This is a genomic window from Streptomyces sp. NPDC006140, from assembly GCF_040628815.1.
In the GTDB taxonomy this organism is placed as follows: Bacteria; Actinomycetota; Actinomycetes; order Streptomycetales; family Streptomycetaceae; genus Streptomyces.
Genome location: NZ_JBEXTS010000001.1, coordinates 971,437 through 1,026,497, shown reverse-complemented (window position 1 = coordinate 1,026,497; position 55,061 = coordinate 971,437). Strand labels below are relative to the sequence as shown.

Annotated in this window: 54 protein-coding genes and 1 pseudogene (2 of these 55 only partly in view); 26 read left to right on the top strand and 29 right to left on the bottom strand. The window is 72.4% G+C overall.

The features are described from left to right. A protein-coding gene (locus tag ABZ386_RS04755) for a CBS domain-containing protein (RefSeq protein WP_351331631.1) crosses the window boundary here: on the bottom strand, positions 1–187 show its 5' end (the start). It extends 239 nt beyond the left edge of the window; 187 of the gene's 426 nt are visible here — the first part of the coding sequence; the start codon lies at positions 185–187; the stop codon falls past the left edge of the window. A 223-nt stretch (positions 188–410) separates the two neighbouring features. Beyond that, positions 411–1,052 carry a uridine kinase gene (locus tag ABZ386_RS04750; RefSeq protein WP_351331633.1) on the bottom strand — a complete coding sequence of 214 codons (642 nt, stop codon included), beginning with the start codon at positions 1,050–1,052 and terminating at the stop codon, positions 411–413. A gap of 93 nt (positions 1,053–1,145) precedes the next feature. Here ABZ386_RS04750 and ABZ386_RS04745 point away from each other — a divergent pair, with 93 nt between their 5' ends. The 3 genes from ABZ386_RS04745 (at position 1,146) to ABZ386_RS04735 (ending at position 4,099) form a co-directional block, all read left to right on the top strand. Then, positions 1,146–1,844, top strand: coding sequence for a DUF2293 domain-containing protein (locus tag ABZ386_RS04745; protein WP_351331635.1), 699 nt, complete (start codon positions 1,146–1,148; stop codon positions 1,842–1,844). A 164-nt stretch (positions 1,845–2,008) separates the two neighbouring features. Further along, positions 2,009–2,488, top strand: coding sequence for an anthrone oxygenase family protein (locus tag ABZ386_RS04740; protein ID WP_351331637.1), 480 nt, complete (start codon positions 2,009–2,011; stop codon positions 2,486–2,488). A 120-nt stretch (positions 2,489–2,608) separates the two neighbouring features. Further along, positions 2,609–4,099, top strand: a complete 1,491-nt coding sequence (locus ABZ386_RS04735) for a glutamate synthase subunit beta (protein WP_355726998.1) — start codon at positions 2,609–2,611, stop codon at positions 4,097–4,099. 49 nt (positions 4,100–4,148) lie between these two features. Here the strand turns inward: ABZ386_RS04735 and ABZ386_RS04730 are convergent, their stop codons facing one another. Continuing rightward, positions 4,149–4,634 carry a carboxymuconolactone decarboxylase family protein gene (locus ABZ386_RS04730; RefSeq protein WP_355727000.1) on the bottom strand — a complete coding sequence of 162 codons (486 nt, stop codon included), beginning with the start codon at positions 4,632–4,634 and terminating at the stop codon, positions 4,149–4,151. Positions 4,635–4,681: 47 nt separating this feature from the next. Here ABZ386_RS04730 and ABZ386_RS04725 point away from each other — a divergent pair, with 47 nt between their 5' ends. Beyond that, a complete protein-coding gene (locus tag ABZ386_RS04725; protein WP_358963602.1) occupies positions 4,682–6,094 on the top strand; it encodes a PLP-dependent aminotransferase family protein in 1,413 nt (470 codons plus the stop codon). A 22-nt stretch (positions 6,095–6,116) separates the two neighbouring features. Here the strand turns inward: ABZ386_RS04725 and ABZ386_RS04720 are convergent, their stop codons facing one another. From ABZ386_RS04720 to ABZ386_RS04710, 3 genes are all read right to left on the bottom strand, one after another. Beyond that, positions 6,117–6,929, bottom strand: coding sequence for an SAM-dependent methyltransferase (locus ABZ386_RS04720; protein ID WP_358963599.1), 813 nt, complete (start codon positions 6,927–6,929; stop codon positions 6,117–6,119). An 88-nt stretch (positions 6,930–7,017) separates the two neighbouring features. Further along, on the bottom strand, positions 7,018–7,272 hold the full coding sequence (locus ABZ386_RS04715) for a DUF397 domain-containing protein (RefSeq protein ID WP_030246665.1): 255 nt from the start codon (positions 7,270–7,272) through the stop codon (positions 7,018–7,020). Beyond that, positions 7,273–8,133, bottom strand: a complete 861-nt coding sequence (locus ABZ386_RS04710; protein ID WP_358963597.1) for a helix-turn-helix transcriptional regulator — start codon at positions 8,131–8,133, stop codon at positions 7,273–7,275. Between the two features lie 243 nt (positions 8,134–8,376). Between ABZ386_RS04710 and ABZ386_RS04705 the strand changes: the two are divergent. The 3 genes and pseudogenes from ABZ386_RS04705 to ABZ386_RS04695 form a co-directional block, all read left to right on the top strand. Beyond that, a pseudogene (locus ABZ386_RS04705) lies at positions 8,377–8,946 on the top strand (ATP-binding protein); the annotation flags it as partial. A 242-nt stretch (positions 8,947–9,188) separates the two neighbouring features. Next, entirely contained in the window at positions 9,189–9,623 is a 435-nt protein-coding gene (locus ABZ386_RS04700) for a hypothetical protein (protein ID WP_355716608.1), read from the top strand. A 210-nt stretch (positions 9,624–9,833) separates the two neighbouring features. Next, positions 9,834–11,840, top strand: a complete 2,007-nt coding sequence (locus ABZ386_RS04695; protein WP_358963594.1) for an ABC transporter ATP-binding protein — start codon at positions 9,834–9,836, stop codon at positions 11,838–11,840. Between the two features lie 30 nt (positions 11,841–11,870). Here the strand turns inward: ABZ386_RS04695 and ABZ386_RS04690 are convergent, their stop codons facing one another. The 3 genes from ABZ386_RS04690 to ABZ386_RS04680 form a co-directional block, all read right to left on the bottom strand. Then, a complete protein-coding gene (locus tag ABZ386_RS04690; RefSeq protein WP_003989511.1) occupies positions 11,871–12,053 on the bottom strand; it encodes a hypothetical protein in 183 nt (60 codons plus the stop codon). 155 nt (positions 12,054–12,208) lie between these two features. After that, entirely contained in the window at positions 12,209–12,898 is a 690-nt protein-coding gene (locus ABZ386_RS04685; protein ID WP_356501373.1) for a DUF899 domain-containing protein, read from the bottom strand. Positions 12,899–13,021: 123 nt separating this feature from the next. Next, positions 13,022–14,386: an amidohydrolase gene (locus tag ABZ386_RS04680; RefSeq protein ID WP_358963591.1), complete on the bottom strand. Its 1,365-nt coding sequence runs from the start codon at positions 14,384–14,386 to the stop codon at positions 13,022–13,024. Between the two features lie 134 nt (positions 14,387–14,520). Between ABZ386_RS04680 and ABZ386_RS04675 the strand changes: the two genes are divergently transcribed. Together ABZ386_RS04675 and ABZ386_RS04670 are read left to right on the top strand one after the other, a co-directional pair. Continuing rightward, on the top strand, positions 14,521–15,516 hold the full coding sequence (locus ABZ386_RS04675) for an endonuclease/exonuclease/phosphatase family protein (RefSeq protein ID WP_356501369.1): 996 nt from the start codon (positions 14,521–14,523) through the stop codon (positions 15,514–15,516). After that, positions 15,513–16,049, top strand: coding sequence for a class I SAM-dependent methyltransferase (locus tag ABZ386_RS04670; RefSeq protein ID WP_358963587.1), 537 nt, complete (start codon positions 15,513–15,515; stop codon positions 16,047–16,049). The genes ABZ386_RS04675 and ABZ386_RS04670 overlap by 4 nt, the downstream gene beginning before the upstream one ends. Here ABZ386_RS04670 and ABZ386_RS04665 read toward each other — a convergent pair. Beyond that, entirely contained in the window at positions 16,017–17,909 is a 1,893-nt protein-coding gene (locus tag ABZ386_RS04665) for an FUSC family protein (protein ID WP_351331662.1), read from the bottom strand. The two genes, ABZ386_RS04670 and ABZ386_RS04665, sit on opposite strands and share 33 nt — an antisense overlap. A gap of 735 nt (positions 17,910–18,644) precedes the next feature. On the opposite strand from ABZ386_RS04665, the gene ABZ386_RS04660 reads away from it, so the two are divergent. The 5 genes from ABZ386_RS04660 (at position 18,645) to ABZ386_RS04640 (ending at position 23,203) form a co-directional block, all read left to right on the top strand. Then, positions 18,645–19,106 (top strand): hypothetical protein, encoded by a 462-nt coding sequence (locus tag ABZ386_RS04660; RefSeq protein WP_358963584.1) that lies wholly within the window; start codon positions 18,645–18,647, stop codon positions 19,104–19,106. A 33-nt stretch (positions 19,107–19,139) separates the two neighbouring features. After that, positions 19,140–19,412: a hypothetical protein gene (locus tag ABZ386_RS04655; protein WP_356618366.1), complete on the top strand. Its 273-nt coding sequence runs from the start codon at positions 19,140–19,142 to the stop codon at positions 19,410–19,412. A 244-nt stretch (positions 19,413–19,656) separates the two neighbouring features. Next, a complete protein-coding gene (locus ABZ386_RS04650) occupies positions 19,657–20,673 on the top strand; it encodes a hypothetical protein (RefSeq protein ID WP_356618368.1) in 1,017 nt (338 codons plus the stop codon). Between the two features lie 40 nt (positions 20,674–20,713). After that, complete coding sequence (locus tag ABZ386_RS04645) at positions 20,714–22,204, top strand: DUF6177 family protein (RefSeq protein ID WP_358963581.1); 1,491 nt, start codon at positions 20,714–20,716, stop codon at positions 22,202–22,204. A gap of 45 nt (positions 22,205–22,249) precedes the next feature. After that, positions 22,250–23,203: an expansin EXLX1 family cellulose-binding protein gene (locus tag ABZ386_RS04640; RefSeq protein ID WP_355716589.1), complete on the top strand. Its 954-nt coding sequence runs from the start codon at positions 22,250–22,252 to the stop codon at positions 23,201–23,203. A 9-nt stretch (positions 23,204–23,212) separates the two neighbouring features. Here ABZ386_RS04640 and ABZ386_RS04635 read toward each other — a convergent pair whose 3' ends face one another. Then, positions 23,213–24,013 (bottom strand): nucleotidyltransferase domain-containing protein, encoded by an 801-nt coding sequence (locus ABZ386_RS04635; protein WP_351331674.1) that lies wholly within the window; start codon positions 24,011–24,013, stop codon positions 23,213–23,215. A 161-nt stretch (positions 24,014–24,174) separates the two neighbouring features. Between ABZ386_RS04635 and ABZ386_RS04630 the strand changes: the two genes are divergently transcribed. Together ABZ386_RS04630 and ABZ386_RS04625 are read left to right on the top strand one after the other, a co-directional pair. Continuing rightward, on the top strand, positions 24,175–24,576 hold the full coding sequence (locus ABZ386_RS04630; protein ID WP_351331676.1) for a RidA family protein: 402 nt from the start codon (positions 24,175–24,177) through the stop codon (positions 24,574–24,576). Positions 24,577–24,598: 22 nt separating this feature from the next. Beyond that, positions 24,599–25,204, top strand: a complete 606-nt coding sequence (locus ABZ386_RS04625) for a gamma carbonic anhydrase family protein (RefSeq protein WP_351331678.1) — start codon at positions 24,599–24,601, stop codon at positions 25,202–25,204. Here the strand turns inward: ABZ386_RS04625 and ABZ386_RS04620 are convergent. Both ABZ386_RS04620 and ABZ386_RS04615 read right to left on the bottom strand, forming a co-directional pair. Next, on the bottom strand, positions 25,199–25,927 hold the full coding sequence (locus ABZ386_RS04620; protein WP_351331680.1) for an aspartate/glutamate racemase family protein: 729 nt from the start codon (positions 25,925–25,927) through the stop codon (positions 25,199–25,201). The two genes, ABZ386_RS04625 and ABZ386_RS04620, sit on opposite strands and share 6 nt — an antisense overlap. A 5-nt stretch (positions 25,928–25,932) precedes the next feature. Further along, positions 25,933–27,384 carry an NCS1 family nucleobase:cation symporter-1 gene (locus tag ABZ386_RS04615; RefSeq protein WP_351331682.1) on the bottom strand — a complete coding sequence of 484 codons (1,452 nt, stop codon included), beginning with the start codon at positions 27,382–27,384 and terminating at the stop codon, positions 25,933–25,935. A gap of 146 nt (positions 27,385–27,530) precedes the next feature. Here ABZ386_RS04615 and ABZ386_RS04610 point away from each other — a divergent pair, with 146 nt between their 5' ends. Continuing rightward, positions 27,531–28,193: a GntR family transcriptional regulator gene (locus ABZ386_RS04610; protein ID WP_351331684.1), complete on the top strand. Its 663-nt coding sequence runs from the start codon at positions 27,531–27,533 to the stop codon at positions 28,191–28,193. Here the strand turns inward: ABZ386_RS04610 and ABZ386_RS04605 are convergent. Genes ABZ386_RS04605 through ABZ386_RS04595 form a run of 3 tightly spaced genes read right to left on the bottom strand, consistent with a single transcriptional unit; the run spans position 28,190 to position 30,962 of the window. After that, positions 28,190–28,900 (bottom strand): uracil-DNA glycosylase, encoded by a 711-nt coding sequence (locus ABZ386_RS04605; protein WP_351331686.1) that lies wholly within the window; start codon positions 28,898–28,900, stop codon positions 28,190–28,192. The genes ABZ386_RS04610 and ABZ386_RS04605 overlap by 4 nt on opposite strands. Beyond that, positions 28,900–30,249, bottom strand: coding sequence for an MFS transporter (locus ABZ386_RS04600; protein ID WP_358963577.1), 1,350 nt, complete (start codon positions 30,247–30,249; stop codon positions 28,900–28,902). Before ABZ386_RS04600 ends, ABZ386_RS04605 begins: the two co-directional genes overlap by 1 nt. Then, a complete protein-coding gene (locus ABZ386_RS04595; protein ID WP_356501356.1) occupies positions 30,246–30,962 on the bottom strand; it encodes a helix-turn-helix domain-containing protein in 717 nt (238 codons plus the stop codon). The genes ABZ386_RS04600 and ABZ386_RS04595 overlap by 4 nt, the downstream gene beginning before the upstream one ends. A 126-nt stretch (positions 30,963–31,088) precedes the next feature. Between ABZ386_RS04595 and ABZ386_RS04590 the strand changes: the two genes are divergently transcribed. After that, positions 31,089–31,793, top strand: coding sequence for an RNA-binding S4 domain-containing protein (locus tag ABZ386_RS04590; RefSeq protein WP_358963574.1), 705 nt, complete (start codon positions 31,089–31,091; stop codon positions 31,791–31,793). Between the two features lie 10 nt (positions 31,794–31,803). Here the strand turns inward: ABZ386_RS04590 and ABZ386_RS04585 are convergent, their stop codons facing one another. Further along, positions 31,804–32,478: a helix-turn-helix domain-containing protein gene (locus tag ABZ386_RS04585; RefSeq protein WP_351331694.1), complete on the bottom strand. Its 675-nt coding sequence runs from the start codon at positions 32,476–32,478 to the stop codon at positions 31,804–31,806. Positions 32,479–32,582: 104 nt separating this feature from the next. On the opposite strand from ABZ386_RS04585, the gene ABZ386_RS04580 reads away from it, so the two are divergent. After that, complete coding sequence (locus ABZ386_RS04580) at positions 32,583–33,554, top strand: NAD(P)-dependent alcohol dehydrogenase (protein ID WP_356668909.1); 972 nt, start codon at positions 32,583–32,585, stop codon at positions 33,552–33,554. A gap of 98 nt (positions 33,555–33,652) precedes the next feature. On the opposite strand, the gene ABZ386_RS04575 is transcribed toward ABZ386_RS04580, so the two are convergent. The 3 genes from ABZ386_RS04575 to ABZ386_RS04565 all read right to left on the bottom strand — a co-directional run bounded on the left by ABZ386_RS04575 (position 33,653) and on the right by ABZ386_RS04565 (position 36,031). Further along, on the bottom strand, positions 33,653–34,108 hold the full coding sequence (locus tag ABZ386_RS04575; protein WP_358963572.1) for a DoxX family protein: 456 nt from the start codon (positions 34,106–34,108) through the stop codon (positions 33,653–33,655). 134 nt (positions 34,109–34,242) lie between these two features. After that, on the bottom strand, positions 34,243–34,932 hold the full coding sequence (locus ABZ386_RS04570) for a class I SAM-dependent methyltransferase (protein ID WP_358963569.1): 690 nt from the start codon (positions 34,930–34,932) through the stop codon (positions 34,243–34,245). A gap of 133 nt (positions 34,933–35,065) precedes the next feature. Next, positions 35,066–36,031, bottom strand: a complete 966-nt coding sequence (locus ABZ386_RS04565) for an acyltransferase domain-containing protein (RefSeq protein ID WP_358963567.1) — start codon at positions 36,029–36,031, stop codon at positions 35,066–35,068. A gap of 74 nt (positions 36,032–36,105) precedes the next feature. Here ABZ386_RS04565 and ABZ386_RS04560 point away from each other — a divergent pair, with 74 nt between their 5' ends. Further along, on the top strand, positions 36,106–36,369 hold the full coding sequence (locus ABZ386_RS04560; protein WP_351331704.1) for a DUF6343 family protein: 264 nt from the start codon (positions 36,106–36,108) through the stop codon (positions 36,367–36,369). Positions 36,370–36,436: 67 nt separating this feature from the next. On the opposite strand, the gene ABZ386_RS04555 is transcribed toward ABZ386_RS04560, so the two are convergent. The 4 genes from ABZ386_RS04555 to rpsA form a co-directional block, all read right to left on the bottom strand. Next, positions 36,437–36,817, bottom strand: coding sequence for a tetratricopeptide repeat protein (locus tag ABZ386_RS04555; protein ID WP_114251450.1), 381 nt, complete (start codon positions 36,815–36,817; stop codon positions 36,437–36,439). A gap of 50 nt (positions 36,818–36,867) precedes the next feature. After that, positions 36,868–37,488 (bottom strand): dephospho-CoA kinase, encoded by a 621-nt coding sequence (coaE, locus tag ABZ386_RS04550; RefSeq protein WP_356668903.1) that lies wholly within the window; start codon positions 37,486–37,488, stop codon positions 36,868–36,870. 136 nt (positions 37,489–37,624) lie between these two features. After that, positions 37,625–38,563 (bottom strand): PAC2 family protein, encoded by a 939-nt coding sequence (locus ABZ386_RS04545; RefSeq protein ID WP_351331709.1) that lies wholly within the window; start codon positions 38,561–38,563, stop codon positions 37,625–37,627. A 224-nt stretch (positions 38,564–38,787) separates the two neighbouring features. Further along, entirely contained in the window at positions 38,788–40,281 is a 1,494-nt protein-coding gene (rpsA, locus tag ABZ386_RS04540) for a 30S ribosomal protein S1 (protein WP_114251453.1), read from the bottom strand. Positions 40,282–40,594: 313 nt separating this feature from the next. Between rpsA and ABZ386_RS04535 the strand changes: the two genes are divergently transcribed. Together ABZ386_RS04535 and hrpB are read left to right on the top strand one after the other, a co-directional pair. Continuing rightward, positions 40,595–41,455 (top strand): class I SAM-dependent methyltransferase, encoded by an 861-nt coding sequence (locus ABZ386_RS04535; RefSeq protein WP_351331711.1) that lies wholly within the window; start codon positions 40,595–40,597, stop codon positions 41,453–41,455. Positions 41,456–41,459: 4 nt separating this feature from the next. Then, on the top strand, positions 41,460–43,973 hold the full coding sequence (hrpB, locus tag ABZ386_RS04530; RefSeq protein ID WP_358963565.1) for an ATP-dependent helicase HrpB: 2,514 nt from the start codon (positions 41,460–41,462) through the stop codon (positions 43,971–43,973). Here the strand turns inward: hrpB and ABZ386_RS04525 are convergent. From ABZ386_RS04525 to ABZ386_RS04515, 3 genes are all read right to left on the bottom strand, one after another. After that, complete coding sequence (locus tag ABZ386_RS04525) at positions 43,963–44,952, bottom strand: DUF3068 domain-containing protein (protein ID WP_356501340.1); 990 nt, start codon at positions 44,950–44,952, stop codon at positions 43,963–43,965. The genes hrpB and ABZ386_RS04525 overlap by 11 nt on opposite strands. Before the next feature lie 25 nt (positions 44,953–44,977). Continuing rightward, the gene (locus ABZ386_RS04520) at positions 44,978–45,112 is read right to left on the bottom strand and encodes an SPW_0924 family protein (protein WP_114251457.1); all 135 of its coding nucleotides are present in this window, start codon (positions 45,110–45,112) and stop codon (positions 44,978–44,980) included. A 151-nt stretch (positions 45,113–45,263) separates the two neighbouring features. After that, entirely contained in the window at positions 45,264–47,009 is a 1,746-nt protein-coding gene (locus ABZ386_RS04515) for a lytic transglycosylase domain-containing protein (protein WP_356618387.1), read from the bottom strand. Positions 47,010–47,326: 317 nt separating this feature from the next. On the opposite strand from ABZ386_RS04515, the gene ABZ386_RS04510 reads away from it, so the two are divergent. Then, positions 47,327–48,184, top strand: a complete 858-nt coding sequence (locus tag ABZ386_RS04510; RefSeq protein ID WP_358963562.1) for a DUF4184 family protein — start codon at positions 47,327–47,329, stop codon at positions 48,182–48,184. Here ABZ386_RS04510 and ABZ386_RS04505 read toward each other — a convergent pair. Both ABZ386_RS04505 and polA read right to left on the bottom strand, forming a co-directional pair. Continuing rightward, positions 48,102–48,578, bottom strand: coding sequence for a hypothetical protein (locus tag ABZ386_RS04505; protein ID WP_358963560.1), 477 nt, complete (start codon positions 48,576–48,578; stop codon positions 48,102–48,104). The genes ABZ386_RS04510 and ABZ386_RS04505 overlap by 83 nt on opposite strands. Before the next feature lie 246 nt (positions 48,579–48,824). Then, positions 48,825–51,551, bottom strand: a complete 2,727-nt coding sequence (gene polA / locus ABZ386_RS04500) for a DNA polymerase I (RefSeq protein ID WP_351331724.1) — start codon at positions 51,549–51,551, stop codon at positions 48,825–48,827. A gap of 422 nt (positions 51,552–51,973) precedes the next feature. On the opposite strand from polA, the gene ABZ386_RS04495 reads away from it, so the two are divergent. The 3 genes from ABZ386_RS04495 to ABZ386_RS04485 all read left to right on the top strand — a co-directional run. Continuing rightward, positions 51,974–54,253: an FdhF/YdeP family oxidoreductase gene (locus tag ABZ386_RS04495; RefSeq protein WP_358963558.1), complete on the top strand. Its 2,280-nt coding sequence runs from the start codon at positions 51,974–51,976 to the stop codon at positions 54,251–54,253. Between the two features lie 54 nt (positions 54,254–54,307). Further along, entirely contained in the window at positions 54,308–54,796 is a 489-nt protein-coding gene (locus tag ABZ386_RS04490) for a hotdog fold thioesterase (RefSeq protein WP_351331728.1), read from the top strand. 119 nt (positions 54,797–54,915) lie between these two features. Continuing rightward, a protein-coding gene (locus ABZ386_RS04485; protein ID WP_351331730.1) for a trypsin-like serine protease crosses the window boundary here: on the top strand, positions 54,916–55,061 show its beginning. 727 nt of this gene lie beyond the right edge of the window; the window shows 146 of its 873 coding nt (coding positions 1–146); its start codon is at positions 54,916–54,918; the stop codon falls past the right edge of the window.

Here is a 55,061-nt window from a genome sequence, read left to right as displayed (position 1 = left end):
GGCCCATGGCGACGCAGCCGACGACGATGTCGCGGTCGGTGAGGATGCCGCAGAGCCGCTCGTTCTCGTCGCTGATGGGCAGGGCGCCGACGTTCAGTTCGCGCATGAGCTGGGCGGCGCGGTCGAGGGTCTCGTGGGCGGGGATCCACTGGGCGCCGCGGTGCATGATGTCTCCGGCGGTGGTCATGGGGTACCTCCCGGTGCCGGACGGCCGGCGCGGCGCCGGACGCACCGCGAGTCCCGGCGCCCTTCATTCCCGCCATTCTCGCCGCGCCGGCGGATGCCCGCACACGGGACGCCGTCCTCGCCGAGTGACGCGCACGCGGCCCCGCGCCGACGCACCGCACGCAGCCGCGCCACGCCCCACGCGCCTCACCGTGGCTTCCCCGGCCGCCGGACCGGACTGCCGCTCAGCCACCCCACGCGGGGTGGCGAGGATCGTCGGCCCGTACCAGGACGTCGGCCGTGCCCGCCGGGTCGGTCTCCTGCTCGTAGCGCTCGAAGGCCGGCAGGGTCCAGTGCTCGGCCTCGGGCGTGCGGCGGCGCAGGGCGCCCGGGGAGAGCAGGACGTGGACGCTCAGATCAAGAGGGAACCAGTGCCGAAGGAGGAAGGGTCCGTGCAGCAACAGGAAGCCGCCTGGCGGGAGTTGGACGTAGGGGCTGCGGGTCGCCCGGTCCGCGGCCGGGTCCCACAGGTCGGGCAGGACGCGGCCGTCGCCGTCGGCGTCGAGGGGGCCGAACACCTCGCGCCACAGGGCGCCGGTGTCGTACCAGCCGCTGTAGTAGGCCTCGACGTCCCGGTGGCCGTACTCCAGGCGCACGGAGGCGGGGCGCAGGAAGCCGTCCGTTCCCACCACGAGCGAGGAGCGGCCGCGCACGCGCAGCGCTTCCGAGACCCGCTGGGCGAGGTCGCCCGGGCGGGCTGCCGGGGCGCCGTCGAAGGCGATGCGCGGCCAGGGACTGCCGTCGGCGGGCTCCAGGTCGAGCAGGCGCTCGGCGAGCAGGTCGCCGAGCCGGTCCCAGGTGATCGCTTCGAGTCGCACACGGCCCATGATGCGTCAGGCCGCTGCGGGGCGTCCCGGCGGCCGCCATCGTCTCCCGCGGCGCACGTGGTGCCCACTGTCGTCAGGGGGAATGAACCCCGTATGGCCCCTCGCGCAACGCTCCCGCCGCTCCCCGGACCGCTCGTCTTCCAGCCCCTGAAGCGGCGGCACTGCGCCGAGTGCCGGCGGGGGCCGCTGCCGCTGCTCGTCCTGGAGGACAGTGCCCCGCGTTGCCTCGACTGCGCCGACCTCGGACATCTGGTGTTCCTGCCGCGCGGCGACACGGCGCTGACGCGCAGGGCGCGGGAGGAGAGCACGCTGTCGGCGGTGGTCGTGCGGTTCAACCGGCGCAAGAGCCGTTACGAGCGGCAGGGCGTCCTGGTCGAGGAGGCGGCGCTCGCCAGGGCCGAGCAGCGGTGTCTCGCGGACGCGGAGGCGCGACGGCGGCGCCGGATGCGGGACGCGCGGCGGCGGGAGGCTCAGGACGAACTGTTCGCTCAGGCGTTCGCGAGGGAGATACGGCGGCTGTTCCCGGGGTGCCCGCCCGACCGGGCGCGGGCCATCGCCGCGCACGCCTCGGAGCGGGGCAGCGGCCGGGTGGGGCGCAGCGCGGCGGGGCGGGCGCTGACCGAGGGGGCGGTGACCTCGGCGGTGGTGGCGTCCGTACGGCATCTGGACACGCCGTACGACCGGCTGCTGATGAGCGGTGTGCCGCGGCACGAGGCGCGGCGACGGATATCGGCGGCGGTGGAAACGGTGCTGAGGGGGTGGACCGAGGCGGGGCTCGGTTCCGCGGGGTGACATGAGGGGCGCCGGGCACGGCTGTTCGGTGGACGCCAGGGCGCTGGACGCTGCCGTATGTCCCCGCGCCGCTCGGCCATGGTCGCCGGGATCGTGCGGGATTTCACTTGTGGTGAGGCAGGGTGCCGGGCAGGATCCCGGCTCGACGGGCGGGAGAAGCTGACATGATCGACGGACCGTACTTCTGGCTGACGGTGCTGGGTGTGCTCGGGACCGGCCTGGTGGCCGGGGTGTTCTGCGGCTTCTCGACCTTCGTCATGCGGGGCCTCGCCGAGCTGCCGCCCGCGCAGGGGGTCGCCGCGATGAAGGCGATCAACGTGGCCGCGGTGACACCGCCGTTCATGGCCGTGTTCCTCGGCTCTGCCGTGCTGTGCGCGGTGATAGCCGTGGTGACGTTCGTACTGTGGCCGGAGGAGGGGACGGTGGAGCTGCTGGTGGGCAGCGCGCTGTACCTGTTCGGCTCGTTCGGGCTCACCATGGTCGCGAACGTGCCGCGCAACGACGCGCTGGCCAAGCTGGAGCCGGGCACGTCGGAGGCGGCCGCGTACTGGCCGGCGTACGTGCGCGAGTGGACGATGTGGAACCACGTCCGCACGGTCGCCTCGGCCGGGGCCGCCCTGGCGTACGTGCTTGCTCTCACCTGACACCCGCGCCATACGGCGATAGGCACCGGCCCGGAGGCGGACGTATCGTGGCGAAAGGAGTGCCGCACGTGCCGCCCGACGACGCACGGCCTGTCACACGCGTACGCAAGGAAGACGGCCATGGCCGATCCCAAGGGTTTCATGACCACGCCCCGCCAGGACTGGCCGCGCAGGCCGGTCGAGGAACGGGTGCGGGACTGGAACGAGGTCTATGTCCCCGGGGCGCTGCTGCCGATCATCGGCAAGCAGGCCGATCGCTGCATGGACTGCGGCATCCCCTTCTGCCACGAAGCCTGTCCGTTGGGCAATCTGATCCCCGAGTGGAACGACCTGGTGTCGCGGGAGGACTGGCGGGCCGCCGCCGACCGGCTGCACGCCACGAACAACTTCCCGGAGTTCACGGGCCGGTTGTGCCCGGCGCCGTGCGAGGCGGGGTGCGTGCTGGCGATCAACCAGCCGGCCGTCACGATCAAGAACGTCGAGTGCGCGATCGCCGACCGGGCGTGGGAGGAGGGCTTCGCACCGCCGCGTCCGCCGGAGCGGCTGTCCGGCAAGACGGTCGCGGTGATCGGTTCGGGCCCCACCGGGCTGGCCGCGGCCCAGCAGCTGACCCGGGCCGGGCACACGGTCGCGGTGTACGAGCGGGACGACCGGCTCGGCGGGCTGATGCGGTACGGCATCCCCGCGTTCAAGATGGAGAAGCACCATCTGGAGCGGCGGCTGGAGCAGATGGGCGCCGAGGGGACCAAGTTCCGCACGTCGACGGCGGTCGGGCGGGACATCGGGGCCGACGAGCTGCGGACCCGATACGACGCCGTGGTGATCGCGACCGGGGCGACGGCATGGCGTGAACTGCCTGTTCCAGGACGTGAGTTGACGGGGATTCACCAGGCGATGGAGTACCTGCCGCTGGCCAACCGGGTCTGCGAGGGCGACCTGGAGTCGTCCCCGCTGTCGGCCGCCGGGAAGCACGTGGTCATCGTCGGCGGCGGCGACACCGGGGCGGACTGCCTGGGCACGGCCGTACGGGAGGGCGCCGCGTCCGTGACGCAGCTGGACATCTACGCGCTGCCGGGCGCCGAGCGCGACGAGGACACCGAGCCCTGGCCGACGTATCCGGTGCGGCTCTACCGGCTGTCCGCCGCGCACGAGGAGGCGCGTGACCTGCGGACCGCGCCGGTGGCCGACGCGGACGCGCGGCTGTTCGCGGCGTCCACGCTGCGCTTCGAGGGTGACGCGGAGGGGCGTGTGCGGTCGCTGCACCTGGTCGAGGTGGACGCGCGGCGCCGCCCGGTGGACGGCACCGGGCGCACGCTCGCCGCCGACCTGGTGCTGCTCGCCCTCGGCTTCACCGGGCCCGACCGGCGGGACGGGCTCGTCGACCAGCTGGGGCTGGAGCTGGACCCCCGCGGCACGATCGCGCGGGACGCCGCTTTCGCCACGAACGTGCCCGGCGTGTTCGCCGCGGGGGACGCCGCCCGCGGCCAGTCGCTCATCGTCTGGGCGATCGCCGAGGGTCGGGCGGTGGCGGCAGCAGTCGACCGTCATCTGACGGGCAGTTCGACGCTGCCGGCCCCGATCGGCCCCTACGACCGGCCCATGACGGTGTAGCCGCCGATCGGCCCGTACGACCGGCCCATGGCCGTGCAGCAGACCCGGATCACCGCTCGTCCGTCCCCGCCACCTTCGCCGTGGACAGCGCCACCCGGTTCCACGTGTTGATCGTGAAGATCAGGGCGAGCACCTGGGCCAGTTCCCGCTCGTCGAACTGCGCGGCGGCCTCGGCGTAGACGTCGTCCGGGACACCGGCGTCGGCGACCAGCGTCACCGCCTCCGTGAGGGCGAGGGCCGCCTGCTCCCGCTCGGTGAAGAAGTGGCGGGCCTCGCGCCACACGGCGACCATGTGCAGCCGGTCCTCGCTCTCGCCGGCCTTGCGGGCGTCGTTGGTGTGCATGTGGAGGCAGTACGCGCAGTGGTTGAGGTGCGAGGCGCGGATCTGGATCAGTTCGACGAGGGACGGGTCGAGGCCCTCCCGGGCGGCGGCGTCGAAGGCGATGAGGGCCCGGAAGGCCTTCGGGGCGGACTTGGCGAACTCCAGCCGGGGCGCCTTCACGGGGGTGGTGTGCGTGCTCGTGTTCGTCGTCATGCCGTTCAACCTACGGGCCGGAAAGACCCACTGTAGGGTGCATTTCCGTGGCGAATTCCTGGGTCAATTCGGCGGAGGGGATCGGGTCCGACCTGCATCTGGAGCTGACCGGTCCGGGGAGTCGGCGCGCGGCGCTGATCCGGGCCCTTCGGGAGGCCGTGCGCAGCGGACGGCTCGCCCCGGGCACGCGGCTGCCGCCGTACCGCTCGCTCGCCGCCGACCTCGGCGTGGCCCGCAACACGGTCGCCGACGCGTACGCCGAACTCGTCGCGGAGGGCTGGCTGACCGCCCGTCAGGGCTCGGGCACGCGGGTCGCGGAGCGGGCGGAACCGCTGCGGCCCGCCGCCCGCCTGCCCAAGAAGTCGCCTGCACGCGCGCGTGGCCCCCGGCACGACCTGACGCAGGGCACCCCGGACGTCTCGGCGTTCCCGCGCGCCGCCTGGCTGGCCTCCTACCGCAGGGCGCTGCAGCAGGCGCCCAACGAGGTGTTCGGGCCGGGCGACCCTGCCGGCCGGGTGGAGCTGCGGGAGGCGCTCACGGAGTACCTGGCACGCGCGCGGGGCGTGCGGACGGAGCCCGGCAGGATCGTGATCTGCTCCGGCTTCGCGCACGCGCTGCGGCTGCTGTTCGGCGGGGGTGTCCTGCGCGGGCCTCTCGCGGTGGAGGCGTACGGGCTCGGGTTCCACCGGGAGGTCCTGGCCGCCGCCGGTGTGCGGACCGTGCCGCTGCCCCTCGACGAACACGGCGCGCGGGTCGACCGGTTGGGGCGCGAGCGGGCCGTGCTGCTCACGCCGGCGCACCAGTTCCCGACGGGCGGCCCACTGCACCCCGCGCGCCGGGCCGCCGTCATCGACTGGGCACGCGCACGGGACGGGCTGGTCCTGGAGGACGACTACGACGGAGAGTTCCGCTACGACCGCAAGCCCGTCGGCGCCGTCCAGGGGCTCGACCCCGAGCGCGTGCTCCACATCGGCTCGGTCAGCAAGAGCCTGTCACCGGCGGTGCGGCTGGGCTGGATGGTGCTCCCGGAGCGGTACGTCGACGCCGTACGGGCCGTCAAGGGGGACCGGGAGGCGTGGGCGAGCGTCCTCGACCAGCTGTGCCTGGCGGACTTCATCACGTCGGGGGCGTACGACCGGCACGTACGGCGGATGCGGCAGCGGTACCGGAGCCGCCGGGACCGGCTCGTCACGGCGCTCGCCGAGCACGCGCCGCACATCGAGGTCACCGGTGTCGCGGCCGGGCTGCACGCCGTGCTGCGGCTGCCGCCCGGCACCGAGGCGTCGGCGGTCAAGGCCGCCGCCTGGCAGGGCATCGCCCTCGACGGCCTCGCCGCGTTCCGGCACCCGGAGACGGACATGGCGGCGGGCGACGGCCTCGTCGTCGGGTACGCGACGCCCTCCGAGCACGCCTACGGGCCGGCCCTGGAGGCGCTGTGCGGTGCACTGCCGCCGCCCTGACCGGCCCGTCACACACCCGGGGCTACGGCTTGCGGGCCACCGCCCCGTACCCCGGGATGATCCCGTCGTCCTGCCCGGGCACGGGCTCGCCCAGTTCGGGGTGCCAGCGGTGGGGCACCTCGACACCGGGTTCGACGAGGTCGAGGCCGTCGAAGAAGCGGGTGAACTCCGCGCGGGAGCGCAGGGCCAGGGTGACGCCGGCGGCGCGCAGCTTCTCGGTGGCCGCCTTCGACTCCTCCGGAGTGAAGTCGGCCGTCGCGTGGGTGATCACCAGGTAGCTGCCGGAGGGCAGTTCGGCCAGCAGCCGGCCGACCAGGTCGTGCGCGCCGTCCTCGTCGGGGACGAAGTGCAGCAGCGCGATCAGCGACAGCGCGACGGGCCGGGTGAAGTCCAGGACCTTCCTCGCGCCCTCCAGGATGGCGTCCGGGTCGCGGACGTCGGCCTGGAGGTACTCGGTCGCCCCCTCGTCCGTGCCGCGCAGCAGGGCCGCCGCGTGGGCCAGCACGATGGGGTCGTTGTCGCAGTAGACGACCCGGGCGTCGGGGGCGATCTCCTGGGCGACCTGGTGGAGGTTGGGCTCGGTCGGGATGCCCGTGCCGATGTCCAGGAACTGGCGTACGCCGCTGTGGGCCAGCCAGCGCGTGGCCCGGTGCATGAACGCGCGGTTGACGCGCGCCATCACCGGCACCCTGGGGTCGAGGCCGAGCATCTGACGGCCCATCTCCTCGTCGACCGGGTAGTTGTCCTTCCCGCCGAGGTACCAGTCGTACATCCGCGCGGGATGGGGTCTGGTCGTGTCGATCCTGACGGCCGAGGTGGGGCCCTGCCCGGTCATGAGGCACTCCGTAAGACACAGAGGGTGGTCAATTCAGCACCACCGATAGGAAATCGACAGGAAGTCGAGCGAGAGAAACCGCACCACATCAGGACAGCAGGAAGTCCGCCTCCCCTGCCTTCGCCCCCTCGATGAAAGCCGTCATCTCGGCGGTGGTGTAGATCAGCGCCGGACCGTCCGGGTCGGTGGACTGGCGGACCGCGATCCGGCCGTCGGCGAGCTTCATCGCCTCCAGGCAGTTGCCTCCGTTGCCGCCGCTCCACGGCTTGTGCCAGCCTTCGCTGCCCAAGTCGCGCGCGGGCATGCCGTTGTAGACGTGTTTGCGCGGCTTGATGCGATCCATTCACAGCTCCTTGCGGAGATCCCGGAGGATCTCCTTCGTGCGATGTGCCGTAGCGGCCTGCGCCGCCATGCGGTCCATGACCTCGAGGTGGGTCGCCACCTCGGCGCGCGCGTCGAGGTAGACCGCGCCGGTCAGGTACTCGCTGTAGACCATGTCCGGCAGTTCGGGCATGGCGAATCGGAACAGCACGAACGGCCCGTACGTGCCCGGGTGCGGCCCGCTCGCGAACGGGGCGATCTGCAGCGTGACGTTGGGCAGCTCCGTGGCCTCGAGCAGCCTGTCGATCTGGGGCCGCATCACCTCCGGCCCGCCGACCGGCCGCCGCAGCGCGGTCTCGTCCATCACGACCCACAACCGGGGCGCGTCCTCGCGGGTGAGCAGGTCCTGGCGCTGCATACGCAGGGCGACATGGCGCTCGATGTCCTCGGGGCTGGTCTGGCCGATGGCGCCGGAACGGAGCACTCCGCGCGCGTACTCCTCGGTCTGCAACAGGCCGGGCACGAAGTGCGGTTCGTAGCTGCGGATGACGCTGGCCGCGCCCTCAAGGCTCACGTACATCGAGAACCAGCCGGGCAGGATGTCGTGGAAGCGTTGCCACCAGCCGGGTTTGTTCGCTTCCTCGGCCAGATGGACGAAGGCGTCGGCCTCCTCGTCGCAGATTCCGTAGGCCTTCAGGAGCAGCTGCAGGTACGGGATTTTGAGCGCGACCTCGGCCATCTCCATACGGCGGACCGTGGCGGGGGCGACGCGGAGGATGCGGGCGGCCTCCTCGCGCTTCATCCCGGCGCGTTCCCGCAGGTCCAGCAGGCGCCGGCCGAGGACGACCTGCCCGACAGTCGGCGCGGACCGCGGTTCGCTCACGCTCCACCTCCACCAAGAGTTCTGACGAGCCGGCCACAAAAGAACGCTGACAGCCCTGCGGCGCCATTCGAAGACCTTTTCGAAGTGCCGATCCGAACGATTCTTTCGAACGAATCTTCGACGATCTCAACTGGCGCCGCGCGGGGTGCTGTTGCGAGCAGTGTGCCACGGCCTTCCAGACCGTCACACAGCACTCTGCAATTTTCAGAGTGACACTTGCCAAGTGTTCTCGGCGGGGCGATAGTGGCAAGCGTGATTCCGTCCCCGCCCTTAGGAACAGACGCCGCCGCAGGCCTTCCCGGCCTCGGTGCCGGAGACGGTCCCCTCGGGGCCGCCGCCGCGCGCCGGTTCCGTTTCGAGCTGGCCGCGCACCCGGGTTCCCCCGCACAGGCCAGACGGCTGACGCGGGCCCGGCTGACCGGCTGGTCGGTGTGCGAGGACACGTGCGACAGCGCGGCCCTGGTGGTGTCCGAGCTGGTCACCAACGCCATCGTGCACACGGCGAGCACGCAGATCGTGTGCGAGCTGCACGACGGTGACGACCTGGTGCGGATAGCCGTGCGCGACGAGGGCTGCGCCCCGGGCCAGCCGCATGCCGCCGCGCGGACACGGCCCGAGGAGGAGCACGGGAGGGGACTGCTTCTCGTCGACGCCCTCTGCCACGCCTGGGGGGCTCATGAACACGGCCCCGGACTGCTGGTCTGGGCCGAGCTGCCGCGCACGACGGAGGCTCCGCGCGATCCCGCCGGGCCCCGGGACGACCTGGGCTGGGGCACCCGCCCGAAGCCGGGCCCGTCCGACGACTCGGGCGACCGGAACCAGAACGGCGACCGGGATCAGAACGGGAACCGGGCCCAGAACGACAACCGGGAGCAGAGCGGGAACCGGGAGCAGAGCGGGAACCGGGCCCAGAACCGCCACCGGGACCAGAACAGCAACCAGGACCAGAACAGCAACCTGCGCCAGAACGGCAACCGCGACCAGCACCGGGCGCGCGACGCCCGGAGCGCGTCGGAAGTCCCGGCTCAGCAGCGGCACCGCGAGCGAGGCCCGGCATGAGCCCCGGCCCCGGTGGCCGCGTGCTGAACCTGGACACCCTGGCCCGCCTCCGGCGCGGGCTGCGCACGCCGGGCCCCGCCCTGCGCCTGCCGGTGCCGGAGGGCATGACCGCCCCGCTCGGCTGCGACGCGGTCGCCGTACCCGCCCGTTTCGGCCCGCTGGTCATGCCCCGGCTGCCCCGGGTCGGCTGTGTCTACGCCGACGGAACGACCTGGTGGTGGCTGGTGCCGTCGGACTCCGACCACGCCCTGGAGTGGCCGGCCCCCACGCACTACGCCACGGGCGCGGTCGTCCCGGACGCCCCGGAGATCCCCGACCTGATCCACCGCCCGGACGGCACGCTTCCGTACACCCCGCCGATACCGCTCTACCTGGCCCTGTGCCGGGTGACCGGGACGTCTCCGGCCTGGTCGCGGTCGGTCAGCGCGTAAGAACCGGGAACAACCGGCCGGCACCCAACACCCGAGCAGCAGCTCAGCACCATCAGCAGCTGAACAACACCGCACCACCACCCCACCACTCCGCGCCACCCCGCGCCGTCCCGTGTGGTCTTCGGCCAGGTCGTGCGCCCGCGCGCATCCGGCGCCCCGGGCTGCGCCCTGCCCGGGCGGGCACCGCACCGCAATAGTGACCGTTCATCCATGAACGGGCCACGAGCGGGAGGTCGGTCGACGGTGGCGAAGAAGCGGACCGCGCCGGAGGTGTCCGAGTCGGAGCGGCTGCTCTTCGGCGGGCCGCTGCGCTACGACATGGGCTGGAACCAGCACGCCGACGCGTTCCTGGAGCTGAACTTCCGTGCCATGATCACGCGGCTGCCGTCCCTGCTGGCGTCCAGCCTCCGGCTCGCCCGGCAGGCCGACAGGGGCGCCGCGCGGGTCGTCCTGGCCGCCGAGGCGGGCCGGGGCGTGGCCCAGGCTGTGGCGCTGCTCGCGGTCAACAGCGTGCTGGCCCGGCTGATGGGCGACGGCGCGATCGAGGACCGGCTGCGCGGAGCCGTCCCCGCGCTGGTCACGGTGGCCGTCGTCATGCTGCTCGCGGCCCTGCTGCGGGCCGCGAGCACGTATGCCACCGGCCGGCTGGAGCCGAAGGTGGAGCGGGTCGCGACCGAGCAGTACCTGGAGCGGGCCGCGGCCGTGGAGCTGGCCGCGATCGAGGACCACGCCTTTCACAAGCTGCTGGACACCGCGCAGTACGGCGCCGCCTCCGCCCGCCGCATGATCGCGTACGGGACGCGGGTGATCAACGCGATGATCTCGCTGGTCGCGGCCGCCGGCGTGCTGACCGTGCTGCACCCTGCCCTGCTGCCGCTGCTGGTCACGATGACGCTGCCGAGCGCCTGGAGCGCGCTGACCGTCGCCCGGCGGCGCTACGAGTCCTTCCACGCCTGGGTGCAGCACGCCCGCGCCGGACGGCTGCTCGGCAACCTGCTCATCGAGCCCGAGGCGGCCCCCGAGATCCGGGTGCACGGAGTGGGCTCCTTCCTCCTGCGGCACTTCCGCGCGATGTCGGAGACCGCGGAGGCCGAGCAGGCCCGCCTCGCCCGGCTCGCCGCCCGCACCGGTCTGATCGCGGCGGCGTGGACGGGCCTGGCGACCGTGGCGACGTACGCGACGCTCGGCGGGCTGCTGCTGGCGGGGGCGATGGCCCTGTCGGTGGCGGGTACGGCCGTGATCGCGATCCGGACCGGCTCGCAGAGCCTCGACACGCTCGTGGTGGAGGTCAACGCGCTGCACGAGGAGGCGCTCTTCGTCGGCGACCTGCACCGGCTGTACGCGGAGGCGGCGCAGCGGGCGATTCCCGAGGGCGGCCGGCCCCTGCCGGAGAACCCGCGGGAGATCCGGTTCGAGAACGTCACGTTCCGCTACCCGGGGGACTCCGCGCGTCCCGCCCTCGACGACGTGACCCTCACCCTCCCGCTGGGCCGGATCGTGGCACTGGTCGGGGAGAACGGCTCCGGCAAGACGACCCTGGTCAAGCTGCTCGCCGGGCTCTACACCCCGGAGAAGGGGCGGATCCTGTGGGACGACGTGGACGCGGCAACCGCCGACCGGCACCTGCTGGCCGAGCGCATCGCGATGGTCGCGCAGGACTTCAAGAGGTGGCCGTTCACGGCCCGCGTGAACGTCGCCCTGGGACGTACGTCGGCGCCCGTCTGCGAGGAGCGGCTGGCCGCGTCGATCGCCGAGGCCGGGGCGGAGACGGTGGTCGCCGACCTGCCGCGCGGGCTGGACACGCTGCTGGCCCGCAACTTCAGCGGCGGGCACGAGCTGTCGGGCGGCCAGTGGCAGCGCCTCGGCATCGCCCGGGCGGCCTACCGCAGGGGCCGCATCCTGATCGTGGACGAACCGACGGCGGCCCTGGACGCCCGGGCCGAACTGGAGGTCTTCGAGCGGATCCGCGCCCTGGCCGACAGCGGCCAGACGGTCGTGCTGATCACGCACCGGCTGGCGTCCGTGCGCCATGCGGACCTGGTGCACGTGCTCGACCAGGGCCGGCTCGTGGAGTCCGGGACGCCGGAGGAGCTGCTCGCCACCGGCGGGCTCTACGCCGAGCTGTACGCGCTCCAGGCGGAGCAGTTCGCGAAGGCCCCCACGACCGTCACGCCGGTCACGCCGGTCCCGAAGGTGCCGGCGCCGAAGGCGGGCTGAGCCGAGAGGTCACGCCGTGGCGTCGGGAGGTCATGCCGTGGCGTCGGCACCGTCCCCGCTGCGCACGATCACCAGGAACATGTCCGTCGCGAGGTCCATGACGACCTCCGCGGGCAGGCCCTCCAGACGCCGCGCCTGCGCGAACTCCTCCGCCGGCCAGGAGCCACGCGGCCCACCGGCGGGAAAGCGCTCGAGCACCGTTCGCCCGTTCACCCTGCACCTCCATGTAGCGCTGTACTCGTAGAGTTAAACGCCAACCATGGGGTGAACGGCTCGCGAAGTGACGGTTCTGAGACGTAGTTGACACGCGTTCACCGTCAAGTGTGAGCAAAGTCTCAGCCGCTTGGCTTATTTCCTCACTTTGCGTGTCAGTCTTCGTACTCGTCGTGATATCGGATGCGCTCACTTCCCGCAGGCGCCCCAAGAGCCGAAGCGCGCCCCTTGGGCTCCTCCCACTCTTCCTGGCGGCCCAGTGCGGTGAGGTCGAGCAGGCTGGTGGTCGAGCCGAGGCCGTCGAGGCCGCGCTCGTACGTCGAGTACGTGTGGAAGACCCGGTCGCGATCCCGCAGGAAGCAGCTGAGGCCGGGCCGCTCGACGAGTTCGCCGTCGCGTTCGAGGGTCACCTCGAAGTCGCGGTTGAAGTCGCCGCCGTAGGAGGAGTACCAGGGCACCGCCCAGCCCATCCGGGCCTTGAACGGCAGGATCTTCGGGTACGGGGCCCGGGACACGGCCGCGAACGACGTACCACGGGCCGCGAGATGGGCGAGATGCCCGATTTGGTCAAGGAATCCGGAGCAGCTGGGGCAGCCGGCGTCCCACTCCGGCGCGAACATGAAGTGGTAGACGACCAGCTGCTGCCGGCCCTCGAACAGGTCGAGCAGGGTGGCCTTGCCGTCCCCGCCCTCGAAGACGTACTCCTCCCCGACCTCCACCATGGGCAGTCCGCGCCGCTCGGCGTTGAGCGCGTCCCGCGCGCGGGTGAGGGCCTTCTCCTTGACCAGCAGGTCCGCGCGCGCCGCGCGCCACTGCTCGCGGGAGACGATCTCCGGAAGCGACATGGGGCCCCTCCTGTGACAACGGTCCGTCCCGGGTGGTGACCGGCGGGACGGGTGGAACTCATCGCTGCCCGGGAGGTTTTTTTCGGGACTCGGCGCCGTGCCGAGCGACCGGCCTCCGGGAGGTCAGGTGTCGTACTCCTGGATGCGCCGGCCGTGGCCGCGGTCGACGAGCGCGGGCAGGCGCTCCCGAAGCTCCCGCACCACCGCCGGCACGTCGATCGTCAGCAGTTCCCGGTCGCGCATCAGGATCCGTCCGTCGACGATCGTGGTGCGGACGTCGGCGGAGCGGGCGCTGTGCACGAGGGTCGCGGCGAGGTCGTGGACGGGCTGGGTGTGCGGGCCGCTGAGGTCGACCAGGACGATGTCCGCCCGGCGGCCCGGCGCGATGCTGCCGACGTCGTCCCCCAGTCCCACGGCCCGGGCGCTCTGCAGGGTGGCGTGGTGCAGGGCCTCGCGGGAGGTCAGCCACCGCGGGTCGCCCTCGGCCGACTTCTGGACCAGCGAGGTGAGGGCCATCGCCTCCCACACGTCGAGGGAGTTGTTGGAGGCGGCCCCGTCGGTGGCGAGTCCGACGTCGACGCCGATGGCGCGCAGGGCGCGCACGGGTGTGGTGTCGGGCCAGGCGAACTTGAGGTAGCCGCGGGGCGCGGTGGCCACGGCCGTACGACGGTCCGCCTGCTCCATCAGGGGCAGGTCGGGGTCGGTGATGCCGGTGCCGTGGGCGAGGAGCAGGTCCGTGTGGAGGATCGTCGTACGGTCCAGGACCTCGATCGGGGTGACGCCGTGGCGGGTGAGGCTGGTGTCGGTCTGGTCCCGGTTCTCGGCGGCGTGGAGGTGCACGGGCAGGCCGTACGTACGGGCGAGCTCAGCGGTGGCGGTGAGGTCGTCGTCGTCGACCGTGTAGGGGGCGTGGGGTGCCAGGGCGGTGGTGATGCGGCCGTCGGCCGTGCCGCGGTGGCGCAGCGCGAACTCCAGTGACCGCTCCCGGCCTTCAGGCCCCTGCGAGGAGAAGAACGCCTCCCCGAGCAGGGCCCGCATGCCGCACTCCGCGACCACCCGCGCCACCCTGTCCATCGCGAAGTAGTGGTCGGCGAAGCAGGTGACGCCGCCGCGGATCATCTCGGCGCAGGCGAGCCGCGCCCCCAACTCCACGTGCTCGGCCGTGAGGTTGGACTCGACGGGCCAGACGACGTCGTTGAACCACTCCTCGATGGGCAGGTCCTCGGCGAGGCCGCGCAGCGCGACCATCGGCGCGTGCGTGTGACAGTTGATCAGGCCGGGCAGGGCGACCTGGCCCCGGGCGTCGATCCGCTCGGCGGCGGGCAGACCGGCGGCCTCGGCGGTGGTCGTGACCGCCTCGACGGCCCCGTTCCGTACGACGATCGCGGCGTCCTCCGCGAACCCGATCCGCTCTTGATCGTCGTGCACGAGGACGGTACATGCGCTGATGATGAGCTCGGCGGGACTGTCCGCGGCAGAAGGCGTCATCACGCCAACGTACGACGACGTCGTAGGGCGGCATGAGCCGAACCGCACATCCCGTCGCGGCTCTGTCGCGGGGCCGGCCGGGCGGGCACGCCGGCCTGACCACCCCGCCTGTCGGCTTCGGAAAGGAGCCCGGCATGCTGCTCGGCACCTGGAACCTGGAGAACCTCTACCGGCCCGGCGGCCCGTACGGCCCCAAGGACGAGGCGGCGTACGGGGCGAAGCTCGCCGCGCTGGCCGCCGTGATCACGGAACTCGACCCGGCGCTGCTGGGCGTGCAGGAGGTCGGAGACCCCGAGGCCCTGAAGGACCTGGCCGGGATGCTCGACGACGACTGGCACGTCGCCCTGTCCGAGCACGCGGACAGCCGGGGCATACGGGTCGGGTTCCTGAGCCGCGCGCCCTTGACGGTGGTGGCGGACACGGCGGCGTTCCCGGCGGGGCTGCGTCCCGTGCAGGCGGACGACTCGGGGCTTGCGGTGGGGCAGGCGGGGCGTGGCGTGCTGGCTGTGGAGGTCGAGGACGGGGTGCTGCGGGACGGACCAGTGTGGGACGGGCCGCTGCTGCGGGAGGGGCCGCTGCGGGTGGCCGTCTGTCACCTCAAGTCGAAGCTGTTGTCGTACCCGGACGGCCGGTTCCAGCCGCGCGACGAGGGCGAGCGGGCCCGGTACGGCGCCTACGCCCTGTACCGGCGGGCCGCGGAGGCGACGGCCCTGCGCGCCCTCGCGGACGAGTTGCTGGAGGGCGACGGGCGGGCCCGGGACGTGGCGGTCCTGGGCGACCTGAACGACGAGACGCAGGCGGCGACGACCCAGATCCTGCTCGGCCCGCCCGGCTCGGAGCTCGGCACACCGGGGTACGACAGGGACGACCTGGGCGACGCGGCGCGGCTGTGGGACGTGGCCCCGCTCATCCCCGCCGGACAGCGCTGGTCCCGCGTCAACTCCGGGCGGCGCGAGCTGATCGACCACATACTGCTGAGCCACCGCCTGGTGCGGCGGGTGACGGCGGCGGGCACGGGCCTGCCCGGCGAGGGCCCGCCCACCCTGCCGTCGGTCGGCCCCGACCCGGCGGAGCGGCGGGGCGCGCCCGGGTCGGACCACGCGCCGGTGTGGGTGCGGATCGGCGGATGAGGGCCCTCGACGTCCCGGAGCGGCTGAGCTGGGCGGTGCGGATCCTCGACCCCGCCCCCGACGACCGCGTGCTGGAGATCGGCTGCGGGCGCGGTGTCGCGGTCGGGCTGCTCTGCGACCGCCTCACCACGGGCACCGTCACCGCCGTCGACCGCTCCGCCTCGGCGGTGGCGGCGGCACGGCGCCGCAACCGCGAGGCGGTCGCGGCCGGGAGGGCCGCCTTCCACGTCCGGTCCCTGGAGGAGACGGACTTCGCCACCGGATCCTTCGACAAGGTCCTGGCGGTGAACGTGAACCTGTTCTGGACGCGCCCGGCGGACGCGGAGCTGACGGCACTGCGCCGCTGGCTCGCACCGGCGGGGATGCTCTGCCTGTGCTGGGAACCGCCGGACGGGAGGCGGGCCGGGGAGATCGCCGGGAAGGTGGAGCGGGCGGTCGCTGCCGCCGGGTTCGCGACGAGGACGGTGCGGGACGACGGACTGGTGGCGGTGCTGGGCGTGCTACCCGGCGAGGGGCGTCCGGGGCAGTCGTAGGCCCACCCGTTCCACCGGTCCGGCGAGTTCGTCGAGGACGGCGGCGAGGCGTTCCCGGTGGCGCGAGCCGATCTGTCCCGTGTCGTCGAGGTGCACGGCGCAGGCCGTGATCGTGTCGACGAGGCGTTCGAGGAGGGCGGCCACCTCGTCCGCGCCCTCGGTGTGCCGGGCGAGGGCGGGCAGTTCGTGCGCGGCGAGGGAGATGGCCGTACGGGCCTCGGCGAGGGTGCGGTAGGCCTCGCGGCGCAGGGTCCAGCGGGTGGCGCGGTGGTCGGAGGGGGTGCCGGAGGTTCCGATGCGCGGGGTGCCGGCCTCGTCGAGGACGTGGGTGAGGTAGGCGTGCGCGGCCTCGTTCGCCGCCGCGAGCCGGGCGCGCACGCCGCCGCCCCGCTGTCCCGGCATGGGCAGGTGCCCGACGATCAGCACGATCGCGCAGGCCAGCAGCGTCTCGCCGATCCGGCCCGCGGACGCCTGCGGCTCGCCGCCGACCATGACGAGGGCGAGGACGAGGACGGTGACGACGGCGGTCTGGGCGGCGAAGTGCCGGGTGGCGACGGGGATGAGCGCACCGCTGAGGGCGACGAGCGCGATGAGCCCTTCCGGCCGGGGCAGGACGGCGGCGAACCCGGCGAAGAGGAGAGCGCCGAGTACGGTGCCGGCGGCCCGGTTGAGCACGCGGGAGGCCAGCGGTCCCAGGTCGGGCTTGACGAGGAAGACGGCGGTGGCGGGCAGCCAGTACCAGTGCTCGTGCTGCCCGTACCACTGGGTCTGGTGCAGGGCCTGGGCGACCGCCGCGCTGGCCCCGAAGCAGAGGGCGACGCGCAGCCCGTACTCGCGTCCGGCGCTGCCGAGCACGGCGCGCAGCCGGTCCCGGGCGGTACGGGGACGGGTGTGCAGGTCCCCTCCCCTGCCCTGGTCGAACACCTCGGCGGCGTGCAGCAGGGCGTCGTCGAGGGCACGCAGCGCGGGTGCCGAGCGGGAGGGCGCGGGCAGCGGCCCGGTGTGGGTGTTGCCGCGGACGGCGGCGGCGAGCCGCCGGGGTCCTTCGGAGGCCCGCTCGGAGACGGCCTCTCCGGCCCAGGCGAGGGCGGTGGCGGCCTCGGCGAGGGGCAGCGCTGCGGCGTACTGCGCGTGCAGCCGCCGCTCGGTGGAGGAGGAGGCGTACCGCCGCAGCCGGGGTCCGGCGAGGGCGTCCTGCGCGTGGTCGAGGGCGGCGGTGAGCGCGGCCCGGCGGCGGATGGCCTCGGGTCCGCCGACGGCGTCGAGGAGTTCGGCGACGGCGTCGTACACGCCGGCGACGGCCTGCCGCTCCCCGTCGAACCGGAAGTCCCCGGCGAGGGAGCCGGGCGTGGGCAGGACGAGCCGCAGCACGACCAGCCACCCGGCTCCGGCGAGGAAGGCGAGCGCACGGGCCCATCCCGGCTCCGGCAGGGGCATCCCGGCCCCGACCGCCGAACCGACGAGCACCTGCGTCCCGACGGCGGACGCGACCGGCCCGATGGCGCTGATGCCTCCGGCGACCAGGCCGACGAGCGTGAGGATCACGGTCAGTACGACGGCGCCGGTCCCCTGCCCGGCGTACGTCCCGATCACCATTCCCAGGGCACCGCCCAGCGCGGGCACCCCGATCCGCTTCACGGAGGCCCGCCGGCTCCCCGGCCGGTCGTTGATCCCGGAGAGCATGGCGGCGATGGCGGCGACGACGCCGAGGGAGGTGTGCCCGGTCCGCACGGCCACGAGCAGCAACGGCCCGGCGGACAGGGCCCCGCGCGTCACGGCACTCCACGGCACGGGGCCGCGCTGAGCGCGCAGGGCGTGGGCCAGCCAGGGCGGAAGATGCGGGGCAACGCGGCGGGACACAGGGCTCCTGTCGTCTCATCGAGGGCAGGGTGGGCCTTCGGGCGACGGTGGCCGGGCGGTGTTGGGGCCCACGGTATGCGGGGTTCCTGGAGGAAAGGTTTCCGGAACGTGACGGAGTGGGCGGAAGTCGAGTTCTTTATGAACGCAAGTCCGCCGGGGGCTGTGCCGCCGTGAGGTGCATCGCGCCGACGCGCCCGCCCCCGTTGCGCGGCACGCTGTCGCCGTACCTCCTCCCTCTGAAGCGGCGCGCCTTTGACCAGAACCGCGTTGTTGCGGCAACCGGCGGCTGGTAGAGATGAAGATCGCGGTGTCAGTCGCCCGCCCGTGAAGACGGAGTTGACCACTCGGACACACAGCCCTGCGCAGCGAGCCCCATCGCTTTACCACCGCTGAAGAAAGAGGCCGGGAAATGTTCGGCGGCGACCCGAGCGGCACTTCCCGGTTCCCACTCACGACCATCCCTACTATCCGGTGGAGGCCCCACGCGGCCGCAAGGCAGACGTCCCGGTGAAAATAAAGCGCTACCTGGAATACAGAACAGTCAAGCTCGGATAATAGAGCAGATCAACAAAGACCTGACACTCCGAAGGTTGGATCCCGAGTACGAGCCCCGATGTGTATTCATGCATGCACCTCCGTCCCAGGCTCTGCGAAACTGCCTCATCCAGGCCCGTGTATTTGTAGAATACGGCCCACCCCCCAAGTAGATGCATCCGAGAGTGGAAGGTGTTGAAGATGGCAAGGCCGGGAGCTCCCGAACCGGATCTGGAGCGTTGGATTTACGAGGGTCGTCGGACGGTCATCGATGTCGCCGACATGCTCGGCGTGCCCCCGGAGGTGTACACCCGTGATCCGCTGACCTTGATTCCCGCTCTACAGAACTACGTATCACGCCTCCCACTCACCCAGTTCGAACAATCGGACTGGATTACGTTGCAGAGTGACCTGATGGCCTATGTTGCGGACGTCCTGATCCAAAGGTACGGTGCCCGCTGGATCGTGGTGGATGACTCGACCACTCCGCACGGTTACCGCTACGTTATCGAGGCGGAAGGTCTCGATGGTCAGATCCGCAGAATTGATCCCGTTGGCGCCGTTCAAGCCGAATTCACGAATCTGCCAATTGAGGTCACGCGGATGCTTGCCAGTGCGGAACTCACACTGCGCCTGACGAACGAAGTCGACGAACAGCGCTGACGCGCATTACGGCTGTCCAGGCAGAGAGACTCAGTGACCCAGGACATCATCGCCCTCACGCCCAGGATGCCGGACACCCGCACGCTGCTCGCGGCGTTGTTCGCGGGCTGTCCCGAGCTGCGGGTGGACCGTGCTTTCGAGGGCGCCGCGGTCCGGCTTTACGCGCCGGACGGGCGCCCCTCGGTGACAGTGGGGGTGCCGCTCTTCGTTCAGGTCCCGGGCGAGGTCAGCCGTTTGTTCGCCGGGAGGGTGCCGGAGGAAGCGCCGGTGTGGTGGACCGAAGTGCGAGCCACGACTGCATCGTAAGATCCGTTGGCCATCCGCTCCGCACGAGTTCCTCGCCCACCATCCACAAGCAGGATGTGGTGGTTGGCATCCGCGCGTGCCAGCTGAAGCAGGTACTTGCGCGGAGAGGCCGGCGAGCTTCGCGAAGGCCTCCTTGCTGAGGTCGAGCTGCCCGGGGACTCAGAGGGGTCACATTTGTCATACGTCTCGAGGACGGGAATCTCGTAGTTCCGCCCGGCAGCAAGATCGACCCCAAGGACATGCTGTGATCACCACGAATGCCATCGGTGACTGGACCTGGGAAGTCACGTCGAAGACCACCGCACTCCGGCCCATGGACGCCGCTGACACCGCTGTCGCGGTGTGGAACGAGCCGGCCCGCCACGAACTGGCCGTTCCCATGGGGAAGGTCGGCGTTACGGTACGCCCCATCGGCAACATGCGTGACTTCCGTATCGACGCCCAGGGCCTCAGCCTCGAAAAGGAGCCCCTGGCACCGGAGACGGGGCTGTCGCGCATCCTGCGCAAGGCCGAAGCGCTTCAGGGCGATTTCCTGGTCACCGTCCGGGTCGAATGCCCCGGCACGTGGTGGGAGTCGCGGGCAAGGCGCCGCGCCGAGAAATTGTTCGTCATCCATGTCGACCTCTGGGAGGCCAGCCTCCTCGCGGTGACTTTGGAGACTTACTCGGACGCATGGCTGACGATGGACACCCGGGACCGGGAGCAGCCAGAGATTTTCGCGCAGAACGCTCCGAGGCTCACCGCCGCCTTGGAGGGGGTTTCGGCTTTGCTGGGCTCTCCCCCGTCGCCGGGCGACCCAAATCGATTCGCTACCCCTACACAGACGGGTTTCGAGGATCCGCGAGTCGAGGGCACGGCCTTCGATGATTCCTGGGGGACATTCGAGATCCCAGCTCGTGCGGCACTTCTGCACTCCGTGGTCCCGGAGTCGAAGGACGACTACGAAGAAGTGACTGAACGGTCCGTGCGTTATTTCACGATCCAGCGGGACGGGCGGACTCTCGGCTACCTCTGGGCCGCGGTTGGCGAGGAGGCGGCAGGATACGAGCCCCGGACCGCGGCCGGTGACGATGCGTTCGCGGCAGGGGCCGAATGGCTACTGCGGCTGCGTACCGCCCACAGTCAAGGGCTCAATGCGCTGGCCGCGCTGGAATGGGCAGCGAGGCAGCCGCTGCGACCCGAGATCGGCCTGATCGCCGAGGCCACCCCGCTGGAGGCCCCGTCCTTGGACGCCCTGCAAGACATGTCGGGCCGGTACTGATCCTCATGGCGCCGCTGTCCCCTCCACCGGAAAGCCACACATGACCCAGGACATCATCGCCCTGACGCCGAAGATGCCGGACACCCGCACGCTGCTCGCGGCGTTGTACGCGGGCGGCCCCGATCTGCGGGTGGACCGTGCTTTCGAGGGCGCCGCGGTCCGGCTCAACGCGCCGGACGGGCGCCCCTTGGTGACCGTGGAGGTGCCGCTCTTCGTCCAGGTCCCGGGCGAGGTCAGCCGTTTGTTCGCCGGGAGGGTGCCGGAGGAAGCGCCGGTGTGGTGGACTGAAGTGCGGGCCACCACTGCCGTGCCGGAGGCTCAGCGGCTGGCCGCATCGGTGGCGGGACGTCTGACCGCCGTGTTGGGCGGCACCACGTGGCCGTCCATAGCCGGTCATACCGGCGTTGTGCCCGTCTCCTCCGCGGAATGTGAGGAAGGCGGTGCCGCACACCCGGCAGGCGACGATGGCCCTCTCGCCGTCGACGTGCTCACCGACAGGGCGGCCGTGGTCTTCCAGGACCGCCCGGTCATCGCCGCGACCACTTGGTTCAGCGACCTCCTGCGCAGCGCCGTCGCGTCGGACCGCGAACTACAGGTCGTCACGCCTCCCCGTACTCGCCTGACGCTGCCCACGCGCACTCTGCTCACCGGCCTGCCCGCCCGCTGGGTCGTCCGGGATTCCGCGGGCGGCTACTACGACGGGCTGACCGGCGCCGTACTCCACTGGCACGAGGGCCGCTTTGCCCCGGTCCCGGCCGAGACAGGCGGTTTCCCGCTCGCGGGCGCCTTCACCTCTCCCCCCGCCACCGGCACGCGCGGCGAGCAGCAATTGATCCTGACCCTCCGCACCACCCACCCGGCCACCGACCAGCTCCTCCTCGGCGATGCGCTCGAAGCCTGCTGGCAGACCCTCACCGGAGCCCCGCCGGCCGGCTGGTCGACCGCCGAACCCGTCAACCTGCCCTGGTCAGCACGTCAGCTGACCGAGTTGGCCCGCACCCGAGCCCAGAAGTCGGCGCCCACCTGGCTGATCGCCGTCGGCACCCCCGACCGCCCGGCGCTCGCGACCGTCCGTGTCGCCCACACCAGCGCCGGAGTAGAGGAGCACATCACCCTCACCCTCGGCTACGCAGCCGGCCAGCACCCACCCATCGATTCACTGCCCGAGCTGGCCGAGACACTCGCGACGCGGCACCACCTGACGTCCATGCTCACCCACCTCCGCCCCGCCCGGGCCGACCTGACCGCCCCGCCCCACCACGAGCCGCTCCCGGTCCCGCTCTCCTTCACCCTGGGCCCCGACGCCGTGCACACCATCGGCCCCACTCACGCCCGGTCCCTACCGGGAACGCGCCCAGTCCTCCTCGGCCCAGCCGCCCGGCCCGCCATGCACTACACCCTCAGTGCCGGCGACGGCACCGCCCCGGCCGCCTGGCATCACCTCGAACAGCTCAAAGAGCTCCTGGCAACAGGCCCGAGCGCCGGATCGAGCCGGGATCCCGGCAACCTTTCCGGCCCCGGTGGCCACTGATGAGTCGCAAGCGCGTGTTCTCCTGAACCAGGTAAGGACTCATCCGTGGCCTCCCGTTCCCATCGGCGTCCGCCTCACAGACGGCGTTCGGTCCTCGTTCCCTTGATCGCTCTGTCGGCCGTCGCACTCCTCGTGGCCCTGGTGGTGGCGCTCCGCCCCGGCGCCGAGCCGGACACCGTGCGGGCCGCCGCCGAGCCCTCCACGAGCTCACCGGCGAGCGCCACGCCCACGCCCACGGCTCCGAAGGCGACGGGCAGTCCCAAGCCGAAGCCGTCCGCGAAGACCCCGAGCCCGGCGCGCACCACGACCCGCCCGCCGGCCCGGCCCTCGCCCGTCGCCAGCCCGCGGCCCGCACCGCGGGCGGTGTCCGACTCGGCCCCTCTGGCGGGCCGGATCAAGCCCGGGACCACCTACCAGGGCGTCGCCACCCACTACGACGCCGCGGACGGTGACGGCGCCTGCCTGTACGGCCCGAGCCCCGACCTCATGGTCGCGGCGATGAACACCACCGACTACGAGACGTCCAAGGCGTGCGGGGCGTACGTCCTCGTCCGCGCGGCGAACGGCGCCTCCGTCACGGTCCGGGTCACCAACGAGTGCCCGCTGCCCTGCGCCCCCGGGCAGCTCGACCTCAGCAAGGAGGCCTTTGCGAAGCTCGCCGGCCTGTCCGCGGGCCGGATACCGGTCACCTGGAGCCTGCTGAGCCCGAGCACGTCCGAGAAGGTCTCGATCCGCTACAAGACCGGCTCCAGCCGCCACTGGTGCGCCGTCCAGGCCCTCGGCCACCGCAACCCGCTGGCCCGCCTGGAGGTCTCCACCGGCAGCGGCTGGCGGGCCCTGACCCGTACCGAATACAACTACTTCCTCTCCCCCGACGGCACCGGCTGCGGCGGCCCGCTCCGGCTCACCGACATCTACGGCGAACGACTCACCGTCGAGGGCATCGCGGTGCGCCCGGACGCCGTACAGCCGACGCGCGTCCAGTTCGCCCGGCACTGAGCGTCGTGCTCACGCTCCATCGGTTCGTCCGGCTCGTCCGGTTTTCCCGGCTCCCCCGGCGCGGAACAGCGCCTCCGCGTCGGCGACCGCCCGGACGAGGGCCTCAGGCTTCGCCGTCAGGCTCGCGACGAGGGCGTCCACCTCGCCCAGACCGGCCCGGGCCACGAGTCCCTTCTCGTTGGTGACCCACTCTCCGCGCGCCGCCAGCACCGCGTGCGCGGTCTGCGTCGCCGCGAGGGCGATGGCGCCCGCGACCTGGGTGACCGAACCCCTCGGGGCGTGGCCCGCCTTCGCGTACGCGAGGGTGGCCGCGGCCATGCCGTGCCAGTGGGGCGGGGCCGTCTCGCGCAGGGCCGGCGGGTAGGCCGTGGGGCGTCGCAGGGCGCCCCGCAGCACCTTGTTGACGGCGAGTTCGGCGACGAGGAGGTACGTCGGGATGCCCGCCAGGTGGAACATCAGGGGCTCGACGCGGAAGCGGCCCTGCTCGGCCTGCGCCCACTCGTGGTCCACGACGTCGAGGTCCCGGTAGTGGACGTCCACGCGCCGGCCGTCGATCGTCAGCCAGGCGCCTCCGTTGAAGACGCCGCCGCCCCACGCGCCGAGGTCGGACACCTCACCCTCCCAGCCGACCGCGCGGAGGTCGGCCGGGTCGAAGGCGCCCCGGTAGTAGACCGCCAGGTCCCAGTCGCTGTCGGGGCGTTCGGTGCCCTGGGCGCGGGAGCCGCCCAGGGTGACGGCCTGGACGGTGGGGAGGGCGGCGAGGCGGTCGGCGGTGGTGTCGAGGAAGGTCTGGTCCGACGGGGTGGGCACGGCGGGGGCTCCTCGGCGGTCGGGGTCCAGGGAAGGGTAGGGGGATCGCCGGTCGGAGCGAAACGAAATACATCGGCGTGGAGCGAAATACAGGTGCGTTCGGGTTCGGGACTTCGCATGATCGGTGAGTTGTCTGTCGTCGCCCCCAGACCGGAGCCCCCGTGATCCAGCGCGTCACCGTCCCCAGCCTCTTCCCGCCGCCCACCTACTCCCACGCCTCCGTCGTCGAAGCGGGCACGCGGCTGGCCTTCCTCGCCGGGTCCGTGCCGCTGGACGCCGGCGGCGAACTCGTCGGCCCGGGAGATCCCGTACGGCAGGCCGAGCAGGTGATCGCCAATCTGCGGGAGCAACTCGGCGCCGTCGGCAGCGACCTGGCGCACGTCGTGTCGACCGACGTGTACGTCGTGAGCAGTGAGCCGGCCGTGCTCTCCGCCGTCTGGGGCGTCGTCGAGGCGTCCGGGCTCAGCACCGGGCCGCACTCCTCGACGCTGATCGGCGTGGCGTGCCTCGGGTACACGGGGCAGCTGGTGGAGATTACGGCGACAGCCGTCGTTCCCGGCTAGCCGTCCGGCCGCAGGAGTCTCCATGTTGATCGAGCACCGCGGGCAGCGCCCCGCCGTCCCCGAGTCCGCGTACGTCGCTCCCACGGCCGTGCTGTGCGGGGCGGTCGTCCTCGGTGAGCGCAGCCGCGTGCTGCACGGGGCCGTGCTCACCGCCGAGGACGGGGAGGTGCGGGTCGGCTCGGACGTCGTCGTCATGGAGAACGCGCTGGTGCGGGGGCGGGCCCGGCACCCCGCCGTGATCGGTGACGCCGTGCTCGTCGGGCCGCACGCCCATGTCAACGGGGCGACCCTGGAGGACGAGGTCTTCGTCGCGACCGGGGCCTGCGTGTTCCCGGGAGCCGTCGCGAGCGCCGGCTCGGAGCTGCGGATCCACAGCGTGCTGCACGTCAACTCCGTGCTGCCGCCCGGCACCGTCCTGCCCATCGGCTGGATCGCCGCGGGAGCGCCCCGGGCCCGCCTCTTCGCCCCCGGCGAGCACGACGAGCTGTGGCAGATCCAGGAGGCGCTGGACTTCCCCGGGACCGTGTACGGCATCCCGCGCGGCACCTCGATGCGGGAGGTCATGGCCCGCCAGTCCGCTTTCTACGGGGCCCACCGTGACGACGTCACACTCGACGGCCCGTCATGAGCCGCTGCCGTCCGGCCTCCCCCACACCCTCCGTTTCGGCAGCGGCTCGGCGTAGCTCCCCACCCGGCTGGTCGTCAGCCCCAGCGCCACCAGCGACTCCGCCAGTTTGACCGCCGCGGCGACCCCGTCGACGACCGGCAGGCCCAGTTTCTCTCCGACCACCCGCTGCAGCCCGGTCATCCCGGCGCAGCCCAGCACCAGGACCTCCGCCCCCGCCGCGCAGGCCCGTTCGGCGGCGGCCAGGAACGCCGTCTCGGTGCGCTCGTCGTCGCCGAGGTCGAGCACGTTCAGGCCCGTGCCGACGACCGCGGCGCAGTTCCGGGCGACTCCGGCCGTCTCCAGGCTGTCCTCGATCTGCCCGCGGGACCGCTCCAGCGTGGTGACGACGCCGTAGCGGCGGCCCAGCAGGCAGGCCAGGTGGGCGGCGGCCTCGGTGATGTCGACGACGGGGACGTCGACCAGTTCCCGTACGCCTTCGCGCCCGTGCTCCCCGAATCCGGCCATGACCACGGCGTCGTACGGCGGTCCGTCGTAGGTCCGCAGCGTGTCGAGGACGGCGGCGGCGGACAGGTAGCTGTCGAGCCAGCCCTCGGCGGACTCGGGCCCCCAGGCGGGGGTCAGTCCTCTCACGGTGGTGCCCGGGCCTGCGGCGGCCCGGGCACCTCGTACGATCTCCTCGGTCATCTCCTGCGTGGTGTTGCAGTTGGTGACGACGATCCGCACGTCTCTCAGACCTCCGCGGTGGCGCGCTCGGGGCGGCACAGCGCCGCGTACAGCCCGGCGGCGAGCGCCGTGCCGATGAACCAGGAGTACGGGGCGACGTCGCTGAAGGTCTTCACCAGCGCGAGCACCGCCGCGACACCGGCCGCCGGCAGGAACGCCCACAGCGCCTTGGGGTTGAAGCCCTTGCGGTAGTGGTAGCGGGAGCCGGGCGTGGCGTCGAACAGTTCGTCGACGTTCACGCGGCCGCGCTTGACCCAGTAGTAGTCGACCATGATCACGCCGAACAGCGGGCCGAGGAAGGCGCCGAGTCCGCCGAGGAAGTAGTTGACGACGGTCGGGTTGGAGAAGAGGTTCCAGGGGGTGACGAGCAGGGCCGCGACCGTGCTGATCATGCCGCCGATCTTGAACGTGATCTTCTGCGGCCAGACGTTGGCGAGGTCGTACGCCGGCGAGACGAAGTTGGCGACGATGTTGACGCCCATGGTGGCGATGGCGAAGGTCAGCGCGCCCAGCACCAGCACCCAGGTGTTGCCGATCTCGGCGACCAGGTAGGCCGGGTCGGTGATCTCCTTGCCGAAGACCTCGAAGGCGCCCGCGGTGACGATGACCGACACGATCACGAAGGCCGTGGAGTTGATGGGCAGGCCCCAGAAGTTGCCGCGCCGGACCGACTTGTAGTCCGGGGCGAAGCGGGAGAAGTCGCAGAAGTTGAGCATCAGGGTGCCGTAGGTGGCGAGGACCAGGCCGATCGCGCCGAACCACTGGCGCCACTGCTCTCCGACGGAGACCGGGTGCGGGGTGGAGGTGAGGGAGATCGTCCAGCCGGCCTTGGCGAGGATCCACACGGCCAGCGCGATCATCACGAGCCAGATCGCCGGGCCGCAGAAGTCCTGGAACTTGCGGACCGACTCCATGCCACGGCTGATGATCGCCGCCTGCACCAGCCAGAGCGCGACGAAGGAGACCCAGCCGAGCGCGTCCAGGCCGAGGAAGGAGTTGTGCGTCCAGGACTCCAGGCCGGGCCAGGCGGCGAGCAGCATCACGTTGACGGCGACGGAGGCGAGGTAGGTCTGGATGCCGTACCACATGATGGCGATCACGGCCCTGATCAGCGCCGGGATGTTGGCGCCCCAGATGCCGAAGGCGATCCGGCTGACCACCGGGAAGGGCACGCCGTGGCGCTGGCCGATCTTCCCCATCCAGTTCATGCCGATGTAGATGATCACGAAGCCGACGAGCAGGGACGTGAAGATCTGCCAGACGTTCATGCCCAGGAAGAGCAGGCCGGCGGCGAAGGTGTAGTTGCCGAGGTTGTGGACGTCGGACATCCACATGGCGAAGAGGTCGAAGACCTTCCAGTTGCGCTTCTTCGCGGGAGCGAGGTCTTCGTTGGTGAGCCGGGGATCGGGGACGAACGCGGGGGTGCCGGTGGCGGGGGCGCGGTCGGCGAGGGACACGGGGGGCCTCCATGAGCACGGGGACGACGGAGGACTACACTGGGGGGTGTTTGGTATACCAAACAGCGCTCATGGTTCGCCGTCAACAGTTCTGACGGATATCGCTCCTGTTAACGCCGCGTAAAAGACATCTCGCGTCGGCGAGGATGGGCTCCATGACGAAGATCGAACCCCTCGGAGCGGTACGCGAACGCGTCACGGCCGCACTGCGCCAGGAGATCATCGCGGGCAGCCTGCTCCCCGGCGACCGCCTGGTCGAACGCGAGCTGGCGGAGCGTTTCGGTGTCTCGCGCGTACCGGTCCGGGAGGCGATCCGGGCGCTCGTCGCCGAGGGCTTCGTCCACTTCGAGACCCCCCGCCGCACGGTCGTACGCCGTCTCACCCCGACCGACGTCAAGGAACTGTTCGAGCTGCGCGAGGCGCTGGAGGTCTACGCCGCCGGACTCGCCGCGGCCCGTGCGACCCCCGAGGACCTGGCCGAGGTCCAGGAGCTCCTCGACCGCGCGGCGGCCGCCACCGAGGCCGGGGACGCCGAGACCATCACGGACGTCAACAGCCGCCTGCACGACCGCATCGTGGCGATGGCCGGCAACAGCCTGCTGACCGAGGCCCTGGAACCGGTCGCCGGCCGGCTGCGCTGGATGACCCGGCGCAACGAGGAGTGGCCCCAGCTCCTGGTGGAGCACCGCGAGCTGTACGAGGCGATCGCCTCGGGCGACCCGGACCGGGCCCGCGCGCACGCGCTGACGCACGTGCGGACCAACTACCGCTCCACCGTGCGGCACCTGTTCGGGGACGAGGCCCTCTAGGGGGTGTCGTCGGCAGGGCTGAGCCCCGCCGCCCGCGCCGCCGTGCGCAGCACGTCGCGCAGCATCGTGGGGGTGAGCCGGCCGGTGAAGGTGTTGCGCTGGCTGACGTGGAAGCAGCCGAAGAGCTCCAGGTCGTCCAGGAGGTAGCGGGCCCCGTGGGCGAAGGCGGGCCGGGGCCGGGGCACGGGCCAGCCCGCCTCGGCGAACGCGGGCAGCGCGGCCTGCCAGCCGAAGCCGCCGAGCACCACGACGGCCCGCAGTGTCGGGCGCAGCAGCCGCAGTTCCTGCACGAGCCAGGGGCGGCAGGTGTCCCGCTCCTCGGGGGTCGGCTTGTTGGCGGGCGGGGCGCAGTGCACGGGCGAGGTGACGCGCACGCCGTACAGCTCCAGACCGTCGTGGGCGTGCACGGCGGTGGGCTGGGAGGCGAGGCCGACGTCGTACAGCGCCTCGTACAGCACGTCCCCCGAGCGGTCGCCGGTGAACATCCGGCCGGTGCGGTTGCCGCCGTGGGCCGCGGGCGCCAGCCCCACGATCAGCAGCCGGGCGTCCGCCGGACCGAAGCCGGGCACCGGCCGGCCCCAGTACGTCCAGTCCGCGAAGGCGGCCCGCTTGGCCCGGGCCACCTCCTCGCGCCAGGAGACCAGTCGCGGGCAGGCCCGGCAGTCGGCGATGCGCCGGTCGAGGAGGGGGAGACCGCTGGCGTCCATCACTCCACCGTAGGCGCAGGCGCGGACTCGGTCGTCCGTGCCCCGGCGCGACCGCGCCAGAGCAGGGCTCCGGCCAGCAGCACGGCGCTCGTCAGCAGCCAGGGCAGCGGGCCCGGCCGGAGCGCCCCGACGAGCAGGCCGACAAGCGCGCCGAACAGTTGCTGGGCGAGGGACTGGACGGACAGCGCGGTGGCGCGGCCCGCGCTGGGGACGCGTCGGTGCAGCAGGTCGTTCTCGTTCGGGCCCGCCGCACCGATACCGAGGTAGACCAGGCCGAAGCCGGCGAACGCGAGGGCCGTGGTCACCGGGTGCGTGCCGGAGGCGGTGACGCCGAGCAGCAGCAGCCCGCTCGCCCCGGCCACGAGGGAGACCAGCACGGCCCGCTCGCCGCCGCCCGCGACCCGGGCGGTGAGGGGTGCGAGGTGGCTGCCGACGCCGAGGCAGACGAAGCCCCCGCAGGCGAGTGCGGCGTAGACCATCGCCCCGGAGTCGGTCGCCCCGGTGAGCGCCACGGTACGGCCCGGTATGAGCAGTTCGATGGTGGCCAGGGCGCTGCCGACGGCCGCGGCGGTGAGCAGGACCCGGCGGACCAGCGCGTCCCGTCCGCCCAGCCGCAGCCCGCCCAGGACCGTCACGGGGACGCCGCGCAGTACGGAACGCAGGGTGGCGGGCGGTCGCGCCGGCTCGCGCAGGGCGGCCAGTACGTAGCCGACGAAGACCACCCTGACCGCGGCTCCCAGCAGCATGGGGACGGACAGCGGCAGCACCGACCCGGATGTCGCCCGGCTCAGTTGCGCGCCGAGGTCGGGGCCCAGGCCGAGCAGCCAGGGCAGGGCGCCGCCGAGCAGGAGGCCGGCCGCGAGCGCCGCGGAGGTCGCGGAGCCGCCCCGGGCCAGACCTGTGCGCAGTTCGGCGTCGGGGCCGGAACAGGCATGGACGGTGTCGACGTACCAGGCCTCGGCCGTACCGCTGGCCAGGGCACGGGCCACGCCCATCAGCACCATGCCGGCGGTGAGCACCCACACGGTGGTGCCGAGTCCGACCAGGACGCAGGCGACCGCGTTGAGCGCACCGGACATGGCCAGGACCGGCCGGCGCCCGAGGACGTCGGAGAGCCCGCCCGTGGGCAGTTCCAGCGCGGCCACGGTCAGGGAGTGGGCCGCGAAGAGCCCCGCGACGGCGGCCAGGGACATGCCGCGCTCCCCCAACAGCAGCACCATCGAGGCCAGGCCCAGGCCCGGCGGCAGCCAGAGCAGCGCGCAGACGGTGACGTAACGACGGCGAGCGGTCCGGATCCCGGCCGGCTCGGTCACGCGGTCGGTCGCGCGGTCGGTCATGGGGTCGGTCATGGGGTGGCCTCGCGGGCCGCGCCGTCCGCAGTGCCGTCGTTCCGTGCGCCCGTGCCGTCGTTCCGTCCGCGCGTGCCGTCGTTCAGTCCGCGCGTGCTGTCGTTCCGTTGGCCTGTGCTGTCGTTCCGTTCGCGCGGGGCGAGGGGCAGGCCGGCGGTGAGGAGTACGACGTGTGCGGCGCGCGGGTCGTCCGCGTCCCGGGCGGTCAGTTCCGCCAGCTTCCGGTCGATCGTCTCCCAGAGTTCGGTGAGCGACCCGGCCGTCAGCCGGGGCATCAGGTCACTGATCCCGGACGGCTCCACCCACTCCTGACCGAACCGCCCGGCGGCCATGTCCGCCTCGTGCCGGGCGAGGGCCGACTCCAGGTGCTCGATCTGCCGCCGCCGCGCCAGGCTGACGAAGGCCCGGCCCGCCGCCGAGGACTCCATCGTCTCGTTGCTCCAGGAGGTCACGGTGTGCAGCGCCCGCCAGCGCCGCTCCCGCCCGTCCCGGTGCTCGGCCTCCGCGATGAAGGCGTACTTCGCCAGCACCCGCAGGTGGTAACTGGTCGACGCCGACGACTCCCCCGTCCGCGCGGCGAGTTCGCTGGCCGTGGCCGGCCCGTCCTGCCGCAGCAGCCCGAGCAGCTGGATGCGCAGGGGGTGGGTGAGGGCCTTGAGTGCGGCGGTGTCGCGCTCGGGGTCGAGTACGCGCCGGTGCTCGTCGCTGTCCATGCGGCGAGAGTAAGCCGCGCCGGTCACTTGGCAAAACTATTTTTGCAAAACTCGTTTGGCAGATGTGGTCGCAGCACCGGAAAATGCCTGTCCGACCCCGGTGCCGGGAGGACTAAGGTCGGGGACATGGCTTCTCGAGGTGCGGAGTACGACAGGACGGGCGCGACCGACGACACGGCGGCCGGTGTCCCATCGCCCTCTGACGCGTCGACTGCCGGTGAGGCGAGGGCGCTGGACCCGAACGCCTCGGATGCGAAGGCCCTGGATCCGAACGCCTCGGATCCGAGCGCCTTGGATCCGAGCGCCTTGGATCCGAGCGCCTTGGATCCGAAGATCGCCGCCGCGATCGCCGCCGCCGAGGCCGCCGGGCCGCAGCGCGGCGAGACCGTCCGCGTCGACAGCTGGATCTGGTCGGTACGCCTCGTCAAGACCCGTTCCCTGGGCGCCACCGCCTGCCGGGGCGGGCACGTGCGCGTCAACGGCGAGCGCGTGAAGCCCGCACACGCCGTGCGCGTCGGCGACGAGGTGCGCCTGCGGCACGAGGGCCGGGAGCGGGTCGTCGTCGTGACGCGGCTGATCCGCAAGCGGGTAGGCGCTCCCGTGGCCGCCCAGTGCTACATCGACAACTCCCCGCCGCCCCCGCCCCGCGAGGCCGTCGCCCCCGCCGGCATCCGCGACCGCGGCGCGGGCCGCCCGACGAAGCGGGACCGCCGCGAACTGGAACGCCTCCGCGGACTGGCAGGCCCCGGCAGCGGCATCGGCCCCGGCCCCGGCCCCGGCGGCATCGGTCCCGGCGGCTTGGGCAGAGGCTCCGGCAAACCGCGGCCCTAGCACGCCCCGGCTAGTGCCGATCGCGGCCCGGGGAGGCGTCCGCCGCGAGCGGGAGACTGCGCAGCGACAGCGCGCTCGGTGCCGGCAGCGCACCGTGAGCCGCATCGGCGCGGAACGACTGGAGCAAGTAGGCCACCAGCCGCCGGGACGCCGCGCGGTCGTCCGGCAGCGCGGTGACCAGAGCGCAGTGGGACAGCAGGGCCACGGCGAGGTCGGAAGGGTGGAAGTCGGGCCGCAGCGCGCCTGCCGCCTGAGCCCTGCGGACCAGGGTCGTGACGTCCCGCTCGGCCTGTTCCCGCGCCCGGGTGTGTTCCCGTGTGGCGTCCGGAAAGGCCGCGACGAACGCGGCCGGGAAGCCCCGTTCCTCCCGTTGCAGTTCGCACACCGTCTCGACCAGTCGCTGGAAGCCCCGCCAGGGGTCGGGGTCGGCCAGCGCCTCGGTGAGTGCCCCGGCGCAGGTCTCCATCTGCTGCGCGAACGCGGCCCGCACCAGGGCGTCCCTGGTCGGGAAGCGCCGGTACAGCGTCGCCACCCCGACCCCCGCCCGCCGGGCCACGGTCGCCATGGGCGCGTCGATGCCACGCTCGGCGAAGACCGAACGGGCGGCCGCGAGGATGCGCCGCCGGTTGCGCCGGGCGTCCGCCCGCAGCCCGCCCTGACCCGCGATCCGAGAGGACTCCCCCACCACTGTCTCTCACCTCCGGCTCGAGTGGACGATCTCGTCCGCTCGGCAGCCTACGCTCGGCGCCCGGGTCCCCCGCCCGGCCGCCGTCAGCGAAGGTGACAACGATGGACGACCGCACGATGAGAGCCGTACTGTTCGACCGCTTCGGCGGCCCCGAGGTGCTGTACGTGGGCCGGGTACCGCGCCCGAGGCCGGCACCCGGCGAGGTCCTCGTGCGCGTCCGGGCGTTCAGCGTGAACGGCGGCGATCTGGCGGCCCGTTCCGGCCGGGCCCGCCTCCTCACCGGCCGGAGCTTCCCGCAGCGCATCGGGCTGGACTTCACCGGCGAGGTCGCCGCGCTCGGCACCGGCGCCACCGGCGTCGCGGTCGGCGACCGCGTGTGGGGCGTCGTGGGCCGGGTCTCCGGATTCGGCAGTGCCGCCGAGTACCTGACGATACGGCCCGAGCGGCTCGGCCGGATCCCGGACGGACTCGACCTCGTGTCCGCCGCCGCGCTGCCGGTGGCCACCACCGCCATGACGGCACTCCGCGACAAGGCCGCGCTGCGCCCCGGTGAGCGGCTCCTCGTACGGGGCGCGGCGGGCGGGGTCGGCAACGCCGCCGTCCAGCTCGGACAGGCGGACGGCGCCGAGGTCACGGCCCTGGCTCGCGCCGCCAACCTCGACTTCGTCCGCGCACTCGGTGCCCACCACGCCGTCGACCACCGGGCCGTGTCCCCGGCGGAACTGGGCCTGTTCGACGTCGTCCTCGACACGGCGGGCACCGACCTGCGTGCCTTCCGGCGGCTGCTGAGGCCGGGCGGACGCATGGTCGCCATCGCCCTCGACCTGACGCGGCCCGCCGCCTCGCTGGGCTACATCGCGGCCAGCGCCGTCCACGGACGGGGCCGGGTGCGCTTCTTCAGCGGCAATCCCGGCCGTGCGCTCTTCGACGACCTCGCCCGCCGGGTGACGGAGGGGAGGCTGCGGCCGGCGGTGGACACGGTCTTCCCACTGGAGGAGACGGCCGCGGCCCACCGAGCACTGGAGGCGGGCGGGGTGCGCGGCAAGTACGTCGTCAGGGTCGGCTCGCCCTGACGGCGACGCACTGGTCAGAGCCGCCTCACGGCCACTGGTCACAGCCGCTCGTCGAGGACTGCGACCAGCGGACGCCGCCGGTGTCGCACGCGGTACGGTCATGCCCCTCGCCGCAGCAGCTCGGCGTTGTGCCCCCGCCGCGCCCAGGCGATGAGGGCCAGCGGCACGAGCAGAATGAGCGGCGTCGCCGCGTGCTCCCCGTCGAAGACGGCTGTCTGCACGATGAACGCGCCCACCATCAACGCGCCCAGCGCCACCGCCGCCACCGACTGCAGCACCGGGATCAACAGGGCGACGGCGCCGGCCAGTTCGAGCGCTCCGATGGTGTACATCCCCACGCTGCCCCACCCCAGCTTGTCGAAGTACTCGGCACCCGAGGCGTGCCCGATCAGCTTGGGCAGGGCACTCGCGACCGCGTAGAAGAGGGCGAGCAGGATCTGCAGACCCCGCAGTGCGATCCGGGCACGCCGCCCGCGGGCGGTCGCGGACTCGGCGATGACGACCCCGGCCGGGCCGGAGGGGGCGGCGGTGACGGAGGCGGTGGTCTCGGACATGGAGGTCTCCTGGGGGAAGCGGTCCGTGCTGGTGTCGCAGAGGTAGACCGCCCCTCGCCCTGGAACTCATCGCCACCCGGGGGACTCCTCCCGGACTGCTTGCCCGTCGCGAACGGCTGCGGGGGCCTGTGCGCCTAGGCCGCCCGGGCCGTCGGCACCGCCCTCACCCATATGCGATCCTCCGTCAGATACCGATCGACCCTCAACCCGGCCTCCTCCAGCGCCTCCTCGAACTGTTCCCTGGTGAGCGGCCGGGTCCGGAACGTCTGCGTCCAGACCGCGTCCGGGAACTGGTACTCCGCGCGGACCGAGTTGACCCCGTCGCCGACCGGCTCCGACGAGACGATGCGGACGGTGAAGCCGCTGGGGTTTACCCGCTCGCGCGGCACCTTCACGTGGTAGTCCTCGCCCTCCCGCTGGATCAGCACGCAGCCGCCCTCGGCGACATGGCGCACGCAGGTGTGCAGCAGGGCCCGCCGCACCTCCGGGTCCCCCGCGTGCACGAGGAACGACGCGAGCAGCACCACGTCGAACGTCTCGCCCAGGTCCAGTTCTTCGATCGGACTGCATATCGTCCGCGCGCCGCGCACGCGCGCCAGCATGTCGGCGGACTCGTCCACCGCCGTGACCGTGAACCCGCGCTCCAGCAGCCCATGCGTCATCCGCCCGACGCCGCTGCCCAGCTCCAGGATGCGGGCGCCCTCGGGCACCGCGGCGGCGATGATGCCCGGTTCCTCTCCTACCGGGAGCCGTGAGTAGAGCTCCACCGCGCAGCCGTCCGGGGTGATGGCCCCGGGTCCCGTCCCCTCGTACCCCTCACGCATTTTCAGCTCCATGCCCGTCCAACGGCCCGCCCCCGCACAGCCGTTCCCCTCCCGACCGCCTTCACCCGACCGAGTGAACGAGCAGACGGCCACAGGGCCGGAGCCAAGGGGCTGCAGGACCGGAACTCAGCGACTACAGCGGGAACCAGCCGTGCCCCACGTACCAGTGGCCGCCGGCCCGCAGGTGGTCGCCGACGGCCCGCTCCACGGACGTGCGCCTCGGCAGGCTCGCCACCGGCAGGTCCGGGTCGCCGAAGACGAACCGGACGGGCTCGGTGTCCGCCGGCTCCGGCTCCTCGCCGGGGTCCCGGGCGGTCGCGAACCGCTGCTGGAAGCGGACGATGTTGGAGTCCGGGTCGAGATACCGCTTCAGCTGCGGGTCGAGCAGCCAGGAATGGCACACCGCGACCCGGTACCGCTCGCGCGGATAGTGGCGGGCGAAGAACTCCCGTGCCAGGGCCAGGGAACGGTCGCAGGCCGCCGGCGACAGCGGACCGAGGAAGTCCGGGATGTGCAGATTCAGGCACGGCTCCCCCGGCCCCACGCCGCCCCCGGCCGCCCCTTCCACGTCGGCAGCACCATCGGCCATGGCGTGCCCTTCCACCCCGGCCGCAGCGATCGCCCGCCCCGTGCGCTGTCCGAGCCGCGCCCGCTCGAACTGAAGCCGGCCCAGCTGGTACAGCTCACCGCGGAAGTGGTGCGTGAGCCACTGGGGGACCTGCACCCCTCCCGTGCCGTGCTGCCGCCGGTGGAACGCCATGTTCCGCCCGAGGTCGGCGAGGGTGCGGCGGCTGACATCGGCCGGAACACCGCGCTCGCGGTGGTACGCGCGCGTGTGCGGCAACGCCGCGACGAACACGTACACGGAGAAGTACGGGCCCAGTGCCGCCGGAGCCTCGGCGAGGCGCTCGACGAGCCGCACCTCGACCCCGGTCTCCCCGATGTCCCGCACGAGCTCCTCGACGCACTCCGCCAGCAGCCGCACGGCCCCGGCGTCCGCGGTGAGCGTCCGCCGCAGCGCGACCAGGTCGTTGATGTCCTCGTGCGGCACCGCGAGGTCGAGCAGGACCTCGGGCAACGCGTCGGCGTCCGGCAGCATGCGACTCCCCCTGTCGGCCTTTGGTGGACCTTAGCCGGGAAGAGTACGTTGCAAGAAGGAGTGGTGATCGGACGATGCGTACGGGCAGTGAACCGAGGACCGCGCGCAGTGCCCTGCGGGCGCGCTTCTGGCTGAGCCTGTGGGGGCTGCTGTGGGCGCTCGTCGGGACGGTCGCGTTCACGCTCGCCGGGCGGCCCGGCTGGGCCATCGCCTGCGGCGTGCTGCTGCTGGTCGTGACGGTCGACCTCGCTGTCGTCCTCAGGCACATCCGCCAGGGCCCGCACTACCAGCCGGGCCCCGACATCCCGCCCTACCGGCCACCGGACGACCGCCCATGACCGGCCTCCGGACGACCGCCGCCCTGACCAGCCTCGGGACGACCGCCCCTGAGGGGCCGGGCCGGGCTCACGACTCGAAGCGCGCCGCCTTCAGGAACTGCGGGTTCGGATCCAGCGCGGCCGCCAGCCGAAAGTGGCGTTTCGCCTGGTCGGGGCGGCCCTGCCGCTCATAGGTGCGGGCGAGCGCGAAGTGCGCGAACGCGTTGTCGGGCTCGCGTTCCAGCACGATGGAGAACTCCAGCTCGGCCGGCCTCAGCTGCGCCGCCGCGAAGAAGGCACGCGCGCGCAGCAGCCGCGCGGCGGTGTTCTCCGGGTGCGCGGCGATGACCGAGTCGAGCAGTTTCACCGCGCCCCGCGGGTCCCGCGCCGCGAGCAGTTGCTCGGCGGCGCGGAAGTCGATGACGTTCGTCTCCGGGGTACGTCCGGTCGAACCGCTGGTCTCGGGCACGGCAGAGTCCTTCCCTCACTGCGCGGGTTCAACGCGCCCTCGGGGGGCCGCTATTCCTGAGGGGACGGCCGGGACGCCTGGGACCTGCGCCGCAGCTCGGCCCACACCTCCCGCACGCGGCGCTCCAGCTCCTCCAGCGGCACGTCGTTGTCGATGACGATGTCCGCGATCTCCCTGCGCTGCTCGCGTGTCGCCTGGGCGGCCATCCGCGCGCGGGCGTCCTCCTCGGTCATACCGCGCCGGGTCAGGAGCCGGTCGAGCTGTGTCTCGGGGCTCGCGTCGACGACGATGACGACGTCGTAGAGCGGCGCCAGGCCGTTCTCCGTGAGGAGCGGGACGTCGTGGACGACGACCGCGTCCTCGGCGGCGGCCTCCTCCAGCTCACGGGAGCGGGCGCCCACCAGGGGGTGCACGATCGAGTTGAGGGTGGCGAGCTTGGCCGGGTCGGAGAAGACGATGGAGCCGAGCCTGGGCCGGTCCAGGCTGCCGTCCTCGGCGAGGATCTCCTCGCCGAAGGCCTCGACGACCGCCTTGAGCCCGGGGGTCCCGGGCGCGACGACCTCCCGGGCGATGCGGTCCGCGTCGATCAGCACGGCACCGCATTCGACGAGCAGCCGTGACACCTCGCTCTTGCCGGCGCCGATACCACCGGTCAGGCCCACGGACAGCATGACCGCGCCTCCCTCTTCACGAACCCCCGCTCGTGCGGGGACGACTTGCCGACTCCGATACCGCCGGTCAGGCCCACCGGATCACCTCCGCGTCGGCGGAGACTGATGGGGCGCGGTCATCCGGCAGCGTAGCCGATCAGTTGTCGCCCTCACGCTCCGCCAGAAACTTCTCGAACTCACGGCCGATCTCGTCCGCCGACGGGATGTCCACCGGCTCGGCGAGCATGTTGCCGCGGGTTTCGGCGCCGGCCACGGCGTCGTACTGGTGCTCCAGGCCCTCGACGAGGGCGGTGAGGTCCTCGTCGCCCTCGCGGATCTGCCGGTCGATCTCCGTCTGGGTGCGGTGGGCGTCCGAGCGCAGGGCGTGGGCGATGCCCGGCAGCACCAGCCCGGTCGCCGCCGTGATGGCCTCCAGGACCGTCAGGGCCGCGTCCGGGTACGGGGAGCGGGCGATGTAGTGCGGTACGTGGGCGGCGACGCCCAGCACGTCGTGCCCTGCCTGGAGCAGGCGGTACTCGATGAGCGACTCGGCGCTGCCGGGCACCTGCGCCTCGTCGAACGGGCTGCGGTGGCCCGGGACGAGGTCGGTGCGGTTGCCGTGCGGCGTGAGGCCGACCGGCCGGGTGTGCGGGACGCCCATGGGGATGCCGTGGAAGTTCACGGACAGGCGGACGCCGAGCCGCTCCACGATCTGCTTCACGGCCGCGGCGAAGCGCTCCCACTCCACGTCCGGCTCGGGGCCGGACAGCAGCAGGAACGGCGCTCCGGTGGCGTCCTGGACCAGTCGCACCTCGATGGCGGGGTCCTCGTAGTCGCTCCAGCGGTCGCGCTTGAACGTCAGCAGCGGGCGGCGGGCCCGGTAGTCCACGAGCCGGTCGTGGTCGAAGCGGGCGACGACCTGGTGGGGCAGCGAGTCGAGCACCCGGTCGACGATCTGGTCGCCGGTCTCGCCCGCGTCGATGTATCCGTCGAAGTGGTAGAGCATGACAAGGCCGGCCGACTCCTGCGCCAGCGCCATGTCGACGACGGCCAGGCCCTTCGGCTCCCATGCGTACAAACCCTGCGGATCAAGCACAGTGACCGCTCCTCCTCGTGTTCATACTCCACAACGACCTTGCGGGCGTGGGCATTCCCGGAGGACGAGAATGTTGATCTTGGCGGCTGGGGCAACGCAGCTGAAGGGGCGCGGGGAACTGCGCGGCCAGCCACCGCCGGCCCGCACCGGAACGACGACACGACTGAGGGGCCGCACCTCGAAAGGTACGGCCCCTCGGTCAGGAGCTACAGCTCAGTGGGCGTTCAGCTCTGCCCACCGGCCAGCTTCTCGCGAAGCGCGGCAAGCGCCTCGTCCGAGGCCAGCGCGCCGGAGTTGTCCGGGCCCTCGGAGGAGTACGAACCGCCACCGGACGCGGCCGGAGCGGCGGCCTCGCCACCCTCGGCAGCGGCCTTCTCGTCCGCCTCGCGGGACTTGATGACCTGCGCCTGGTGCTGCTCGAAGCGCTGCTGCGCCTCGGCGTACTGGCGCTCCCACTCCTCGCGCTGCTTCTCGTAGCCCTCGAGCCAGTCGTTGGTCTCGGGGTCGAAGCCCTCGGGGTAGATGTAGTTGCCCTGGTCGTCGTAGGACGCGGCCATGCCGTACAGGGTCGGGTCGAACTCGACCGCCGACGGGTCGGCACCGAAGGACTCGTTGGCCTGCTTCAGCGAGAGGCTGATGCGACGGCGCTCGAGGTCGATGTCGATGACCTTGACGAAGATCTCGTCGTTGACCTGGACGACCTGCTCCGGGATCTCCACGTGGCGCTCGGCCAGCTCGGAGATGTGGACCAGACCCTCGATGCCCTCGTCCACGCGGACGAACGCACCGAACGGAACCAGCTTCGTGACCTTGCCGGGCACGACCTGGCCGATCTGGTGGGTGCGGGCGAACTGCTGCCACGGGTCTTCCTGGGTCGCCTTCAGCGACAGGGAGACGCGCTCGCGGTCCATGTCGACGTCGAGGACCTCGACGGTGACCTCCTGGCCGACCTCGACAACCTCGGAGGGGTGGTCGATGTGCTTCCAGGAGAGCTCGGAGACGTGGACCAGACCGTCGACGCCACCCAGGTCCACGAAGGCACCGAAGTTGACGATCGAGGAGACGACGCCGGAACGGACCTGACCCTTCTGGAGGGTCGTGAGGAACGTCTGGCGGACCTCGGACTGGGTCTGCTCCAGCCAGGCACGGCGGGACAGGACCACGTTGTTGCGGTTCTTGTCCAGCTCGATGATCTTGGCCTCGAGCTCCTTGCCCACGTAGGGCTGGAGGTCGCGGACGCGGCGCATCTCGACCAGGGAGGCCGGGAGGAAGCCACGGAGGCCGATGTCGAGGATGAGACCACCCTTGACGACCTCGATGACGGTACCGGTGACGATCCCGTCCTCTTCCTTGATCTTCTCGATGGTGCCCCAGGCACGCTCGTACTGGGCGCGCTTCTTCGAGAGGATCAGGCGGCCTTCCTTGTCCTCCTTCTGGAGGACGAGGGCCTCGATCTCGTCACCGACGGCGACGACCTCGTTCGGGTCGACGTCGTGCTTGATCGAGAGCTCGCGGCTCGGGATCACACCTTCGGTCTTGTAACCGATGTCGAGCAGGACCTCGTCCCGGTCGACCTTCACGATGACGCCGTCGACGATGTCGCCGTCGTTGAAGTACTTGATCGTCTCGTCGATCGCGGCGAGGAAGGCTTCCTCGTTACCGATGTCGTTGACCGCTACCTGCGGGGTGGTGGCGGTGGTCTCGGTGCTGCTCGTCATGTGGGAAAGGGCTCCGGTACGGACATTGAAGTCGTAGGTACTGCTACGCCGGGAGCCCGTTTCGCTCTGCAGAAGCCGGACAGCCAAGGAAGCGCCACACGAAATGGTGGCGCCTCGACAACCGAGGGGACATACATACAGATGCGAGCGCAGCCTGCTACGTCTGAGGTGCGCAGGCCCGCAGCGCAACTTGTAGCATACGGGGGCAGCCGGGCAGGGTCAATGCGCGAAGCCGCCCACGCGGGACGGAACACCGCATACCCGGCACAAGTCATATCGTCCGAGGCCACGTGGGCCCTACGACACGCCCTTCGTGACGCCGCCGGGACCGGCTGGACGGAAGAGTACGACGAGGGAGCAGATCATCCAAGAGCCCGAAGCGTCCGAGCCCGAGGCCACCCGGCGTGCCGCCTCGGTCGCCGAGAGTTCCCGCGCCAACCGCGGCTGGTGGGACCGCAACGCGGACGAGTACCAGGTCGAGCACGGCACGTTCCTCGGTGACGACCGCTTCGTGTGGGGCCCCGAGGGCCTGGACGAGGTGGAGGCGGAGCTGCTGGGCCCGCCGGAGGAGCTGAAGGGCCGGGACGTGCTGGAGATCGGCGCCGGCGCCGCCCAGTGCTCGCGCTGGCTGGCCGCCCAGGGTGCCCGCCCGGTCGCCCTGGACATCTCGCACCGGCAGTTGCAGCACGCGCTGCGGATCGGCGGAACGTTCCCCCTGGTGTGCGCCGACGCCGGTGCGCTGCCCTTCGCCGACGGCTCCTTCGACCTGGCCTGCTCGGCGTACGGGGCGCTGCCCTTCGTCGCCGACCCGCGCCAGGTGCTGCGCGAGGTGCGCCGGGTGCTGCGGCCCGGGGGCCGTCTCGTCTTCTCGGTGACGCATCCGATCCGCTGGGCGTTCCCGGACGAACCGGGCCCCGAGGGGCTGTCGGTGTCGGGCTCGTACTTCGACCGCACGCCCTACGTCGAGCAGGACGAGGAGGGCCGCGCGGTCTACGTGGAGCACCACCGCACGATCGGCGACCGGGTCCGGGACGTCGTGGCGTCGGGCTTCCGGCTGGTGGACCTGGTGGAGCCGGAGTGGCCGGCCTGGAACACGTCCGAGTGGGGCGGCTGGTCGCCGCTGCGCGGGAACCTGATCCCGGGCACGGCGATCTTCGTGTGCGTACGAGACTGACGGTGTGATCCGCTACGACGCCCTGGACGCGCTGCCCGTCCGCAGTGCCCTGCCCGGTCTGGACGACGCCCTGGAGGGCCACGGCACCGCCGTTCTGGTGGCGCCGCCCGGCACCGGCAAGACGACGCTGGTGCCGCTGGCCCTGGCGGGCCTGCTGGGCGAGCGGCCCGCGCGGCGGGTCGTCGTCGCCGAGCCGCGGCGGATCGCGGCCCGGGCGGCGGCGCGGCGGATGGCGTGGCTGCTGGGCGAGAGGACCGGCGAGAGCGTCGGCTACACGGTGCGCGGGGAACGCGTCGTCGGGCGGCACACGCGCGTGGAGGTCGTCACGACCGGTGTGCTGCTCCAGCGGCTGCAGCGGGACCAGGAGCTGGCCGGGGTGGACGTGGTGGTGCTCGACGAGTGCCACGAGCGGCATCTGGACGCCGACACGGTGGCGGCGTTCCTGTGGGACGTACGGGAGACGCTGCGGCCCGAGCTGCGGCTGGTGGCGGCGTCCGCGACGACGGACGCGCAGGGGTGGGCCGGGTTGCTGGGCGGCGCGCCGGTGATCGAGGCGCAGGGGGCGGCCCATCCGGTCGACGTGGTGTGGGCACCGCCGGTGCGTCCCGTACGGCCGCCGCACGGGATGCGGGTCGACCCGGCGCTGCTGACGCATGTGGCGTCGGTGGTGCGGCGGGCGCTGGCCGAGCGGGACGGGGACGTGCTGTGTTTCCTGCCGGGCGTCGGGGAGATCGCCCGGGTCGCCGGGCAGCTCGGAGGGCTCGGCGGGGTGGAGGTGCTCCAGGTGCACGGGCGGGCGCCCGCGGCGGTGCAGGACGCGGTGCTGGTGCCCGGGGAGCGGCGGCGGGTGGTGCTGGCCACGGCCGTGGCGGAGTCGTCGTTGACGGTGCCGGGGGTGCGGGTGGTCGTGGACTCGGGGCTGGCGCGTGAGCCGCGGGTGGACCACGCGCGTGGTCTGAGCACGCTGACTACGGTGCGGGCGTCGCAGGCGGCCGGGCGGCAGCGGGCGGGGCGGGCCGGGCGTGAGGCGCCGGGGGCGGTGTACCGGTGCTGGGCGGAGGCCGAGGACGCGCGTCTGCCGCGTTTCCCTTCACCGGAGATCAAGGTGGCCGACCTGACGGCGTTCGCCCTGCAGGTGGCGTGCTGGGGGGATCCGGACGCGTCCGGGCTGGCGTTGCTGGACGCGCCGCCCTCCGGGGCCATGGCCGCGGCGCGGGGTGTGCTGGGCGCCGTGGGGGCCGTCGACTCCGCCGGGCGGGCCACCGAGCGGGGTGTCGCGCTGGCCCGGCTGGGGCTGCATCCGCGGTTGGGGCGGGCTTTGGTGGACGCGGTGCCGTTCGTGGGGGCCGACCGGGCCGCGGAGATCGTCGCCCTGTTGAGCGAGGAGGCGCCTCGGGAGTACGGGGATGATCTGGCGGGTGCCTTGCGGCGGGCCCGGCGTGGGGGTGACGCCTATTCCTCGCGGTGGCGGAGTGAGGTTCGGCGGCTGCGGGGCGTCGGCTCGGGGGCTTCGCACTCTCCCGTCCCCTCCTTGAAGGACTCTTCCGAGGAGCGGCAGGTCGGGGTCGTCGCCGCTCTCGCCTTTCCCGAGCGCGTCGCCAGGCGGGACGGTGGGTCGTACCTGATGGTCTCCGGGACTCGTGCCGAGGTCGGTGACGGGAGCGCCCTGCGCGATGCCCCCTGGATCGCCGTCGCCGTGGCCGACCGGCCGGTAGGGAAGGGGCACGCGCGTGTGCGGCTCGGGGCCGTGGTCGACGAGGACGTGGCCCGGTTCGCGGCGGGGGCGCTGCTGGAGGAGCGGGACGAGGTGCGCTGGGACGGCGGGGACGTCGTGGCGCGGCGCGTGGAGCGGCTGGGGGCCGTGGAGCTCGCGGTGCGGGCCCTGCGGGATCCCGATCCGTCGCTCGTGCGCGGGGCGCTGCTCGACGGTCTGCGGCAGGAGGGGTTCGGACTGTTGCGGTGGTCGGCGGAGGCCGGGGTGCTGCGGCAGCGGCTCGCGTTTCTGCGGCTGCATCTCGGTGAGCCCTGGCCCGACGTGTCCGACGAAGCGCTCCACGCGCGCGTGGAGGAGTGGCTGGAGCCGGAGCTGGGCCGGGCTCGGCGGCGGGCCGATCTGGCGCGGATCGACGCCGGGCAGGCGCTCGCGCGGCTGCTGCCGTGGGCGTCCGGGGAGGCCGGGCGGCTGGACGAGCTCGCCCCGGAGCGGATGACCGTGCCGAGCGGGTCGAGGATCCGGATCGACTACGAGCGGCCCGAGCAGCCCGTGCTCGCGGTGAAGCTGCAGGAGATGTTCGGGCTGCAGGAGTCGCCCCGGGTCGCCGGGGTGCCACTGCTGGTGCATCTGCTGTCCCCGGCGGGGCGGCCGGCCGCCGTCACCGCCGATCTCGCCTCCTTCTGGCGGGACGGCTACAAGGGCGTGCGGGCGGAGTTGCGCGGGCGGTACCCGAAGCATCCGTGGCCCGAGGACCCGGCCGGGGCCGAGCCGACCCGGCACACCAACGCGCGGCTCAGGCGCTGACGGGGGACGGTTCCTCGGCCGCCGTGGGGGCCGGGCCGGAACGGCGGCCGCGGGCCTCCACGCAGAGCGCGAGGGCCAGCAGGAGGACGCCGAGGGTCAGGGAGCCCCAGGGCAGCCAGGACGTCATCAGCAGGATGAGCAGGCGCTGGGACTTCACCAGGTCGACGGTGTGCTCGATGTAGTCCTCGCGCATCTTCACGTGGCCGGCGAACGCGGTGACCTTGTCGCGGTCGCCGAGGAGGGTGCCGCCGCGCAGTTCCTCCTTGTGGAGTTCCTCGCCGTAGACGGGGGCGCCGGTGAGGGGTTCGACCCAGAACCTGCGGACCGTGGTGTACCAGCGGGTCGTGCCGGTCTGGGTCACCGCCTCGGGGGTGAGGCCCTCGACGGGCAGGGTCTTCGGGATCTTCACCTTGGTCCAGGGGATGGTCTGCTCGAAGTAGTACACCTCCAGGCCGCGGAAGTCCCGGGTGCCCTTGTAGTGGATGGGGGCGGTGACGCGGGCCTGGGCGTCGAAGTACTCGTAGTCCCGCTTCTCCGTGAGGAAGGGCCACTTGAACTCGATGCCCTCGCGGCGCACCGGGTCGCCGTCGACCATCTCGCCGGTGGCGTGGACGGGTTCCTGGGTGTGGGCGTCGAAGATGTAGCGCTCGGGGATCTTGGACACCATCTTGCCGTCGGGGCCGACGACGTAGGACAGGCCGTCCCAGACGACGACGTCCCGGCCCGCCGACTCCTCGATCCGCTCGGAGGCTTCGACGTTGCCCTTGAGCGTCTGCACGATGGTGACCTTGGGGACCTTCTTCGCCCGCATGGTGCCGTAGTCGAGGAGGGTGGCGTCCTTCGCTTCCAGGACCATGTCCTGGTACTGGTGCGCGGGGACCTTGGCGAGGCGCGGGAAGGCGTACCAGCGCAGCAGTGGGGACAGGGCCGCGAAGAACACGGCGAGGGCGAGCAGGACCAGGCCGGCCTTGCGGCGCATCTCGGCCTCCCTCCCGGGCGGGCGGTCAGGGGTGTGCGGGCACCGTCGTCAGCAGTGGCTTCGGGGACGTCCCGCCCGAGGGCGAGCCGAGGGCGGTGAGCGTCAGGACCACGGCGAACGCGACGGCGAGACCGGTGGCGGCGGCGATGAGTGCGCGCATACGGGGCCTCCCCACGGTTGAGCTGAGACGGCTGAGCTGACACACCGTCAGGTTTCTCGGCACCGTAGCAACGGGCGGCGGAGATGAGAACACGTCGCACACACAACGACGCCCCTCCCGAAGGAGGGGCGTCGCCGGTTCTGCTCGGGGACTACGCGCTCGGGTCGGCCGACGGGCTGGGGCTCGGTGAGGCCGTCTCGGCGGCCGCCACGGTCAGTTCGACGGTGAGGCTCGCGCCGCCCGCGGTGTTGATCCGGAGCAGGAACGTGCCGGTGGTGTCATCCGCGTACAGCTTCGGCAGCTTCAGCAGGCCCTTCGCGTCCGTCTTCAGGCCCGACAGGGTGCGCACGGCCTTGCCGTCGGCGTCCTTGAAGTAGGGGCCCTTGTCGTTGGCGGTCGGGTCGTCCGCCGACTTGATCAGCGTGGCGGTGGCCGCGACGCCGTCCGCGACGGCGCCCTTGTAGGTGGCCTTCACCTCGACCTGGTTCGCGAACTCGCCGCCGGGGGTGCAGGTCAGTGCGGCGTCGCCGGTGCGGGCGAGGGTGTCGGCGGCGCGTTCGGTGACGGTGGCCGTGTAGTCGAGGCCGGGCACGGTACGGCCCACGACGGTGGCGCGGACGGTGACGGCACCCGTCTTCTCACCCGCGCGCAGGGCGGGGGCGACGGCCACGCCGGAGCTGTTGGTGGCGACCGTGGCCACGCTCTCGCCGCCGGTGAAGGTGGTGTCCGTGTCGCCGAGGATCGTGAAGCGGATCCGGACCTTGGCGACGGACTTGCCGGTCTGCGTCTCGGCGCGGGTGCTGATGCGCTGGGCGAACGCGTCGCCCGCCATGGCCGTGAGCTTCGCCGTTCCGGCGTCCTCCAGGTGGTGCACCGTGTCGGTGGGGGTGGGAGGCGTCGAGGGCGGTGTGCTCGGCGAGGTGGGCGGGGTGGTCGGCGGCTTCGGGGTGGTCGTGCCGCCGCCGGGCTTCTCGGGCCGGGGGCTGGGCTTCGGCTTCGAGGTGCCCGGAGCCGGCCTGTCCGGGGTCGAAGGGGTGGACGGGGTGGAGGGGCTGGGGCTCGCGCCGGCGCCGTCGTCGCTGCGGTTGTCGGGCAGTGTGCCGGTGCCGTCCGGGATCTCGTGCGTGCCCTTGCGGTAGTACTCCAGCCACCTCATGACGAGGTTCAGGTACTCGCGCGAGTTGTTGTAGCTGAGGATCGCCCGGTCGAGGTCGTTCTGGTCGGACAGGTCCCAGTTGTTGCGGCAGAGGTAGTGGCCGGCGGCGAGGGCGGCGTCGTAGATGTTGTTGGGGTCCTTCTTGCCGTCGCCGTTGCCGTCACGGCCCGCCCACGCCCAGGTGGACGGGATGAACTGCATGGGGCCGACGGCCTGGTCGTACGCGCTGTTGCCGTCGTACGCGCCGTTGTCGGTGTCCTTGATGAGGGCGAAGCCGTTGCCGTCGAGCTGCGGGCCGAGGATCTTCCCGATCGTGGTGCCCTCGGCGTCGACGCGGCCGCCGCGGGCCTGGCCCGACTCCACCCGGCCGATGGCCGCGAGGAGTTGCCAGGGCAGGTTGCAGCCGGGCTTGGACTCGCGCAGCGAGGCCTCGGCCTTCTTGTAGGCGTCGAGGACGGTCGCGGGGATGCCCGCCTCGGTCTCGCCCTGGCCGCTCGGGGACGGTCCGGTGGACGGGGACGGGTTGGGGCTCTTGAGCGGCGGCAGGTCCGTGTAGTAGGGCGAGTTGCCGGTGGCGCTGCCGTCGGAGGTGCTCGCTTCGGGTGAGGCGTCCGCGGCGGTCTGTCTGCCGTGGTCGTTCGCGCCCGGAGCCTGGGAGGCGGACAGGGCCGCGACCGCTACCGCGGCCACGGCGGTGGTTGCCGCCCCTTTGCACAGCCTCCTGCCGAATTGCGCCGCCATAGAGTGAACCCCTCCCGTGGACGCCCGAGCGCCCGTCTCTGTCTCTCGCGCTCCGTGTGGTGCGTTCGCGTACTTCTGTTGTGTTCGCTCTGTTGTGACGATCGACCGGCCCGGGTGGTTGCCCTCCGGCGGGCCTGTCTCCTGCCCCCGGGACGGTGACCCTGGCGACCCTACGACAACTTCCTTTGCTCGGGCACCCGTTCGTGCCCGTTTTTCACCGGTTGGTCATGCGGAGGGCGCGCCGGACGCCTCGTGTGCGGCTTCCCGCATACTGGGCCCTCCGAACGCCCTGGTAACGACCGTCGCAAGGAGCCGAGTTGCCGTTCACGCTGAGCCACGCGGCGGCCGTACTGCCCGCCGTGCGCACCGACGGGAGCGGCCGGGGCCGGCTGGTGCCCGCCGTGCTCGTGGCGGGTTCCTTCGCGCCCGACATGACCTATTACGCGGCGAGTGTGCTGTCCGGGGCGATGGAGTTCGGAGACGTCACGCACTCGTCGCCGGGCGTCTTCACGGTCGATGTGCTGGTCGCCTGGGCGTTGGTGGGGTTGTGGCTGCTGGTGCGCGAGCCGCTGATGGCGCTGCTGCCGCGGGGCCGGCAGGGGCGGCCGGCCGCCCTGGTGCGGTGCGGGGCGCCACGCGCGCGCGTGCGGCCGTCGCTGGTGGTGGGGTGGTACGTGTCCGCGGTGCTGGGCGCGTCGACGCATGTCGTGTGGGACGCGTTCACGCATCTCGACCGGTGGGGGATGCGGCTGTTTCCCGTACTGGGCCGGGAGGTGGCGGGCTCGCCGCTGTACTGGTACCTGCAGTACGGGGGTTCGGCGGTGGCCGCGATCGTGATCGCGGTGTTCGTGGCGCGGGCGGTGCGGCGGATGCCCGGGGGCGAGCCGGCGGGGGTCCCGGTGCTGTCGGTGCGGGACCGGTGGGGGGCCGCTGCCGTGATCGGCGGCTTCGCGTTCGTGGGGGCGGTGCAGCGGGCGTCGCGGTGGTGGGCCTACTGGGGCTCGGCCGCGAAGCCGTGGGAGATCATTCCGACGGTGTGCTTCGGCGCGGGGGCGGGACTCGTCCCGGCGCTGCTGCTGTACGCCGTGGGGGTCAGGGTGTGGCGTCCGGTTCCGGCCCCCGGCCGTCCCGACGGCGTCGACGAGACGGAGCCGAGCCGTCCGGCCGCTCGCTGAGAAGGTCGTCGGTCGTCGCGTTGAACACGGTGATGGTGGTGTGCGTCGCCGGGCCGGGCCGTGGGAGCAGCGCGAGGACGAGGGTCAGGTAGGCGCGGGCCAGCTCGGCCCAGGGGTGGGGTGTCCGGCGGCCGGGTGCATGGGGGCGGCCGGGGGGCTGGGCGGCGGGGGTGCGGTTGGGGGTGCCGGGGCCTGGGGTGGCGGCGGTGCCGCCGGGCGCGTGGGCCAGGTGCTGCCGGAGGTTCGCCGTGGCCTGGCGCAGGGCTGCGGAGAGGCCGGTGGGAACGCGGAGGGTGCTTGCGGTTGCCGCGAACACCGGGACTGACGCGATCGGTGCGGCCGGCGGGGGTTCCACGCCTGGTGCCGAGCGGCTGAGGAGCGTGCGTATGCCCATGCCCGCATCCTTACGACCACCGGGGGGTGGGGCGCCTTCTCGGGGGCCACGTGGGTGATGGTCTGGACGGGGTGAGGCGGGCTGGGTGGAGCGAGGTGCGTGCCGGAGCGGAGAAGAGGTGAGTGCCGGAGCGGAGTGATGAAGGACGCCTTCGGCCTCCCCCGTGTGTCCCCGGCTCGGGGCTCCTGCGGCATTCCGGACCGGGCAGGGAACCCCCTGCCCGGTCCAGCCGGCGCAGTGCGCTCGCTAGTGGGCCGCCGACTCCCAGTCCGGGCCCGCGCCCACGGAGACGCCGAGGGGGACGCGGAGGTGCACGGCGTTCGCCATCTCGCGGCGGACGAGTTCCTCGGCGGTCTCCCGCTCGCCGGGGGCGATCTCCAGGACGATTTCGTCGTGGACCTGGAGCAGCATGCGGGAGGCGAGCCCGGCTTCCTTGAGCGCGCTGTCCACCTTGAGCATGGCGATCTTCACGATGTCGGCCGCCGTGCCCTGGATGGGCGCGTTGAGGGCCATCCGCTCGGCGGCCTCACGGCGCTGGCGGTTGTCGCTGTTGAGGTCGGGCAGGTAGCGGCGGCGGCCGAAGAGGGTCGCCGTGTAGCCCGTGGCCCGGGCCTCGTCGACCGCCCGGCGCAGATAGTCCCGTACGCCGCCGAACCGCTCGAAGTACGCGTCCATCAGGGCGCGGGCCTCAGCCGCCTCGATGTTCAGCTGCTGGGAGAGGCCGAAGGCGGACAGCCCGTAGGCCAGGCCGTACGACATGGCCTTGATCTTGCGGCGCATCTCGGCGTCCACCGCGGTCGGCTCGACCGCGAAGACCTGGGAGGCGGCGGTGGTGTGGAGGTCCTCGCCGGAGGTGAACGCCTCGATCAGACCCTCGTCCTCGGAGAGGTGGGCCATCACGCGCAGCTCGATCTGGCTGTAGTCGGCCGTCATGAGGGACTCGAAGCCCTCGCCGACGACGAAGCCGCGGCGGATCGCGCGGCCCTCGTCCGTGCGGACCGGGATGTTCTGCAGGTTCGGGTCGGTGGAGGACAGGCGGCCGGTGGCGGCGACGGTCTGGTTGAACGTGGTGTGGATGCGGCCGTCCGCGGCGATCGTCTTGATCAGGCCCTCGACGGTGACGCGGAGCTTGGCCTGCTCGCGGTGGCGGAGCATGATCACCGGCAGTTCGTTGTCCGTCTGCGTGGCGAGCCAGGCGAGGGCGTCGGCGTCCGTGGTGTAGCCGGTCTTGGTGCGCTTGGTCTTGGGCAGGGCCAGCTCGCCGAAGAGGACTTCCTGGAGCTGCTTGGGCGAGCCCAGGTTGAACTCGTGCCCGGCCGCGGCGTGGGCCTCCTTCACCGCCTGCTGGACGGCGCCGGCGAACATCTGCTCCATGGCCTCCAGGTGGGGCCGGTCTGCCGCGATGCCGTGCCGCTCCATGCGGGCGAGCAGCGCGGACGTGGGCAGCTCCATGTCGCGCAGCAGGTCGGCGGCGCCGACCTCCTCCAGGCGGCTTTCGAAGGCCTGGCCCAGGTCGAGGACGGCGCGGGCCTGGATCATCAGGGCCTCGGCCTCGGCGCCGTCGTCCGCGCCGAAGGCGAGCTGGCCGTCGGCCGCGGCGGCGGGGGCCAGCTCGCGGTGCAGGTACTCCAGGGAGAGCGCGTCCAGGTCGAAGGAGCGGCGGCCGGGCTTGACCAGGTAGGCGGCCAGCGCGGTGTCCATGGTGACGCCCTCGACGCTCCAGCCGTGCTCGGCGAAGACACGCATGGCGCCCTTGGCGTTGTGGAAGACCTTGGGCCGGGCGGCGTCGGCGAGCCAGGACGCGAACGCCGTCTCGTCGGCCTCGTCCAGCTGGGAGGGGTCGAACCAGGCGGCTGCCCCGCCGGGCGCGGCGAGGGCGACCTCGGCGACGGAGCCCGCGCCGAGCGCCCACGCGTCGACCGTGGCGACGCCGAGGGGTCCGGTGGCGTGCTCGGTGAGCCAGGCGGTCAGCTCGCCGGTGCCGAGCACCGTGCCGTCCAGCTGCACGCCCTCCGTGCTGATCGGGGTGGTCTCGGCCTCCTCCGCGCCGGGGTCGACGGCGAAGAGCCGCTCGCGCAGGGAAGGGTTGCGGATCTCCAGGGTGTCCAGGACCATCGCGACGGCCTTGCGGTCGTACGGGGCCCGCTCCAGGTCGGTGACGCCTTTGGGGAGCTCGACCCGGCGCTCCAGCTCGGTGAGACGGCGGTTGAGCTTGACCGCTTCCAGGTGGTCGCGGAGGTTCTGGCCCGCCTTGCCCTTGACCTCCTCCACGCGCTCGACCAGCTCGGCGAAGGAGCCGAACTGGTTGATCCACTTCGCGGCGGTCTTCTCGCCGACGCCGGGGATGCCGGGGAGGTTGTCGGAGGGGTCGCCGCGCAGGGCCGCGAAGTCGGGGTACTGCGCGGGCGTCAACCCGTACTTCTCGAATACCTTCTCCGGGGTGAAGCGGGTCAGCTCGGAGACGCCCTTGGTCGGGTACAGCACCGTGGTGTGCTCGCTGACCAGCTGGAAGGAGTCCCGGTCGCCGGTGACGATCAGCACCTCGAAGCCCTCGGCCTCGGCCTGCGTGGCGAGCGTGGCGATGACGTCGTCCGCCTCGAAGCCGTCGACCGCGAAGCGGGCGGCGCCCATCGCGTCGAGCAGCTCGCAGATCAGCTCGACCTGGCCCTTGAACTCGTCCGGGGTCTTGGAGCGGTTCGCCTTGTACTCCGTGAACTCCTGGGAGCGCCAGGTCTTGCGGGAGACGTCGAAGGCGACCGCGAAGTGTGTGGGCGCCTCGTCGCGCAGCGTGTTGGCCAGCATCGACGCGAAGCCGTAGATCGCGTTCGTCGGCTGGCCCGTCGCGGTGGTGAAGTTCTCCGCGGGCAGCGCGAAGAACGCGCGGTACGCCAGCGAGTGCCCGTCCATGAGCATCAGTCGCGGACGGCTGCCGCCGGAGGTCTTGTCGGTCGTCTTCGATGCTGTCTCTGCCACGCCCCCGATCCTGCCACGCCCCACTGACACTCGACCCCGACCCCGCCCCGACCTCGCGTGCGCCGGGCCGGCCCGGGCGACGGCAGGGGGCGAGCCGGAGACTTCGGACCACCGTCGCGGTCGCGCGGCCGGGGTGGGACGGAGCGGTGGCCTCGGACGCCCGCCGGGACGGGGCGGGACGGAAGCCCCGGACCGGACCCCGCCGCCGCCCCACCGGGACGGGACGGTGCCGTGGCCTCGGACCGGACCCCGCCCAGGCCGGCCAGGGTGGTACGGGACGGAAGCCCCGGACCGGACCCCGCCGCCGCCCCACCGGGACGGGACGGTGCCGTGGCATCGGACCGGGCCGCCCTCACTCGATGTCGGCGCCGCGTGGGAGGATCGGAGACGTACCTCACAGCGCAGTCGAAGGGGAGCGTGCGATGGCGTCGAAGCCGCCCAAGAGTGATCCGGTTCAGGACGCGCCGCAGGTCGCCGGGCCCAAGCACGCGGCAGCGGGGCTCCCCGCGATCGGGCACACCCTGCGCGTCGCCCAGCGGCAGATGGGCGTGAAGCGCACCGCGCTGACGCTGCTGAGCGTGAACCAGAAGGACGGCTTCGACTGCCCGGGCTGCGCCTGGCCGGAGCCGGAGCACCGGCACAGGGCGGAGTTCTGCGAGAACGGCGCGAAGGCCGTCGCCGAGGAGGCCACCCTGCGCCGGGTGACGCCCGAGTTCTTCGCGGCGCACCCGGTCGCCGATCTCGCCGGCCGCAGCGGCTACTGGCTGGGCCAGCAGGGCCGCCTCACCCACCCCGTGTACCTGCCGGAGGGCGGCACGCACTACGAGCCGGTCACCTGGGAGCGCGCCTTCGACATCATCGCCGAGGAGATCACCGCCCTCGGCTCCCCGGACGAGGCCGTCTTCTACACCTCGGGCCGCACCAGCAACGAGGCCGCGTTCCTCTACCAGCTCTTCGCCCGCGAACTCGGCACGAACAACCTGCCCGACTGCTCGAACATGTGCCACGAGTCGTCCGGCTCGGCCCTGTCGGAGACGATCGGCATCGGCAAGGGCAGCGTCCTGCTGGAGGACCTGTACAAGGCGGACCTGATCATCGTCGCCGGGCAGAACCCGGGGACGAACCACCCGCGCATGCTCTCCGCCCTGGAGAAGGCCAAGGACAACGGGGCGAAGATCATCAGCGTCAACCCGCTGCCCGAGGCGGGCCTGGAGCGCTTCAAGAACCCGCAGACCCCGCAGGGCATGCTCAAGGGCGCGGCGCTGACGGACCTGTTCCTGCAAATCCGCATCGGCGGCGACCAGGCGCTGTTCCGCCTCCTCAACAAGCTGATCCTGGAGCGGGAGGGCGCGGTCGACGAGGCGTTCGTGCGGGAGCACACGCACGGCTTCGAGGAGTTCGCCGAGGCCGCCCGCGCCGCCGACTGGGACGAGACGCTGAAGGCGACCGGCCTGACCCAGGAGGACATCGAGAAGGCCCTGCGTATGGTCCTGGCCTCCGAGCGGACGATCGTCTGCTGGGCGATGGGCCTAACCCAGCACAAGCACTCGGTGCCCACGATCAGGGAAGTGGTCAATTTCCTGCTCCTGCGCGGCAACATCGGCCGCCCGGGCGCGGGCGTGTGCCCGGTGCGCGGCCATTCGAACGTGCAGGGCGACCGCACGATGGGCATTTTCGAGCGCCCCGCCCCGGCGTTCCTGGACGCCCTGGAGAAGGAGTTCGGCTTCGCGCCGCCCCGGGAGCACGGCTACGACGTCGTCCGGGCGATCCGCGCCCTGCGCGACGGCGAGGCGAAGGTCTTCTTCGCCATGGGCGGCAACTTCGTCTCGGCCTCCCCCGACACGGAGGTCACGGAGGCGGCCATGCGGCGGGCCCGGCTGACCGTGCACGTGTCGACGAAGCTGAACCGCTCGCACGCGGTCACGGGCGCGCGTGCCCTGATCCTGCCGACGCTCGGCCGGACCGAGCGCGATCTGCAGGGCAGCGGAGAGCAGTTCGTGACGGTCGAGGACTCGATGGGCATGGTGCACGCCTCGCGTGGCCGGCTGGAGCCCGCGAGCGCGCAGTTGCTGTCGGAGCCGGCCATCGTGTGCCGCCTGGCCCGCCGCGTGCTGGGTGAGAACAGCCGTACGCCGTGGGAGGAGTTCGAGAAGGACTACGCGACGATCCGGGACCGCATCGCGCGCGTGATCCCCGGTTTCGAGGACTTCAACGCGCGCGTGGCCCGCCCCGGCGGCTTCGCGCTCCCCCACGCCCCGCGCGACGAACGCCGCTTCCCCACGGCCACCGGCAAGGCCAACTTCACCGCCGCGCCCGTGGAGTACCCGGAGCTGCCCGAGGGCCGCCTGCTGCTGCAGACGCTGCGCTCGCACGACCAGTACAACACCACGATCTACGGCCTGGACGACCGCTACCGGGGCATCCGGGGCGGCCGCCGGGTGGTGCTGGTCAACCCCGAGGACGCCCGGGCCCTGAAGCTGACGGACGGCGACTACGTCGACCTGATCAGCGAGTGGAAGGACGGCGTGGAGCGCAGGGCGCCCGGTTTCCGGGTCGTGCACTACCCGACGGCCCGGGGCTGTGCTGCCGCGTACTACCCGGAGACCAACGTGCTGGTGCCGCTGGATGCCACGGCGGACACCAGTAACACCCCGGCCAGCAAGTCCGTCGTGGTGCGTCTGGAACAATCGGCGACCGACTGAGCGTTTGCTCAGTCGCAAGCGGTCGAGCGATGAGGACGAACGGAGCCGGGCCCCATGGGTGAGCAGCAGCATGTGAAGTTCCCGCAAGAGGTCATCGACGAGTACGCCTCCCTCGGCGTCGACCTCCCGGCCCTGTTCTCCGCGGGCCACCTCGGGACCCGGATGGGCGTCCAGATCAGCGAGGCGTCGGCGGACCGGGTCGTCGGGACGATGCCGGTGGAGGGCAACACCCAGCCCTACGGCCTGCTGCACGGCGGGGCCTCCGCGGTGCTGGCCGAGACGCTCGGCTCGATCGGCTCGATGCTGCACGGCGGCAGTTCCAAGATCGCCGTGGGGGTCGACCTGAACTGCACCCACCACCGCGGGGCGCGCTCCGGCCTGGTCACGGGTGTGGCCACGCCCGTGCACCGGGGGCGCTCCACCGCCACCTACGAAATCGTCATCACGGACGAAAACGACAAAAGGGTGTGTACCGCCCGGCTGACCTGCCTGCTGCGCGACCTGAAGCCGGGCGACGAGGAATTCATCCGCGCCGCGAGCTGACCCGACGTAGGGAAAACCCTGGAGGGGCGGGCGCGCTCTTGTCGCGACCGCCCCCGCGCGCTTCACTGACGCTCCACCCCCACAGGAGAAGGCCCGTCCCACCCGTAGAAGGGTTTCTCTTGACCTCCGTACGCGCCATCGCCGTCACCGCCGCGGCCAGTGCCGCCGTGCTCGCCACCGCGCTGCCGTCCGCCGCCATCAACTCCTACAACGCCACACCCGCCCCCGAACGCACCGAGGTCGGCGCGCTCGTGGCCACCTGGGA

Excerpts from the sequence above, each read along its gene's own strand:
- ABZ386_RS04750 (WP_351331633.1), bottom strand. The coding sequence starts at position 1,052 with ATGGGCCGTGTGCGACTCGAAGCGATCACCTGGGACCGGCTCGGCGAC.
- ABZ386_RS04745 (WP_351331635.1), top strand. The coding sequence starts at position 1,146 with ATGGCCCCTCGCGCAACGCTCCCGCCGCTCCCCGGACCGCTCGTCTTC.
- ABZ386_RS04740 (WP_351331637.1), top strand. The coding sequence starts at position 2,009 with ATGATCGACGGACCGTACTTCTGGCTGACGGTGCTGGGTGTGCTCGGG.
- ABZ386_RS04735 (WP_355726998.1), top strand. The coding sequence starts at position 2,609 with ATGGCCGATCCCAAGGGTTTCATGACCACGCCCCGCCAGGACTGGCCG.
- ABZ386_RS04730 (WP_355727000.1), bottom strand. The coding sequence starts at position 4,634 with ATGACGACGAACACGAGCACGCACACCACCCCCGTGAAGGCGCCCCGG.
- ABZ386_RS04720 (WP_358963599.1), bottom strand. The coding sequence starts at position 6,929 with ATGACCGGGCAGGGCCCCACCTCGGCCGTCAGGATCGACACGACCAGA.
- ABZ386_RS04715 (WP_030246665.1), bottom strand. The coding sequence starts at position 7,272 with ATGGATCGCATCAAGCCGCGCAAACACGTCTACAACGGCATGCCCGCG.
- ABZ386_RS04700 (WP_355716608.1), top strand. The coding sequence starts at position 9,189 with ATGAGCCCCGGCCCCGGTGGCCGCGTGCTGAACCTGGACACCCTGGCC.
- ABZ386_RS04695 (WP_358963594.1), top strand. The coding sequence starts at position 9,834 with ATGAACGGGCCACGAGCGGGAGGTCGGTCGACGGTGGCGAAGAAGCGG.
- ABZ386_RS04685 (WP_356501373.1), bottom strand. The coding sequence starts at position 12,898 with ATGTCGCTTCCGGAGATCGTCTCCCGCGAGCAGTGGCGCGCGGCGCGC.
- ABZ386_RS04680 (WP_358963591.1), bottom strand. The coding sequence starts at position 14,386 with ATGACGCCTTCTGCCGCGGACAGTCCCGCCGAGCTCATCATCAGCGCA.
- ABZ386_RS04675 (WP_356501369.1), top strand. The coding sequence starts at position 14,521 with ATGCTGCTCGGCACCTGGAACCTGGAGAACCTCTACCGGCCCGGCGGC.
- ABZ386_RS04670 (WP_358963587.1), top strand. The coding sequence starts at position 15,513 with ATGAGGGCCCTCGACGTCCCGGAGCGGCTGAGCTGGGCGGTGCGGATC.
- ABZ386_RS04660 (WP_358963584.1), top strand. The coding sequence starts at position 18,645 with ATGGCAAGGCCGGGAGCTCCCGAACCGGATCTGGAGCGTTGGATTTAC.
- ABZ386_RS04645 (WP_358963581.1), top strand. The coding sequence starts at position 20,714 with ATGACCCAGGACATCATCGCCCTGACGCCGAAGATGCCGGACACCCGC.
- ABZ386_RS04625 (WP_351331678.1), top strand. The coding sequence starts at position 24,599 with ATGTTGATCGAGCACCGCGGGCAGCGCCCCGCCGTCCCCGAGTCCGCG.
- ABZ386_RS04610 (WP_351331684.1), top strand. The coding sequence starts at position 27,531 with ATGGGCTCCATGACGAAGATCGAACCCCTCGGAGCGGTACGCGAACGC.
- ABZ386_RS04605 (WP_351331686.1), bottom strand. The coding sequence starts at position 28,900 with ATGGACGCCAGCGGTCTCCCCCTCCTCGACCGGCGCATCGCCGACTGC.
- ABZ386_RS04600 (WP_358963577.1), bottom strand. The coding sequence starts at position 30,249 with ATGACCGACCCCATGACCGACCGCGCGACCGACCGCGTGACCGAGCCG.
- ABZ386_RS04595 (WP_356501356.1), bottom strand. The coding sequence starts at position 30,962 with ATGGACAGCGACGAGCACCGGCGCGTACTCGACCCCGAGCGCGACACC.
- ABZ386_RS04590 (WP_358963574.1), top strand. The coding sequence starts at position 31,089 with ATGGCTTCTCGAGGTGCGGAGTACGACAGGACGGGCGCGACCGACGAC.
- ABZ386_RS04580 (WP_356668909.1), top strand. The coding sequence starts at position 32,583 with ATGGACGACCGCACGATGAGAGCCGTACTGTTCGACCGCTTCGGCGGC.
- ABZ386_RS04575 (WP_358963572.1), bottom strand. The coding sequence starts at position 34,108 with ATGTCCGAGACCACCGCCTCCGTCACCGCCGCCCCCTCCGGCCCGGCC.
- ABZ386_RS04570 (WP_358963569.1), bottom strand. The coding sequence starts at position 34,932 with ATGCGTGAGGGGTACGAGGGGACGGGACCCGGGGCCATCACCCCGGAC.
- ABZ386_RS04565 (WP_358963567.1), bottom strand. The coding sequence starts at position 36,031 with ATGCTGCCGGACGCCGACGCGTTGCCCGAGGTCCTGCTCGACCTCGCG.
- ABZ386_RS04560 (WP_351331704.1), top strand. The coding sequence starts at position 36,106 with ATGCGTACGGGCAGTGAACCGAGGACCGCGCGCAGTGCCCTGCGGGCG.
- coaE (WP_356668903.1), bottom strand. The coding sequence starts at position 37,488 with ATGCTGTCCGTGGGCCTGACCGGTGGTATCGGCGCCGGCAAGAGCGAG.
- rpsA (WP_114251453.1), bottom strand. The coding sequence starts at position 40,281 with ATGACGAGCAGCACCGAGACCACCGCCACCACCCCGCAGGTAGCGGTC.
- ABZ386_RS04525 (WP_356501340.1), bottom strand. The coding sequence starts at position 44,952 with ATGCGCCGCAAGGCCGGCCTGGTCCTGCTCGCCCTCGCCGTGTTCTTC.
- ABZ386_RS04520 (WP_114251457.1), bottom strand. The coding sequence starts at position 45,112 with ATGCGCGCACTCATCGCCGCCGCCACCGGTCTCGCCGTCGCGTTCGCC.
- ABZ386_RS04515 (WP_356618387.1), bottom strand. The coding sequence starts at position 47,009 with ATGGCGGCGCAATTCGGCAGGAGGCTGTGCAAAGGGGCGGCAACCACC.
- ABZ386_RS04505 (WP_358963560.1), bottom strand. The coding sequence starts at position 48,578 with ATGGGCATACGCACGCTCCTCAGCCGCTCGGCACCAGGCGTGGAACCC.
- ABZ386_RS04495 (WP_358963558.1), top strand. The coding sequence starts at position 51,974 with ATGGCGTCGAAGCCGCCCAAGAGTGATCCGGTTCAGGACGCGCCGCAG.
- ABZ386_RS04490 (WP_351331728.1), top strand. The coding sequence starts at position 54,308 with ATGGGTGAGCAGCAGCATGTGAAGTTCCCGCAAGAGGTCATCGACGAG.